At 70.8% G+C, this 57099-nt stretch carries 46 protein-coding genes and 2 pseudogenes (1 of these 48 cut by a window edge); 29 read left to right on the top strand and 19 right to left on the bottom strand.

Going from position 1 to position 57099, the window contains the following annotated elements; translation table 11 throughout:
* Positions 1 to 346: the beginning of a cyclase family protein gene (locus ACYVO6_RS47670; RefSeq protein WP_461072979.1), read on the bottom strand. Its footprint begins 434 nt before the window's first position; only the first 346 of its 780 coding nucleotides appear in the window; the start codon lies at positions 344 to 346; the stop codon falls past the left edge of the window.
* A gap of 217 nt (positions 347 to 563) precedes the next feature.
* On the opposite strand from ACYVO6_RS47670, the gene ACYVO6_RS47665 reads away from it, so the two are divergent.
* Positions 564 to 932 carry a nuclear transport factor 2 family protein gene (locus tag ACYVO6_RS47665; protein WP_461073138.1) on the top strand — a complete coding sequence of 123 codons (369 nt, stop codon included), beginning with the start codon at positions 564 to 566 and terminating at the stop codon, positions 930 to 932.
* 6 nt (positions 933 to 938) lie between these two features.
* Here ACYVO6_RS47665 and ACYVO6_RS47660 read toward each other — a convergent pair whose 3' ends face one another.
* Positions 939 to 2174 (bottom strand): cytochrome P450, encoded by a 1236-nt coding sequence (locus ACYVO6_RS47660; protein ID WP_461072977.1) that lies wholly within the window; start codon positions 2172 to 2174, stop codon positions 939 to 941.
* Positions 2175 to 2326: 152 nt separating this feature from the next.
* Here ACYVO6_RS47660 and ACYVO6_RS47655 point away from each other — a divergent pair, with 152 nt between their 5' ends.
* From ACYVO6_RS47655 to ACYVO6_RS47645, 3 genes are read left to right on the top strand one after another with little or no spacing between them, the layout of a single operon-like run.
* Complete coding sequence (locus ACYVO6_RS47655; protein WP_461072975.1) at positions 2327 to 3175, top strand: SDR family NAD(P)-dependent oxidoreductase; 849 nt, start codon at positions 2327 to 2329, stop codon at positions 3173 to 3175.
* Between the two features lie 4 nt (positions 3176 to 3179).
* Complete coding sequence (locus tag ACYVO6_RS47650; protein WP_461072973.1) at positions 3180 to 4514, top strand: activator-dependent family glycosyltransferase; 1335 nt, start codon at positions 3180 to 3182, stop codon at positions 4512 to 4514.
* A 17-nt stretch (positions 4515 to 4531) separates the two neighbouring features.
* On the top strand, positions 4532 to 5494 hold the full coding sequence (locus ACYVO6_RS47645; RefSeq protein ID WP_461072971.1) for an NAD-dependent epimerase/dehydratase family protein: 963 nt from the start codon (positions 4532 to 4534) through the stop codon (positions 5492 to 5494).
* A gap of 55 nt (positions 5495 to 5549) precedes the next feature.
* Here ACYVO6_RS47645 and ACYVO6_RS47640 read toward each other — a convergent pair.
* Positions 5550 to 5990: pseudogene (locus ACYVO6_RS47640) on the bottom strand (4'-phosphopantetheinyl transferase family protein); the annotation flags it as partial.
* Between the two features lie 401 nt (positions 5991 to 6391).
* On the opposite strand from ACYVO6_RS47640, the pseudogene ACYVO6_RS47635 reads away from it, so the two are divergent.
* The 4 genes and pseudogenes from ACYVO6_RS47635 to ACYVO6_RS47620 form a co-directional block, all read left to right on the top strand.
* Positions 6392 to 6751, top strand: a pseudogene (locus ACYVO6_RS47635) (hypothetical protein); the annotation flags it as partial.
* A gap of 124 nt (positions 6752 to 6875) precedes the next feature.
* Positions 6876 to 8159: a bifunctional 3-oxoadipate enol-lactonase/4-carboxymuconolactone decarboxylase PcaDC gene (gene pcaDC / locus ACYVO6_RS47630; RefSeq protein WP_461073137.1), complete on the top strand. Its 1284-nt coding sequence runs from the start codon at positions 6876 to 6878 to the stop codon at positions 8157 to 8159.
* A gap of 76 nt (positions 8160 to 8235) precedes the next feature.
* Positions 8236 to 8871 (top strand): MBL fold metallo-hydrolase, encoded by a 636-nt coding sequence (locus ACYVO6_RS47625; protein WP_461072969.1) that lies wholly within the window; start codon positions 8236 to 8238, stop codon positions 8869 to 8871.
* 51 nt (positions 8872 to 8922) lie between these two features.
* On the top strand, positions 8923 to 9702 hold the full coding sequence (locus ACYVO6_RS47620) for an exodeoxyribonuclease III (protein WP_461072967.1): 780 nt from the start codon (positions 8923 to 8925) through the stop codon (positions 9700 to 9702).
* A 125-nt stretch (positions 9703 to 9827) separates the two neighbouring features.
* On the opposite strand, the gene ACYVO6_RS47615 is transcribed toward ACYVO6_RS47620, so the two are convergent.
* On the bottom strand, positions 9828 to 11540 hold the full coding sequence (locus tag ACYVO6_RS47615) for an SGNH/GDSL hydrolase family protein (RefSeq protein WP_461073135.1): 1713 nt from the start codon (positions 11538 to 11540) through the stop codon (positions 9828 to 9830).
* A 270-nt stretch (positions 11541 to 11810) separates the two neighbouring features.
* Here ACYVO6_RS47615 and ACYVO6_RS47610 point away from each other — a divergent pair, with 270 nt between their 5' ends.
* A complete protein-coding gene (locus ACYVO6_RS47610) occupies positions 11811 to 12248 on the top strand; it encodes a DUF6278 family protein (RefSeq protein WP_461072965.1) in 438 nt (145 codons plus the stop codon).
* A gap of 162 nt (positions 12249 to 12410) precedes the next feature.
* Here the strand turns inward: ACYVO6_RS47610 and ACYVO6_RS47605 are convergent, their stop codons facing one another.
* Entirely contained in the window at positions 12411 to 13991 is a 1581-nt protein-coding gene (locus ACYVO6_RS47605) for an alpha/beta fold hydrolase (protein ID WP_461072963.1), read from the bottom strand.
* A 116-nt stretch (positions 13992 to 14107) separates the two neighbouring features.
* Positions 14108 to 14866 (bottom strand): hypothetical protein, encoded by a 759-nt coding sequence (locus ACYVO6_RS47600; RefSeq protein WP_461072961.1) that lies wholly within the window; start codon positions 14864 to 14866, stop codon positions 14108 to 14110.
* 104 nt (positions 14867 to 14970) lie between these two features.
* Here ACYVO6_RS47600 and ggt point away from each other — a divergent pair, with 104 nt between their 5' ends.
* Complete coding sequence (gene ggt / locus ACYVO6_RS47595) at positions 14971 to 16773, top strand: gamma-glutamyltransferase (RefSeq protein ID WP_461072959.1); 1803 nt, start codon at positions 14971 to 14973, stop codon at positions 16771 to 16773.
* 37 nt (positions 16774 to 16810) lie between these two features.
* On the opposite strand, the gene ACYVO6_RS47590 is transcribed toward ggt, so the two are convergent.
* Complete coding sequence (locus ACYVO6_RS47590; RefSeq protein ID WP_461072957.1) at positions 16811 to 19426, bottom strand: ATP-dependent Clp protease ATP-binding subunit; 2616 nt, start codon at positions 19424 to 19426, stop codon at positions 16811 to 16813.
* A gap of 451 nt (positions 19427 to 19877) precedes the next feature.
* Positions 19878 to 20645, bottom strand: coding sequence for a type I methionyl aminopeptidase (gene map / locus ACYVO6_RS47585; RefSeq protein ID WP_461072955.1), 768 nt, complete (start codon positions 20643 to 20645; stop codon positions 19878 to 19880).
* 61 nt (positions 20646 to 20706) lie between these two features.
* Here map and ACYVO6_RS47580 point away from each other — a divergent pair, with 61 nt between their 5' ends.
* From ACYVO6_RS47580 to ACYVO6_RS47540, 9 genes are all read left to right on the top strand, one after another.
* The gene (locus tag ACYVO6_RS47580; protein WP_461072953.1) at positions 20707 to 20958 is read left to right on the top strand and encodes a helix-turn-helix domain-containing protein; all 252 of its coding nucleotides are present in this window, start codon (positions 20707 to 20709) and stop codon (positions 20956 to 20958) included.
* A gap of 174 nt (positions 20959 to 21132) precedes the next feature.
* On the top strand, positions 21133 to 22773 hold the full coding sequence (locus ACYVO6_RS47575; protein ID WP_461072951.1) for a hypothetical protein: 1641 nt from the start codon (positions 21133 to 21135) through the stop codon (positions 22771 to 22773).
* A 532-nt stretch (positions 22774 to 23305) separates the two neighbouring features.
* The gene (locus ACYVO6_RS47570; RefSeq protein ID WP_461072949.1) at positions 23306 to 24148 is read left to right on the top strand and encodes a nitrilase-related carbon-nitrogen hydrolase; all 843 of its coding nucleotides are present in this window, start codon (positions 23306 to 23308) and stop codon (positions 24146 to 24148) included.
* Entirely contained in the window at positions 24145 to 25428 is a 1284-nt protein-coding gene (locus ACYVO6_RS47565) for an aspartate aminotransferase family protein (RefSeq protein ID WP_461072947.1), read from the top strand. Before ACYVO6_RS47570 ends, ACYVO6_RS47565 begins: the two co-directional genes overlap by 4 nt.
* Positions 25429 to 25460: 32 nt before the next feature.
* Entirely contained in the window at positions 25461 to 27023 is a 1563-nt protein-coding gene (locus ACYVO6_RS47560; protein WP_461072945.1) for a PucR family transcriptional regulator, read from the top strand.
* A 155-nt stretch (positions 27024 to 27178) separates the two neighbouring features.
* On the top strand, positions 27179 to 28021 hold the full coding sequence (locus tag ACYVO6_RS47555) for a nitrilase-related carbon-nitrogen hydrolase (protein ID WP_033320168.1): 843 nt from the start codon (positions 27179 to 27181) through the stop codon (positions 28019 to 28021).
* 88 nt (positions 28022 to 28109) lie between these two features.
* Complete coding sequence (gene hydA / locus ACYVO6_RS47550; RefSeq protein ID WP_461072943.1) at positions 28110 to 29513, top strand: dihydropyrimidinase; 1404 nt, start codon at positions 28110 to 28112, stop codon at positions 29511 to 29513.
* Between the two features lie 11 nt (positions 29514 to 29524).
* Positions 29525 to 30544: a TIGR03842 family LLM class F420-dependent oxidoreductase gene (locus ACYVO6_RS47545; protein WP_461072942.1), complete on the top strand. Its 1020-nt coding sequence runs from the start codon at positions 29525 to 29527 to the stop codon at positions 30542 to 30544.
* 142 nt (positions 30545 to 30686) lie between these two features.
* Positions 30687 to 32252: an NCS1 family nucleobase:cation symporter-1 gene (locus ACYVO6_RS47540; RefSeq protein ID WP_461072941.1), complete on the top strand. Its 1566-nt coding sequence runs from the start codon at positions 30687 to 30689 to the stop codon at positions 32250 to 32252.
* A gap of 32 nt (positions 32253 to 32284) precedes the next feature.
* On the opposite strand, the gene ACYVO6_RS47535 is transcribed toward ACYVO6_RS47540, so the two are convergent.
* The gene (locus ACYVO6_RS47535) at positions 32285 to 32953 is read right to left on the bottom strand and encodes a hypothetical protein (protein WP_461072940.1); all 669 of its coding nucleotides are present in this window, start codon (positions 32951 to 32953) and stop codon (positions 32285 to 32287) included.
* A 189-nt stretch (positions 32954 to 33142) separates the two neighbouring features.
* Here ACYVO6_RS47535 and ACYVO6_RS47530 point away from each other — a divergent pair, with 189 nt between their 5' ends.
* The 5 genes from ACYVO6_RS47530 (at position 33143) to ACYVO6_RS47510 (ending at position 38669) form a co-directional block, all read left to right on the top strand.
* Positions 33143 to 33769 (top strand): DUF4232 domain-containing protein, encoded by a 627-nt coding sequence (locus tag ACYVO6_RS47530; protein ID WP_461072938.1) that lies wholly within the window; start codon positions 33143 to 33145, stop codon positions 33767 to 33769.
* A 68-nt stretch (positions 33770 to 33837) separates the two neighbouring features.
* The gene (locus ACYVO6_RS47525) at positions 33838 to 35676 is read left to right on the top strand and encodes a gamma-glutamyltransferase family protein (RefSeq protein ID WP_461072936.1); all 1839 of its coding nucleotides are present in this window, start codon (positions 33838 to 33840) and stop codon (positions 35674 to 35676) included.
* A gap of 123 nt (positions 35677 to 35799) precedes the next feature.
* Positions 35800 to 36645, top strand: a complete 846-nt coding sequence (locus tag ACYVO6_RS47520; protein WP_461072934.1) for an inositol monophosphatase family protein — start codon at positions 35800 to 35802, stop codon at positions 36643 to 36645.
* A gap of 99 nt (positions 36646 to 36744) precedes the next feature.
* Positions 36745 to 38154: a phytoene desaturase family protein gene (locus tag ACYVO6_RS47515; RefSeq protein WP_461073133.1), complete on the top strand. Its 1410-nt coding sequence runs from the start codon at positions 36745 to 36747 to the stop codon at positions 38152 to 38154.
* Positions 38151 to 38669, top strand: a complete 519-nt coding sequence (locus tag ACYVO6_RS47510; RefSeq protein ID WP_461072932.1) for an O-acetyl-ADP-ribose deacetylase — start codon at positions 38151 to 38153, stop codon at positions 38667 to 38669. Before ACYVO6_RS47515 ends, ACYVO6_RS47510 begins: the two co-directional genes overlap by 4 nt.
* 25 nt (positions 38670 to 38694) lie before the next feature.
* Here ACYVO6_RS47510 and ACYVO6_RS47505 read toward each other — a convergent pair whose 3' ends face one another.
* A complete protein-coding gene (locus tag ACYVO6_RS47505) occupies positions 38695 to 39570 on the bottom strand; it encodes an SDR family NAD(P)-dependent oxidoreductase (protein WP_461072930.1) in 876 nt (291 codons plus the stop codon).
* 188 nt (positions 39571 to 39758) lie between these two features.
* Here ACYVO6_RS47505 and ACYVO6_RS47500 point away from each other — a divergent pair, with 188 nt between their 5' ends.
* A complete protein-coding gene (locus ACYVO6_RS47500) occupies positions 39759 to 41144 on the top strand; it encodes a glycosyltransferase (RefSeq protein WP_461072928.1) in 1386 nt (461 codons plus the stop codon).
* A 15-nt stretch (positions 41145 to 41159) separates the two neighbouring features.
* On the opposite strand, the gene ACYVO6_RS47495 is transcribed toward ACYVO6_RS47500, so the two are convergent.
* The 5 genes from ACYVO6_RS47495 to ACYVO6_RS47475 form a co-directional block, all read right to left on the bottom strand.
* Complete coding sequence (locus ACYVO6_RS47495; RefSeq protein ID WP_461072926.1) at positions 41160 to 42098, bottom strand: DMT family transporter; 939 nt, start codon at positions 42096 to 42098, stop codon at positions 41160 to 41162.
* A 30-nt stretch (positions 42099 to 42128) separates the two neighbouring features.
* Positions 42129 to 43625: a hopanoid C-3 methylase HpnR gene (gene hpnR / locus ACYVO6_RS47490; protein WP_461072924.1), complete on the bottom strand. Its 1497-nt coding sequence runs from the start codon at positions 43623 to 43625 to the stop codon at positions 42129 to 42131.
* Positions 43626 to 43851: 226 nt separating this feature from the next.
* Complete coding sequence (locus ACYVO6_RS47485; RefSeq protein ID WP_461072922.1) at positions 43852 to 44535, bottom strand: response regulator transcription factor; 684 nt, start codon at positions 44533 to 44535, stop codon at positions 43852 to 43854.
* Positions 44532 to 45755, bottom strand: coding sequence for a sensor histidine kinase (locus tag ACYVO6_RS47480; protein WP_461072920.1), 1224 nt, complete (start codon positions 45753 to 45755; stop codon positions 44532 to 44534). The genes ACYVO6_RS47485 and ACYVO6_RS47480 overlap by 4 nt, the downstream gene beginning before the upstream one ends.
* 137 nt (positions 45756 to 45892) lie before the next feature.
* Positions 45893 to 48109, bottom strand: coding sequence for an MMPL family transporter (locus ACYVO6_RS47475; RefSeq protein WP_461072918.1), 2217 nt, complete (start codon positions 48107 to 48109; stop codon positions 45893 to 45895).
* Between the two features lie 310 nt (positions 48110 to 48419).
* Here ACYVO6_RS47475 and ACYVO6_RS47470 point away from each other — a divergent pair, with 310 nt between their 5' ends.
* Positions 48420 to 49895 carry an AlkA N-terminal domain-containing protein gene (locus tag ACYVO6_RS47470; RefSeq protein ID WP_461073131.1) on the top strand — a complete coding sequence of 492 codons (1476 nt, stop codon included), beginning with the start codon at positions 48420 to 48422 and terminating at the stop codon, positions 49893 to 49895.
* A 38-nt stretch (positions 49896 to 49933) separates the two neighbouring features.
* Positions 49934 to 50416, top strand: a complete 483-nt coding sequence (locus tag ACYVO6_RS47465) for a methylated-DNA--[protein]-cysteine S-methyltransferase (protein ID WP_461072916.1) — start codon at positions 49934 to 49936, stop codon at positions 50414 to 50416.
* On the opposite strand, the gene ACYVO6_RS47460 is transcribed toward ACYVO6_RS47465, so the two are convergent.
* The 4 genes from ACYVO6_RS47460 to ACYVO6_RS47445 all read right to left on the bottom strand — a co-directional run bounded on the left by ACYVO6_RS47460 (position 50413) and on the right by ACYVO6_RS47445 (position 55249).
* The gene (locus tag ACYVO6_RS47460; protein ID WP_461072914.1) at positions 50413 to 51141 is read right to left on the bottom strand and encodes an SIR2 family NAD-dependent protein deacylase; all 729 of its coding nucleotides are present in this window, start codon (positions 51139 to 51141) and stop codon (positions 50413 to 50415) included. The genes ACYVO6_RS47465 and ACYVO6_RS47460 overlap by 4 nt on opposite strands.
* Before the next feature lie 57 nt (positions 51142 to 51198).
* Positions 51199 to 53475, bottom strand: coding sequence for a protein kinase domain-containing protein (locus ACYVO6_RS47455; RefSeq protein WP_461072912.1), 2277 nt, complete (start codon positions 53473 to 53475; stop codon positions 51199 to 51201).
* 168 nt (positions 53476 to 53643) lie between these two features.
* The gene (locus tag ACYVO6_RS47450; RefSeq protein ID WP_461072910.1) at positions 53644 to 54135 is read right to left on the bottom strand and encodes an NUDIX domain-containing protein; all 492 of its coding nucleotides are present in this window, start codon (positions 54133 to 54135) and stop codon (positions 53644 to 53646) included.
* A 46-nt stretch (positions 54136 to 54181) separates the two neighbouring features.
* Entirely contained in the window at positions 54182 to 55249 is a 1068-nt protein-coding gene (locus ACYVO6_RS47445; protein ID WP_461072908.1) for an ADP-ribosylglycohydrolase family protein, read from the bottom strand.
* 128 nt (positions 55250 to 55377) lie between these two features.
* On the opposite strand from ACYVO6_RS47445, the gene ACYVO6_RS47440 reads away from it, so the two are divergent.
* Both ACYVO6_RS47440 and ACYVO6_RS47435 read left to right on the top strand, forming a co-directional pair.
* A complete protein-coding gene (locus ACYVO6_RS47440) occupies positions 55378 to 55641 on the top strand; it encodes a hypothetical protein (protein WP_461072906.1) in 264 nt (87 codons plus the stop codon).
* A gap of 132 nt (positions 55642 to 55773) precedes the next feature.
* Positions 55774 to 56940: a glycerate kinase gene (locus ACYVO6_RS47435; protein ID WP_461072904.1), complete on the top strand. Its 1167-nt coding sequence runs from the start codon at positions 55774 to 55776 to the stop codon at positions 56938 to 56940.
* Positions 56941 to 57099: the final 159 nt, after the last annotated feature.

Below are 57099 nucleotides of genomic sequence, written 5' to 3'. Positions count from 1 at the left end.
TCCCGGTCGGCGCGTCGGTGAGGTCGAGGACCATCCCCGGCCGGTGGAACCAGTCCAGCGGCATCTCGTCGATGTGCCGGGGCACTCCGGTGCCGTAACCGGCCTTCGAGCCGTAGTGCGAGGGCGCGTCGACATGGGTGCCGGTGTGCGTCGTGAGCGAGATCCGGTCCAGCGACAGGAACTCGCCGTCCGGCAGCTCGTCCGGATCGAAATCGATCCCGAAGTGCTCCCGCATCTCCGCGCTCATGTGCTCGGCACCCTGGCGCGGCGTGAGGATGTCGTGGACCACCGGGTCGGGCTCGACGAACGAGGAATCCACGGGTGAGGACAGGTCGATCAGGCGCATACGTCACCTTCGGGACGGCCGGAACGCGGGGGCGGTCCGATGGTGCGCGCAGAGCACCGCGAGCCGATCGAGGATCGCTGGGGCGGCGCATTGAACGGATCTCGAAGCCGGTACGGGATCGTCCCCGTACCCATCCGCATCCGTTGAGGAGAACGCCGTGTCGGACGCCGTTTCAGCCCAAGTCGTCGCCGAGGTCCAGCAGTTCCTCGCACAGCACATGCAACTTCTGGACAGCGGGGACGCCGACGGCTGGGCCCGCACCTTCACCGAGGACGGCACGTTCGCCCCGCCCTCCCTCCCGGAGCCGGTACAGGGCCGTGCCGAACTGGCCGCCGGGGTCCGCAAGTCCGCGGCCGCCCTCGCCGAGGCGGGCGAGGTGCACCGGCACGTCCTCACCACGGTGCACATCGACCCGCAGGGCGACGACTCCCTGCGGGTCCGCAGCTACGCGCAGATCATCGCCACCCCGCGCGGCGGGGAGCCGCGGCTGCATCTGATGTGCGTGTGCGAGGACATCCTGGTCCGCGAGGGCGGCGGACTGCTCGTACGCGAACGCCGTGTCACGCGTGACGACCGCCCGGCCTGACCACGGTCACCCTTCGAGCCGCACCTTGAACGAGGCGAAGTCCCGCAGGGGCAGCGAGCGGCGGCGGACAGGCTCCTCGGCGAACCGCAGGCCGGGGAGCCTGTCCGCTATCGCCATCAGCACCGCCGCGATCTCCATCCGCGCCAGGTTCATTCCCAGGCAGTGGTGCACCCCGCCGCCGAAGACGAGCGAGCGCGGTGCCGTGCGCGCCGGGTCGAACCGGTCCGGATCCGCGTTGGCCCCGGCATCCCGGTTGGCCGCTCCGAGCAGGACCCGCACCGGCGACCCCGCAGGCACCACGTGGGCGCCGAACACCGCCTCCTCGGCCGCGTAACGGAATCCCGCCGACATCGGCGCCGGCGCGTCCCACCGCAGCACCTCGTCGACGAACCGCAGCGCCCCCTCGTAGCTCCGCAGGCCCGGCCGGTGCTCCGGACGGGTGAGAAGCGTGTGGACAGCGATGTCGATCGCCGTCGCCGACGTCTCGAACCCCGCGGTCAGCAGGGCCACGAACACTGCCTTGAGCTCGTCCTCGGTCAGCCGGTCCGCGGACCCGCCACGGTCGGACTCCAGCGCCACCAGAGCCGACACCAGATCGTCGGCAGGCTGCGCCCGCCGCCGTTCGACGAGGTCCCACAACTGGTCGAGCAGGGTGTGCAGTGCGTCGTCCGCATCCTTCAGCGCCGCCGTGTCGCTGCTCGGATCGACCACGTTGATGATCCGCGGAATCAGTTCGGCGAGCAGCCGGTCGTTCTCCAGGGGCAGACCGAGCAGCCGCGCCATCACCTGGAGCGGTACGGGAACGGACAGCTCGTGATGGAAGTCGATCACCGCGCCGCCGGCGGAACGCGCCGCGACCTTGTCCACGTGGTCGGCCGCGATGGTCATCACGCCCGCCTTCAGGGACTCCACCCGCCGGGCGGTGAAGGCGCGGCTCACCAGCCGGCGCAGCCGGGTGTGCTGCGGCGGATTGGAGTTCACGATCGAGTTCACCAGCACACGGAACGCGTCGTACGTGCTGTGCTCCGGCATGAACGAGGCGAAGGACGCGGGGTCCGGCGCCGGGAACAGCACCGGGTTCTTCATCACGTACGCGCAGTCCTCGAACCGGGTCAGCACGTAACTGCCCAGCTGGGAACTGAAATGTACCGGGGCGGTGGTGCGCAGCTCCTCGTAGAGCGGATACGGATCGTCCTGCCCGGGGGCGAGGAGCCGGTCCAGGACGTGGTCTGCGGTGTTCATGCTGCTGCTCCCTCGCTCGATGACTGTCCGCCGTGCCGCACACGGGTGCGGCACGGCGGTGCGGCACGCGTCGACGTGTCATGCGTAGCGTGGGCGTTGGGCTTCGAGTGCGACTCAACGCAAACTCGATGACCTCCGGGCACGGTGGCCGGATGACTCAGCTTCCCTCCACCGACCCGCCTCGCGAGAGCCGGGTCTGGTTCGTCACCGGAGCCTCCCGCGGCCTCGGGTACGCCTTCACCGAGGCCGCGCTCGCGGCCGGAGACCGGGTGTTCGCCACGGCCCGGGACGTCTCCGCACTCGAAGCACGGGCGGACGCCCACGACGGCCGCCTGGTCGCCTTCCCCCTCGACGTGACCCGCCGCGAGGACGTCTTCGGCGCGGTCGACCGCGCGACCGCCGCTTTCGGCCGGATCGACGTCGTCGTCAACAACGCCGGACAGCTCCTGTTCGGCATGGTTGAGGAGACCACCGAGGAACAGGCCCGCCGCCATCTCGACACCAACTTCTTCGGCGCGCTGTGGGTGACCCAGGCCGTGCTGCCCGTGCTGCGCGCCCAGGGTTCCGGCCACATCCTCCAGGTCACCGTGGCGGGGGCGGGCGGCGGCTCGGTCGCGACCGGTCTGTACGGGGCGGGCAAGGCGGCCCTGAACGCGGTCAGCGAGGCACTGGCCGACGAGGTCGAGCCGTTCGGGATCAAGGTCACTCTCCTGGAGCCGGGGCAGTACGACACCGGGCTCGGCCGTTTCGGCCTCACCGTCACCGAGCCGAACCCCGTCTACGACGGTCCTCGCGCCACGCTGGAGGCGTCCTGGGCCGACTCCCCGCACCCGCCGTCGCCCGACTTGGCGGCCGCCGTCGTCCTGGAACTCGTCGGGATGGACAACCCGCCGCGCCGCCTCGTCCTGGGGGCCACGGCGTACGACGAGGCGGTTGCGGAGCAGAGCAAGCGGGCCGACGCGTACACCGCGTGGGGGCCCCTGAGCCGTCAGGGCGGCTGACCGGATGCGCGTCCTGTTCACCCCCTTTCCGGCCACCACCCACGTCAACACCCAGGTACCGCTGGCCTGGGCGCTGCGCTCGGCGGGCCACGACGTGTGCGTGGCCACCCAGCCGGACGTGTGCGATGACATCCTGGGCGCCGGACTGACGGCCGTGCCCATCGGCGAGGTGCTGGACGTCGGCGCCAAGATGAACCAGGAGGAACCGGAGCCCACCGGCGGGCCGGAGCCCGATCCGAACGGTGAGTCCGACGAGGACAGTGTCTCCGACCCGGACGGCGAGTCCTGGCTGGACGTGCTCGACATCGGCGAGCTGCGTCCCGAGAAGCTCACCTATGACTACGTCCACGGCACCCTCACCGCCTGGACCCATGTGATCCACCAGGCCACCAACCCGCGCCCGGTCGTCACCGAACTCGTCGGCTTCGCCCGGGAATGGCAGCCGGACCTGGTGATCTGGGACACCATGTACTACGCCGGATCGGTCGCCGCCATGGCGACGGGCGCCGCCCACGCCCGCCTGATGTTCGGCCTCGACCTGATGGGCCGGATGCGCGCCCGCTACCGCACCCTCCTGTCCGAGCGGCCGTCCGTGCTGCACGAGGACCCGATGGAGGAGTGGCTCGGCCCGCTCCTCGCCCCGTACGGACGCGAGTTCGCCGAGGAGGCCGTGCTCGGCCAGTGGACCGTGGACCCGCTGCCCACCGCGATGCGACTGCCCGTGGACCACCCGTACGTACCCGTGCGGTACGTGCCGTACAACGGCCCCTCCGTACTGCCCGACTGGCTGCGCGAGCCGCCCCGGCGGCCCCGCGTCTGCCTGACCCTCGGCCGTTCCTTCCGCGAGATAGTCGGCGGGGACAAGGCCTCCGTACCGGTGCTCCTCGACGCCGTGTCCGACCTGGACGTCGAGGTGGTGGCGACCCTCAACGCCGACCAGCTCTCCGAGCTCCGCGGCGTTCCCGACAACGTGCGCGTGGTCGACTTCGTCCCACTCGACCTCCTGCTGCCGACCTGCGCCGCGATCATCCACCACGGTGGATCGGGCACCGTCGCCACGGCGCTCGCGCACGGGGTGCCGCAGATCATGGTGCCCGCCCGGATGTGGTGCAACATCCCCAAGGCGCGCAGGGTCGCCGAACTCGGCGCCGGGTTGTTCCGACAGGTGGAACACTTCTCGGCCGCCGACTTGCGCACCATGCTCACCCAGGTCCTCAGCGAGCCGTCCTTCGCCCGGTCCGCCGCCGCGCTGCGCACGCAGACGCTCGCCGCGCCGTCCCCGGCCGACCTCGTCCCCGTACTGGAACGGCTCACCGCCGCTCACCGCAGCCCTCGGTAAAGGAGTCACGGACCGCCATGAACGCACTCAACGCACCGCCCAAGGTCGCCGTACTGGGGGCGACCGGGTGCGTCGGCCGAGAGGTGTGCGCCGCCCTCGCCCGCACCGGACACGAGGTCCTCGCCGTCGCCCGGAACCACCGTCCCCACGCCGACGGCCACACCTTCGTCCCCTTCGACGTCGCCGCCGCCGAACCGGCCGAGCTGGCGGCGCTGTTCACGTCCGAGCGGGTCGGCGTGGTCGTCAACGCGACCGGAGGATGGGTGCTGACCCAGGAGGCGATGGAGTACGCCCATGTCCGGCTGGTCGACCGCGTTATCGCGGCGACGGCTCGCATGGCCGCACGGCCCAGGATCGTGCAGGTCGGCACCATCCACGAGTACGGGTTCGTCCCCGAGGGAGTGCCCATCGACGAGCGGATCGAGCCGAACCCGACGACGCCGTACGCCGTGACCAAGCACGCGGGCTCCGAAGCGGTCCTGGCCGCCACCCGGGCTGGCGACGCCGACGCGGTGGTGCTGCGGGCCGTCAACGTGTGCGGTCCACACACCACGGAGGCCAGCTTCCTCGGTGCGGTCATGGCCCGCCTGTCCGAGGCGACCGAGGAGGAAGGCATCGAACTGACCGTCGCTGACGCCCGGCGCGACTACCTTGACGTGCGGGACCTGGCCGAAGCCGTCGTCAAAGCGGCACATGCCCCGGTCGTCGGACGGGTCGTCAATATAGGGCGAGGGGAGGCGGTGAGCATGCGTGAACTCGTCTCCCTGCTGGTGTCCGCGTCCGGGTTCCCCGCCCACGCGGTCAGGGAACGCTCCGCGGCGGTGGAGAGCAAGGGCGGCGGCTGGACGTGCGCCGACATCACCCTCGCGGACCAGCTCCTCGACTGGCGTCCCCGCATCGGTCTCGCGCAGGCCGTGCGGGACATGTGGGCCATCCAGGATGCCGCACGATCCGCAGCTCACGACGGCCAGGGCGCCTGAGGGCGAGCGACAACAGGAACGCCTCCCCGGCCGGGCCCGCAGCCCACTGCGCGAACTGCCAGTCGGCGCTGTCCGCGTGCACAGCAGGGTCGAGCCGCGGGCCCCCCTCGCCGACCTCGAACCCGATCCCGCTGAAAGGGATCCGCGTGCCCAGACCGAGGGCCTTGGTATAGGCCTCCTTCAGCGTCCAGTGACGCAGGAACAGCTCGCCGTGCCGCTCGCGCGGGGCCGCCGCCAGCGCGGACGCCTCGCGCGGAGCGAGTACCCTGCCGGCCAGCAGCGCGGAGTCCGTCGTGCGCCGGGCCCGCTCCACATCGATCCCGCAGTCGAGCTCCCGGACCACCACCAGGGCGGCGAGCCCACGGGTGTGGGACACGTTGAAACGCACCCCGGTCACGGGCCCACCGATCTCCGGCCGCCCGTGCAGCCCGCGGACGAAGACCCACTCGCCCGGCCCGACGCCGGGCACCAGACCCGACAGCGCGAACCGGAGCATCGACCGGACGACGAGGAACGCCTGCCCGTCCTGCTCGCGCCGGTAGGCGGCGTGCCGGGTCCGCTCGTCGGCCGACAGAACCGCACGGCACGCCGCGAGCGTCTCCGCGGAGCGGACCGACGACGGGGCTCCGCACCAGACATGGACTTCATCCGGATGCACCGGGCCGGTCTACCCCTGCGGAGCCGTTCTGTCCAGACACACGGCCCGCGGGGACGCGACGGCCGAGCCGTGACGCGGAGTCTTGTCGCCGTGAATGTAGCCCAGGAGATCACGATCCCCCGGAAGGCGTGAAAGGCAGAGCGCAACACCAAGACGGTGGTGCCGTCGTGGAGTGTGGCGGAGGTTCATGCCTTCGTGCTTGCGGTGAAGACCCATCGGCTCAATGCCCCGCTCCTCCTCTCCTCCATGGGCTTGCCCCTGCCGCCGGCCGCACCCCCGCCGAGTTGGCGCGCGCGGTCGCCGCCTGGCGCCAGGGCGGACTCGAAGGGCTCGCCGTCCTCGAGGAACCCTGGGACCCACCGGCGGGCCGCTTCGACCGCGCCCGTCCCCTCCTCCTGGCCGCCGACTTCCCCGCCTTCCGCCCCTGGCACAACCACCTCACCCACCCTCGCGGCCACATACAGCTCCGCCTCGGCCACGACGGCCTCTGGTACGCGTACGAGTCGGAACCGGGCCACGACGACTGGTGGCCCCGGGGCACCCCCGACCTCGACCCGGTCGGCGCCCTCACCGGCCTGGGCACACCGGACGCCCCATGAGCCCCGGCTGAACTCCCCAGTGTGCCGCCGCCTCACATGTGGCGGCCCCGTGCAGGCAATGTGGACAAACCGGTCCCGTTTTCGCGGCCACAGGTGCGGAAGCTAGCTTGGAGCGGTGAGTGAGATGAAGACCCCTGCCCTCCAGTACCGCTTCGACGGCCCGGAAGACGCCCCGGTCCTCGTCCTCGGTCCCTCGCTCGGCACGACGTGGCATATGTGGGACCGGCAGGTCCCGGAGCTGATGAAGCACTGGAGGATCTTCCGGTTCGACCTGCCGGGCCACGGTGGCGCGCCCGCGTACCCGGCCGGTTCGGTCAACGACCTCGCCGACCGGCTGCTCGGCACGCTCGACGGGCTCGGCGTCCAGCGGTTCGGCTATGCGGGCTGCGCGCTCGGCGGCGCCGTCGGCACGGAGCTGGCCCTGCGCCACCCGGAGCGGGTCGCCTCGCTCGCCCTGATCGCCGCCTCACCGCGCTTCGGCACGGCCGACGAGTTCCGCCAGCGCGGCGTGATCGTACGGACGAACGGCCTCGACCCCATCGCCCGTACGTCCCCGGAGCGCTGGTTCACCACCGGCTTCGCCGCCGCCCAGCCCGCGATCACCGAGTGGGCCGTGCAGATGGTACGCACCACCGACCCCGGCTGCTACATCGCCGCCTGCGAGGCGCTCGCCTCCTTCGACGTACGCCCCGAACTGGGCCGCGTCGGCGTGCCCACGCTCGTCCTCGTCGGCTCCGACGACCAGGTCACCGGCCCCGCCGAAGCCCGCACCCTGGTCGCCGGAATACCGGACGCCCGTCTCGCAGTCGTGCCCGGCGCCTCGCACCTGGTCCCGGTGGAGCAGCCCGCCGCGGTCACCGACCTCCTCGTACGGCACTTCACCAGCGCCTGGCAGCCCGCCTTCGACACGACCACCGGCCATATGGCGATCGCGGCGTCCCCGGTCAAGCCGGTGCTGGCCGCGGCCCCGCCGGTCGCGCCCGTCGCCGAGATCGCCGCCGCCGAGCAGCCCGAGGCCCTGGGCAGGCCCGACCCGTACGACGCGGGCATCAAGGTCCGCCGTGAGGTGCTCGGTGACGCGCACGTGGACCGGGCGTTCGCCCAGGCGGACGAGTTCTCCGGGGACTTCCAGGAGTTCATCACGCGCTACGCGTGGGGCGAGGTATGGGACCGGCCCGGTCTGGACAGACGCTCGCGCAGCTGCGTCACGCTCACCGCCCTCGTCGCGGGCGGCCACCTCGAAGAACTCGCCTTCCACACCCGGGCCGCCCTCCGCAACGGCCTCACTCCGGCCGAGATCAAGGAAGTACTCCTCCACGCGGCCGTCTACTGCGGCGTACCCGCTGCGAACAGCGCCTTCAAGGTGGCGCAGCAGGTCATCCGCGAGGAGACCACGCCCCAGGAGTGAGCACTGGGAGTGAGCACTGGGAGTGAGGTCGCTCCTGGGGAGAGGTCGTTCCTGGGGCGGGGGCAGGATGGAGACCATGAAGCTCACGAAGAAGTCGCACGCCTGTATCCGGCTCGAGAAGGACGGGCGCACGCTCGTCATCGACCCCGGCGGTTTCAGCGAGGAGGACGCCGCGGTCGGCGCGGACGCGATCCTGGTCACGCACGAGCACCCCGACCACTTCGACGAGGGGCGGCTGCGGGCCGGTCTTGAGGCCAACCCCGGCGCCGAGCTGTGGACCCTGAAGTCCGTCTCCGACCAGATCGCGGCGGCGTTCCCCGGCCGTGTGCACACCGTCGGCCACGGCGACACCTTCACCGCCGCGGGCTTCGACGTCCAGGTCCACGGCGAACTGCACGCCGTCATCCACCCCGACATCCCGCGCATCACCAACGTCGGCTATCTCATCGACGGCGGCCGCGTCTTCCACCCGGGCGACGCCCTCACCGTCCCCGACCAGCCGGTCGAGACGCTGATGCTCCCGGTGATGGCCCCCTGGAACAAGATCGCCGAGGTCATCGAGTACGTACGCGAGGTCAAACCGCAGCGCGCGTACGACATCCATGACGCCCTCCTCACCGACCTCGCCCGCCCGATCTACGACCGGCAGATCGGCGGCCTGGGCGGTGCGGAACACCTGCGGCTGACGCCGGGCACCTCGGCCGAACTCTGAGCGCAAGCCTTCCGCGGGTCGTTGTCAGACCCTCCCGGTAAGTTGTGAGGCATGCGCATCGCCACCTGGAACGTGAACTCGATCACTGCCCGTCTCCCCAGGCTGCTGGCCTGGCTGGAGAGCAGCGGCACCGACGTGCTGTGCCTCCAGGAGGCCAAGACCACCGCCGAGCAGTTCCCCACCGCCGAACTCCGCGAGCTTGGCTACGAGTCGGCGGTGCATGCGACGGGCCGTTGGAACGGCGTGGCGGTGATCTCCCGCTCAGGCCTCGAAGACGTGGTCAAGGGCCTGCCCGGCGACCCCGGTTACGACGGTGTCCAGGAGCCCAGGGCCATAGCCGCGACCTGCGGCCCGATCCGCGTCTGGTCGGTGTACGTGCCGAACGGCCGAGAGGTGGACCACCCCCACTTCGCGTACAAGCTCCAGTGGTTCGAGGCCCTCAAGGCGGCGGTCGCGGGCGACGCAGGCGGCAGCCGCCCGTTCGCGGTGCTGGGCGATTACAACGTCGCGCCGACGGACGACGACGTCTACGACATCTCCGCCTTCGAGGGCTCCACCCACGTCACCCCCGCCGAGCGCGCCGCCCTCACCGAACTCCGCGAGGCCGGCCTCTCGGACGTGGTCCCGCGCCCCCTCAAGTACGACCACCCGTACACGTACTGGGACTACCGCCAACTCGGCTTCCCCAAGAACCGCGGCATGCGCATCGACCTGGTCTACGGCAACGAACCCTTCGCAAAGGCGGTCACGGACGCGTACGTGGACAGGGAGGAGCGCAAGGGCAAGGGCGCGTCCGATCACGCGCCGGTGGTGGTGGACTTGGACGTGTAACCGACGCCCTTTGGGGCGCCCCGCGGGGGCGCGCCCCAAAGGGGCGCGGGGAACTGCGCGACCAGCCACGACGGACCTGCAGCCGAATGACGACCTCCCCGCGAAGCGGCGGCGCGGCACTGCAGCTACAGCAACTTCAAATCCACAGCCTCCGCCAGCGCAGCGAGCCCCGCATTCCCCGGATGCAGATGATCCCCGCTGTCGTACACCGGCAGCATGCGGGAGGGGTGCGCCGGATCCCGCAACACCGCATCAAAGTCGAGCACGCCGTCAAACGCGGAGCTGGACAGAATCCACCCGTTCACCGCGGAGCGGCCGGCGTCGGCGGCAGCCGTGCACCGCGCCTCGCCCTCGCAGGGGACGATCGTCGCGGCCAGCACCCGCAGCCCACGAGCGTGCGCCCGGTCGGCGATCTCCCGGAGCCCGGCGATGACCTGGTCCGCGCTCGCGCCCCAGCGGACGTCGTTGACGCCCTGGAACACGATGGCCGTACGGGCCGACGTCTGGGCGAGGACGTCACGGTCGAGGCGGTTCAGGGCGCTCACGCCGCCCGTGTCGGTGGAGACGCCGTCGCCGGGGTAGCGGTCGGCGACCACACGGTTCGCCGAGATGCCGTGGTTGAGGACCCCGTAGTGCGGGACCACGTCCTGGTTCCGCAGCCGCCCGGCGAGCACATCGCCCCAGCGCAGGTTCGCGTCCGGCGTCGACTTCTCGCCGTCGGTGATCGAGTCCCCGAGCAGCACCACGGAACCGGGCCCGCCACCCACGTCCACACCGGTCAGCAGCGGCCAGTTGCTGATCGTCGAGGTGTACGCGTCCGGGGTGGCGTCCGCCGCATGGTCGCCCGGCTCACTGAGGTACGACCGCTGGACGGCCAGGCTGTGCACGGGCGCGGCGGTCACCGTTCCCGGCAGATGGAAGCTCACGAGCAGATTGGCGTCCGCGGGCACGTCGAAGCCGAGCGGATCGCTGAACGCCTGCGCCCCCGCGGGGATTTCGGTCCCGGCGGCGCCCCGGAACGACAGCGGTACGGGAGCGCTCCGCGGGCTCGCACCGGACGCCTGAACCGCCACCGTCGCACTGCCGATCCGTACGGGCGCGGCGGCGAAGGTGTTGTCGAGCCGGATCCGTACGCGCGGTCCGCCCGCCGAGGTGTGCACGACGAGGCGCAGCGTCCGGTCCGTCCAGGGCCCGACCGCCGTGTACCCGGAGGTCGAGGTGGCCCAACTGCCTGTCCAGCCAGGGGAGTCGGCACGTACCGACAGCGCGAACACATGCAGGTCGTCATTGCGTGGCAGCTGGACCGAGGCGACGGTCCGGCCGTGGACGAGCGGCACGGTCACGACGTACAGCCGTGCCTTCTCGGCGAGTTGCCCGCCGGGCGTGTTGACGTGCGGCAGTGCCACGGCCTTCGTCGCGAGGGGGCCGCGGCGCCAGTCCGGGGCGGTCAGCCGGTACGAGGAGTGCGAGCCGTTCGCGTACCGCACCACACCCGTGCCCGTGGCCGCGTCGCCGGCCGTGCCCGCCACCAGGAAGGCGAGGGCGTCGCCACGGCCGCGCACCCGGACGGACTGGCCGTCGGCGCGCACGTTGTCGGCCTGGCCCGCCGCCCTGCGCGGCCAGGTCAGCCGGGCACCCTGGACGGTCAGTGTGCGGCCCGGCGTCCAGCCCGCGGCGGTCAGGTCCCGGGCCGACAAGGAGCCGCCCGAGCCGTCGAAGTCCGCCTCGCCGGGCCGCGTGTCATCGCTGACGGCCGTGTTGTCGAAGAGCCGCTCCAGCGGGAGCGGGTCGACCTGGGTGGACAACCCGGTCTTCGCGGACGCCGTCGGCACCGCCATCATGAGAAGAGCGAGAGCGACGGCCGGACCCCAGACACGTCGGTGCACGACCGACTCCTCCCGTTCGCCGACAGGACAACACGTGCTGCATGACATGTGCGAGACGACAGATGCAAGCGACAGACGCGCGACAACAGATGCTCCGGGAAGCTAAGGAGACGGCAGGGCCCCGTCAATGATCGACACGCGAACTCCGGGCGAAATCCCCTGGAACAAGCGGCTCCGCGTGCCCTGTGGTGCACCGGGCGATATGGATGACAGGCTGGGAGTATGAACATCTCGTTCCTGGGCAACTGGCGCAAGAAGCGAGACCCCGCCAGAGTCGCTGTCTTCCCCGACAGCGAGAGCGATCGTGAGGGGGTGGCCGAGCTTCTCTCCGAATGCGAACTGCTGCGCTCCCAGGCGTACCAGGCGGGAATCGAACTCGACGACTCCCCGGCCTCGTTGGAGGCGCTCGACCAGCTGCTGCCGCGCTGGCGCGACGACGAGGAGAGCCTGCCCTGGCTCGGCAACGACGCCGGCCTGTATCTCGGCACCGTCATCCTGCGCACGGTCCCCGGTGCGACCTGGCAGCTGTGGCCCAACGGCCAGCCGGTGGTGCGGCTGGAATCCGGCCGCGAGATCGACGTGGTCGCCGCCGGGCGCGAGTGGGCGGCCAGCGGCGTACCGGAACTCTCTCAGCTGTACGGCGAGGTGTCGGAGGCGTAATCCGTCGTCGGCGTGAAGCATTCTCGGTGTGACCCATCACCCCGGCAGTCCCCGATCCTCAAGCACTGACGGGGTGATGCGTTCAAGAACTCCTTGGGGGAGCGGTGACTCACGGGCAATGGCCCGCCCGGCAGCAGCCGCAGACCACTACCCGTCCAACCGCTACCCGCCCAACGGAACCGACACGTACGACGGATCGGCCGCGGGTGAGGAGAAGGTCAGCTGCGCGCCGGTCGGGTTGTGCTCGATGTAGAGCGGGTCGACCGTGTCGACGACCAGGGCGAGCCGATGGCCCGCCGGGACGTCGTAGGCCGTGGAGAACAGCTCCAGGTCGACGCCGAACGGCTTGCCCGGCGTCTGCCCGTGGAACGTATACGGCGCGTTGCTGACCAGCTTGCCGAGGCCGAGCGGGCCCACGTCGTAGAGGTACGCGACGAGGGTGCCGCTCTCCTTGGTGCTGGTGACCGTGGTGTGCAGCTTCGTGGTCCCGCGCACCCGCCCGGCGCTCGCGTACTTCTCCGACTGCCATACGGCGGCGTACCGGCGTGGCAGGAACGGCATCGAGGCCATCGGGGGCAGCTGGGCCACCTGGTCGAGGATGCTGGAGAGGAAGACGATCCCGCCGTCCGCGCCGGAGTTGACGTTCGCGCGGATCGTGGTGGTGCCCGCGAGGTCGATCTTCTTGCGGGTCGCGGTGACCGACTTCCAGTCCGGGTAGCCCTCGTAGTCGCCTGTGGAGCGGGACTTGAGCCGGACGGGCTGCTCGCGGTCGATGCCGTTGTCCGCGCCTTTGAGGTGGTGGTCGAACCAGCGGGCGGTGTCGGTCCACACGTCGTTGGGCAGGCCGAGCAGTCCGGTCGCCTCGTTGGTGGCGTGGTCGCCGGGGCGCAGTTCCAGCCGTTTGGGGCCGGTCAGCTTCTCGTAGAAGTCGGCGTACTGGTTGGGCGGGAAGATCGTGTCGCCCCAGGCGTTGGCCATCATGACCGCCGTGCCGTTGGCGTTGATCCGGTCGACGTACGTCGCGGGGGAGCGCTTCTTCCCCCAGGCGATGATCTCCGGCTCCGCGGCCAGGTTGGAGGCGAAGAAGTCCTTGAAGATCTGCTTGAGTTCGGGGCTCTGGCGGCCGGTGATGGTGCCGGCGCCGTCCAGCAGGGCCGCCGCCTGGGAGTGCTGGGTGCGGCCGGAGTAGATCGAGTCGATCAGGTCGGCCCAGCCGCTGAGTGCGGCAACCGCCTTGACGCGCTTGTCGTGTGCGGCGGCGAGCAGGCTGATGCCCGCACCGTACGAGAGGCCCGCCATGCCGACCTTGTCCGCGTCGGCCGGGGTGTTGGCGAGGGCCCAGTCGATCACCTTGGAGGCATCGGCGACGTCGGGCGGGCCCGCCACCTCGATATGGCCGCCGGACTGCCAGAAGCCGCGGACGTTGTAACTGACGACCACATAGCCGGAGTTGGCGAGCTTCTGGGCCTGGGCGAGGTACTCGACCTGCGGCAGGCCCCAGCTCGTCGGCAGCACGATCAGCGGGTAGCGGCGGGTGCCGTCGTCGTCCGTGGGGGTGACGACGTTGGCCTTGAGGGTGGTGCCGCCGTCTCCGGCGATGTCTACGAACCGGACGCCGGCCGCGGCCGACACGGAGGGCGCCGACTGTGCGGCGGGGGCGATGGTGAGGGCCGTGCCGGCGAGCAAGGTCGCCGAAACGGCACCAACTGCGGTGGTACGCAGGGCTTTGCGAGGGCTTCCCACGGGTCACTCCTCACTCGTGTAAGTGCAAAGTGACCCGACGGTAACCGCTCTCCATTACCGGAGGTAACCCGTCGGTAAGTTACGTGGGAGTAACGATCGTTGAAATGTGTAGAGACCTAGGAGGCGCGATGTCCCTTCTGGGGAGCGGCCTCAACCGCCGGGGTCTGCGCGGCCTTTGTGACGTCCGCGACGAGCTCGACGACATCGGAGCCGTATGCCTGGGAGTTGACGACCTTCAGGAGCAGGACGAAGGAGTTGTTGCCGTGCTTGCGCGTCAGTCGCTCGTGATGGCGGGCGAGATAGCGGGTGGCCGCCTGGTTGGTGATCGCGCGCTGGCCGCAGAAGACGAACACAGGTCTCGTCGTGTCGTGGCCCTGGCCCGCGGTGAGCCGGGCGAGAAACGCGTACTCGTTCCTGCCGGGCTCCAGGCGATAGGTCTCCCCGCCGATCTGGAAGGCGCCGCGGTCCGGGCCCGGCTCCGGATCCGTGTTCAGGCGGACGCCCGGCAGCAGCGAGTGCAGATGCGCGGCCATCCGGCGATTTGCCGAGGGATGGCCCACACAGAACTCCGTACGTTCCCCGAAGCCCTGCTGCGCCGCGTCATGCGCGACGAGTTGGGAGTGCGCGCCGCAGTCCTTGATCAGCGCGGCGAGTTCGAGCAGCGCGGCCACATCGTGGCGCACGACCGTGAGGTCCGGGCCGCCCGCATCGCGATTCACCACCAGCAGCGACTCGGAGTTCTCGGGCAGCCCGAAGAAGGCCTGCTTACGGTGGAGTTTGCGCTTCCACAGGTACGTACGGGCGAGCCAGCCGAGCGCGGCGCCGATGACGGCCAGGGCCGCGCCCAGAACGATGTTGCGCACGTCGTCATTCATGGGCGCGCATGGTAGCGGGCGCGCCGGAACGCTGTTCGAGGAGTCCCTGACGGGATCATGGCGAAGAAGTACGCTGCGCAGACGGCTGTTAACTGGAGGTAGGGATGCGTCGTCGTCCGGTCAGACGGAATCTCGCGGTCCTGGCGGTCTCGGCCGCCGTGGTGTCGGTCGGGGCGGCACCCCCGTCCGCGCCGGCCACCGCGACGCCGAAGAAGGAGCCGGTCGCCGTCGGATACGGCGGGGCCGTGGCGAGCGTCGACGCGGACGCGTCCGCCGCCGGCATCGAGGTCCTGCGCAAGGGCGGCAACGCGGTGGACGCGGCCGTCGCCACGGCAGCGGCGCTCGGCGTCACCGAGCCGTACTCCGCGGGCATCGGCGGGGGCGGCTACTTCGTCTACTACGACGCCAAGTCCCGTACGGTGCACACCATCGACGGACGCGAGACGGCACCGCTGACCGCCGACTCGGGGCTCTTCCTGGAGAACGGCCGGCCGATCCCGTTCGCCGACGCGGTGACCAGCGGCCTCGGCGTGGGGACGCCCGGGACGCCAGCCACCTGGCAGACGGCACTCGACGCCTGGGGCAGCAAGCGGCTCGGCCCGCTGCTGAAGCCCGCCGAACGGCTCGCGCGCGAAGGGTTCACCGTCGATGCGACCTTCCGCTCCCAGACGGAGTCCAACCAGGCCCGCTTCAAGGACTTCCCGGACACGGCCGAGCTGTTCCTCCCCGGCGGCCAACTGCCCGTGGTCGGCGCCACGTTCAAGAACCCCGATCTGGCGCGTACGTACGAGGAGTTGGGCCGCAAGGGCGTCGGCGCGCTCTACCGCGGCAAGCTGGCGCGCGACATCGTCGACACGGTCAACGACCCGCCCGTGGACCCGGCTTCGGGACGTAACGCACGCCCCGGCGAGCTGTCCCTGAAGGACCTCGCGGCGTACGAGACGAAGCGGCAGGCGCCCACGAAGACCTCGTACCGCGGTCTGAACGTCTACTCCATCGCCCCCTCCTCCTCCGGCGGCACCACGGTCGGAGAAGCGCTCAACATCCTTGAGAACACGGACCTTTCGAAGGCCACGGACGTCCAGTACCTGCACCGCTACATCGAGGCGAGCCGCATCGCCTTCGCCGACCGGGGGCGCTGGGTGGGCGACCCCGCCTTCGAGGACGTACCGACGAAGGAACTGCTGTCGCAGAAGTACGCCGACTCGCGCGAGTGCCTGATCAAGGACGACGCGGTGCTGACGAGCCCGCTGGCGCCGGGAGATCCGCGGAACCCCGCGGCCTGCTCAACCGGCGGTACGGCGGCACCGACGACGTACGAGGGTGAGAACACCACGCACCTCACGGCCGCCGACAAGTGGGGCAACGTCGTCGCCTACACCCTCACCATCGAGCAGACCGGCGGCAGCGGCATCACCGTCCCGGACCGTGGCTTCATCCTCAACAACGAGCTGACGGACTTCTCCTTCACACCCGCGAGCCCCGATGTGCACGACCCGAACCTGCCGGGTCCGGGCAAGCGGCCGCGCTCGTCGATCTCGCCGACGATCGTGCTGGACCAGCACAACAAGCCGGTGGTGGCGCTCGGTTCGCCGGGCGGCGCGACGATCATCACGACCGTGCTGCAGACGCTGACGGGCTTCGTCGACCGTGGCCTGCCGTTGGTCGACGCGATCGCCGCGCCCCGCGCCAGTCAGCGCAACCAGACGACCACCGAGCTCGAACCGGGCCTGTGGAACAGCGAGTTGAAGACTCCGCTGGAGTCGATCGGCCATGGTTTCCGGCAGAACCCGGAGATCGGCGCGGCGACGGGCGTCCAGCGGTTGCCGAACGGGAAGTGGCTGGCGGCGGCGGAGAAGGTACGGCGAGGGGGCGGCTCGGCGATGGTGGTGACACCGGCGAAGTAGTTCAGCCTTCGGCTCGGCGGGTCTCGTCGTACGTAGCTCAGCCTTCGGCTTGGCGGGGCTCGTCGGTGCTCGCGTCGGTGTGGAACACCGGCTGTCCGGCCTCGATGTCCACCGTCACCCGGCTGCCCGCCGTGAGGCGGCCGTCGAGGAGCAGGCGGGACAGCCGGTTGTCGATCTCCCGCTGGATGGTGCGGCGCAGCGGCCGGGCGCCGTACTCGGGCTCGTGTCCGCGCTGCGCGAGCCAGTCGACGGCCCTGTCGGTGAAGGTGACCGCGATGTCCTGGGCGTGCAGCCGGCGCTGGGTCTGCTCCAGCAAGTGCTCGGTGATGCGGTGCAGTTGATCGGCGGTCAGCTGCCGGAAGACGACGACCTCGTCGATCCGGTTGAGGAACTCCGGCCGGAAGTGCTGGCGCAGCGGGCGCAGGATCTGCTCACGGCGGGCCTGCTCGTCGGCCTCGGCGTCGCGCGCGGCGAAGCCGAGGCCGGTGCCGCGGGTGATCGCCTCGGAGCCGAGGTTGCTGGTCATCACGATCACGGTGTTGGTGAAGTCCACCGTGCGGCCCTGGGCGTCGGTGAGGCGGCCGTCGTCGAGGACCTGCAACAGGATGTTGAAGACGTCGGGGTGGGCCTTCTCCACCTCGTCGAGCAGGAGCAGCGAGTACGGGTGCCGCCGTACGGTCTCGGTGAGCTGCCCGGCCTCCTCGTGGCCGACATAGCCGGGCGGGGCGCCGACGAGCCGGCTCACGGTGTGCCGTTCCTGGTACTCGCTCATGTCCAGGCGCACCATCCGCTCCTCGCTGCCGAACAGGGCCTCCGCCAGCGCGCGGGCCAGCTCCGTCTTGCCGACCCCGGTCGGGCCGAGGAAGAGGAAGCTGCCGATCGGCCGGTCGGGGCTGGCGAGACCGGCCCGGGAGCGCAGGATCGCGTCGGCCACGACCCTGACCGCCTCGTCCTGTCCGACGACCCTCTCGTGCAGATGCTCCTCCAGGCCGAGCAGCCGGTCCTTCTCCTCGGTGGTGAGGCTGCTGACCGGGATGCCGGTCTGCCGGGAGACCACCTCGGCGACGGCCTCGGCGGTGACCTCGAGCTGCTGCCCCTCGTCGGCCTCCCCGTCGCGCCCCGCCTCGATCTTCGTCTTCAGCTCGGTGATCCGGTCGCGCAACTGTGTGGCCTGCTCGTACTGCTCGCTCGCCACCGCCTGGTCCTTGTCCCGGGTGAGCTGCTCGACCTCGCGCTCCAGGGCGCGTACGTCGGTGCCCTTGGTCCGGGCGTGCAGGCGCACGCGGGCGCCCGCCTGGTCCATCAGGTCGATGGCCTTGTCCGGCAGATGGCGGTCCGTGATGTAGCGGTCGGACAGCTCCACGGCGGCGACCAGGGCCTCGTCGGCGTAGCGGACCTGGTGATGGGCCTCGTACCGGTCGCTCAGGCCGCGCAGGATCTCCAGCGCGTCCGCGGCGGAGGGCTCGGGGACCAGGATCGGCTGGAACCGGCGCGCCAGAGCCGCGTCCTTCTCGATCCGGCGGAACTCCTCCAGCGTCGTGGCGCCCACGACATGCAGCTCACCACGGGCCAGGGCCGGCTTGAGGATGTTGCCCGCGTCCATCGAGCCGCCCTCGCCGCCGCCTCCGGCGCCGACGACGGTGTGCAGCTCGTCGATGAAGACGATCAGCTCGTCGGAGTTCGTACGGATCTCGTCGACGATGTTGGTCAGCCGCTCCTCGAAGTCACCGCGGTAGCGCGTCCCGGCGACCACGCCCGACAGGTCCAGGGCGACCACCCGGCGCCCGGCGAGGACGTCGGGCACGTCCCCGTCGACGATGCGCTCCGCGAGGCCCTCCACTATGGCGGTCTTGCCCACGCCCGCGTCGCCGATCAGGACCGGGTTGTTCTTGCCACGCCGGGACAGCACCTCGACGGTCTGCTCGATCTCCTGGTCCCGGCCGATGACCGGGTCGATACGGCCCTGCCGGGCGAGGTCGGTGAGATCCCGGCCGTACTTGTCCAGGGTCGGGGTGGGGGAGGAACGCGTCCGCTCGGGGTGTGCGGGGGCGCCTGCCGCCGGGGCCGATCCCTCGGGCGGGCGGGGGGAGGGGCTGAACCGGGCGGCGTTCAGGATGTGCCCGGCGGCGGAGTCGGGGTTCGCGGCGAGGGCGCTGAGGACGTGTTCGGGGCCGATGTAGCCGACGCCTTGCGCCCTGGCCAGGGCGTGGGCGTCGAGGAGGGCGCGTTTGACTGCCGGGGTGATGCCGAGGGGGGTGTGGGGGCGGTCGTCGGCCCGGCCGTCGGGTTGGTCTTCGCGTCGGTCCTCGGGGCGGTCGGGTGACTGGTCGGGCTTGTTGTCGGCCGGGCCCACTCGTTCGTCGATCTCGGTGGCCAGCGCGTCGGGGTCGGCGCCGGCGCGGGCCAGGAGACTGCGGGTGGGTTCGACGGCGAGGGCGGCGCGGAGGAGGTGCTGGGTTTCGAGGTCCGTACTGCCGTGTTCGGTGGCGTACGTCGCGGCGGTGGCGACCAGCTGGCGGGCGGGGCCGCTCATCAGCCGGCCGATGTCGATGTGCCGGGGGGCGGGGCTCGGCCCGCCCCCGAAGAAGCGGGCGAAGAATTCTCCGAAGGGGTCCGGGCCGTAGCCCTGCGGACCTGGGAAGCCGCTGGTCATGGCCGTCCTCGCATGTCGACTACCGTGCGGCTCGCGAGTGCCCATGACTCCGTCGGTTACACGTGGGGGTTCGTTGCCGGGTGCGGGTTGGTGGGTGGTTGCTCGCGCCGTTCCCCGCGCCCCTTTGGGTCCGGTGGTGGGTCGGGGCCGTGGGCCGGTGCGTCAGCCCGTCGCAGGCGGGGCGTACGGCCCTTTGCTGGTACAGGGTGCGGGTGGCCTGAGACCGAACCTAAGCGACGGGCATACGACGCACCGGCCCACGACCCCTCCCGCCGGGGGGAGGCTGCGGGCACGTGGGGGGCTGGTGAGCATGGTGGCTGGCGGTTCCGGGAGCGCCCCTTCAGGGGCGCGGGGAACTGCGCGACCAGCCACGACGGGCCCGCACTCGCCCATGAACCGAACCCGCCCTCCCGGTAGGCGCCCCCGCTCAACCGCCGGAGGTAATCGGTCGCTACCGGGCCGTCAGGACTCGTGGGCCCGAGTCTGTGATGGCCACCGTGTGCTCGGCGTGGGCTGCTCGGGAGCCGTCGTTGGTTCGGAGGGTCCAGCCATCTGCGGCTGCGTGGTAGGCGTCGGCGCCGGAGGCGATGAGCATGGGCTCGATGGCCAGGACCATGCCGTGGCGGAGGGGGAGGCCGCGGCCGGGGCGGCCCTCGTTCGGGACCGGTGGGTCCTCGTGCATGCGGCGGCCGATGCCGTGGCCTCCGAAGCCGTCCGGGATGCCGTAGCCCGCCGTGCGGCACACCGTGCCGATGGCGTGTGCGATGTCGCCGATGCGGTTGCCGACGACGGCCGCCTCGATGCCCGCCGCCAGGGCGCGCTCAGCGGTCTCGACGAGGCGTACGTCGGCGGGGCGGGGCCGGCCCACGACGAAGCTGATCGCCGAGTCGCCTGCCCAGCCGCCCAGTTCGGCACCGAAGTCGGCGGAGAGCAGGTCGCCGTCGCGCAGCCGGTAGTTGGTTGGGATGCCGTGCACGATCGCGTCGTTCACGGAAGTGCACAGGACTGCCGGGAAGGGTGTGGGGGCGAAGGAGGGCCGGTAACCGAGGAAGGGGGAGTTGGCACCCGCGCTGCGCAGGACGTCGTGGGCGACCTCGTCCAGTTCCAGGAGCGAGACGCCGATGTCTGCGGCCTTCCGCACCGCCGTGAGGGCCTGGCCCACGACCTGGCCCGCTTCGTACATCGCGTCGATAGACGTGTCCGTCTTCAGTTCAACCATGCCAATTACTATACCGATCGGCACCTATTAATATACCGCTTGCCGGTATTAGTATGGGGCCATGGTGAGAAACCCCCTGACCCCCGAAGAGCGTGAACGCGGCGAGCGACTCGGCCAGTTGCTGCGCGAGGCCCGTGGCAGCCGCAGCATGGCGGAGGTCGCCGCCAGCGCGGGCCTCTCCGCCGAGACGCTCCGCAAGATCGAGACCGGCCGGGCTCCGACCCCCGCCTTCTTCACCGTGGCGGCACTGGCCGGAGCGCTGGGTCTGTCGATGGACGAGATCGCGGGGCGGTGTGCCCTGACGGGTGTGTAGATGTCCTTCGCGTTATGGGACTTGCCGGCCTCCCGAAGCTCCGCCGCGCACGTCACGTTCCGAGCGGGGCGGAGTACTGTGCGTCCCGTCCGAAAGCCTCTCGTAGCACATCCGTAACACGAATGGTGTTTTCTACCGGAACGGAGTACTCCAGGCTGGCGTGGGGTGAACATAATGGCGGTGGAACAACTCCCGGGCCAGGTACGGGAGTTCGCTCAGTATCTCAAAGGGCTGCTGACCCGGCTTGACCAGGGCAGCGGGTGGTGCGCTGTGTTCTGGCAGCGCGATCCCGAAGGGATGCGGGCCTGCGTGGACGGCTGGGAAGTGCCGCCCTGGGACGTCGTGGAGGCCCTCCTCCAGGACCTCGCCGCCGCATACGGTGACCGGGCCGCCGCGCAGGAGACCGAGCGGGCACGCGCCCTCCACCGCGCCTCACTAGCCGCGTACGACGCCCGGCCCGGCGGCCGGGACGCCCTCGGCGACCGCCTCGACGTCATGCTCCGCGAACAGCGCTACGCCGCCGAACGCCAGGCGGAACTCACCCAGTCGCTCCGCGCCGCCACCTCCCGCGACGAGGCCGACTCCATACGCCTCGACCTGGCCTGGGCCCGCGACGACCACGAACGCGCCACCGCCCGCTGCGCCGAAATCCGGTCCCGCATGGATGAGTTGGACCGCCGGACGCCGGGCGGACACGCACGTGAGGCGATGACGATCCCTCCAGGGGATGGCGGGGGCGTGGTCTGGGTCGATGAGGGGTCCGACGGGGGCGAGGGGTCGACGGACGACCGGTACGACGACGGTTACGGGGGGTCGTCCCACGGGCGCGGTGGTGCGTACGGCTCCGAGCGTGCCGTCGGGGGCCGCGTGGGCGCGCCGCGCCGGGAGTCGACCGAGGATGACTGGCCGGACATCTGGCGGGACTCGACCACGCGTCGGGCTGCCTGGCAGCCCGACGTCGGCGTGGACACCCCGGCCCCGATGCCCGCCTCGCCCTCGCCCGAACACGCCAGCCCGTCCGACGACCGACCGTCTGTAGTCGACCCCCGCGCCGAGCCATCCGCACCCACCGCCCCAAAGGGGGGCAAGGCGGCCAAGCAGCGCTCCAAACGGCGGTCCCGGGGCAGTGCCCGCTTCGCCGGGATCGAAGCGGACACCGGTGCCACCGCCGTACCGGCCATGCCCGCGCCTGCCGTCACGGAACGCAGCCCGCGGGGGGTTCGTTACGCGGGGGTCGCCGAGGAGGCGGAGCGGCGGCCGTCGGCGCGGCGCGAGCCGTTGGACGACGATGCGCGGCGGGCCACGGTCGAGACGGTCGAGCGGCTCGTCCGGCTGCGTCGCGAGGGTCACAGCGGGGAGGCACACGTCCTGCTGGCCGAGGCCGCGTACTGGCCTGCGGCCCGCTTTCCCCTACTCGCCGCCGAGCTGCACCGCGCGGGCCTGGGTGCGGACTGGGCCACGCTGCTGTGGGAGGCGGTTTCGCTGCCTGCCGACCGGCTGGTCGCGGCGGCCGATGCGCTCGCGGCGGCGGGACGTACGACGGACGGCCGGCAGATGCTGAGACAGGGCGTCGCACGGCCCGCCGCGGAGATCGGCGAGGCGGTGCTTGCGCTCTCGCGGGAGGGCCGCGATCGCGAGGTGCACGCCCTCCTTGACGCCTACGTGCGCGTCCGCACGCCCGAGGAAGCGGCTCGCAGCGCGGCCCCCGACCCGGCGCGCCTGGCCCCCCTCCTCCTCGAGGCGGCCAAGGCCGTCTCGGAGGAACGCCACTGGGACCTGGTCCACGCGCTGCGCGTCGCGGGTTACACGGGGTGACGACGCCTCTGCCTCCGGCGGTTGGGCGGTTGGGTTCGTTTTCGGGTGCGGGTGCGTGGTGGCTGGTCGCGCCGTTCCCCGCGCCCCTGGGTGGGTGGTGGGTGCGGGGCCGTGGGCCGGTGCGTCAGCCCGTCGCAGGGTGGGCATACGGCCCGGTGTCGGTACACGGTCCTGGTTCTCCGAGACCGAACCTACGCGACGGGCATACGACGCACCGGCCCACGGCCCCTCCCGCCGGTGGGAGGGTGCGGGGTTCGTCGGGGTGCGGGCTTTTCCAGGGCGCGGGATCTTCGGGGCGCGGGAAGGCGCAGGTTTTTAGGGGCGCGGGGAACTGCGCGACCAGCCACGACGGGCCCGCAGTCGACAACGAACCCAACCGCCCCCCACAGGAGTGGGAAACCTGATCGATTCCCCCGGTTAACGGCGATGGTCTTGCCCAGCGCAGCGGCTCCGCTTACTTTCGGGGCTCTACGACCAGCGTCTACGGGCGTAGAGTCGTAGAGGTTGACGTCCCGGTCGAAGGAGCAAGCTCATGGCCAACGTCGTACGTGCCGCTCTGGTCCAGGCCACCTGGACCGGCGACACCGCAACCATGGTCGCCAAGCACGAGGAACACGCCCGCGAAGCGGCTCGCCAGGGCGCGAAGGTCATCGGGTTCCAGGAAGTCTTCAACGCCCCGTACTTCTGCCAGGTCCAGGAGCCGGAACACTACAGCTGGGCCGAGCCCGTACCGGACGGCCCGACCGTGACGCGTATGCAGGAGCTCGCGCGCGAAACCGGCATGGTCATCGTCGTCCCGGTCTTCGAGGTCGAGCAGTCCGGCTTCTACTTCAACACCGCGGCGGTGATCGACGCCGACGGAACCTACCTCGGCAAGTACCGCAAGCACCACATCCCCCAGGTCAAGGGCTTCTGGGAGAAGTACTACTTCAAACCGGGCAACCTGGGCTGGCCCGTCTTCGACACGGCCGTCGGCAAGGTAGGCGTCTACATCTGCTACGACCGCCACTTCCCTGAGGGCTGGCGCCAACTCGGTCTGAACGGCGCCCAGTTGGTCTACAACCCCTCCGCGACCTCCCGCGGCCTCTCCGCCTACCTCTGGCAGTTGGAGCAGCCCGCCGCCGCCGTCGCCAACGAGTACTTCATCGCCGCGATCAACCGTGTCGGCCAGGAGGAGTACGGCGACAACGACTTCTACGGGACGAGTTACTTCGTCGACCCCCGCGGGCAGTTCGTCGGCGAGACCGCGAGCGACAAGAGCGAGGAACTCGTCGTACGCGACCTCGACTTCGACCTCATTGAAGAAGTGCGGCAGCAGTGGGCCTTCTACCGGGACCGCCGGCCTGACGCGTACGAAGGACTGGTGCAGCCATGAGTGACCTGTACGCCCGCCACAAAGCCGTCCTCCCCGACTGGCTCGCCCTCTACTACGCCGACCCCCTCGAGATCACCCACGGCGAGGGCCGCCACGTCTGGGACGCCGGAGGGAAGAAGTACCTCGACTTCTTCGGCGGGATTCTGACCACCATGACCGCGCACGCGCTCCCCGAGGTGACGAAGGCCGTCAGTGAGCAGGCCGGCCGGATCATCCACACCTCGACCCTCTACCTCAACCGGCCGATGGTCGAACTCGCCGAGCGCATCGCCCAGTTGTCCGGCATCCCGGACGCCCGCGTCTTCTTCACGACGTCCGGCACGGAGGCCAACGACACCGCGCTTCTGCTGGCGACCGCGTACCGGCAGAGCAACCAGATCCTGGCGATGCGCAACAGCTACCACGGCCGTTCGTTCAGCGCGGTGGGCATCACCGGCAACAAGGGCTGGTCGCCGACCAGCCTCTCGCCCCTCCAGACGCTGTACGTCCACGGCGGCGTCCGCACCCGCGGCCCGTACGCCGAGCTCGGCGACGCCGAGTTCATCGCGGCCTGCGTCGACGACCTGGAGGACCTGCTCGGGCATGTCCGCGCGCCCGCGGCCCTGATCGCCGAACCCATCCAGGGCGTCGGCGGCTTCACCGCGCCGCCGGACGGACTGTACGCGGCCTTCCGTGAGGTGCTCCAGAAGCGCGGCATCCTGTGGATCGCCGACGAGGTGCAGACCGGCTGGGGCAGGACCGGCGACCACTTCTGGGGCTGGCAGGCCCACGGCCAGAGCGGTCCACCCGACATGCTGACCTTCGCCAAGGGCATCGGCAACGGTATGTCGATCGGCGGTGTCGTCGCCCGTGCCGAGGTCATGAACTGCCTTGACTCCAATTCCATTTCGACCTTCGGCGGCTCTCCGGTCACGATGGCCGCCGGGAACGCCAACCTCACGTACCTCCTCGAACACGACCTCCAGGGCAACGCCCGCCGCGTCGGCGGAATGCTCATCGAGCGGCTGCGGGCCGTCGCCGCGCAGCTTCCGGGCGTACGCGAGATCCGTGGCCGGGGGCTGATGATCGGCGTCGAGCTGGTGAAGCCCGGCACCGACGAGGCCGACCCCGACGCGGCCGCCGCTGTGCTCGAAGCGACCCGCGAGGAAGGCCTGTTGATCGGCAAGGGCGGCGGTCACAACACCAGCGTGCTGCGCATCGCACCGCCGCTCTCGCTCACCGTCGCGGAGGCCGAAGAGGGCGCCGCGATCCTCGAGCGCGCGCTGAGGAGCATTCAGTAACGCAAGATTGGCAAGAACGAAGGTGCGCCGCCATGACCACCACCTTGGAACCCGCCCTCTCGGTCCGCCAGGTCCTCGGCCTGGAGCGGGTGCTCGCCGGAGAGCCCGAGGTGGTGGCCGGTGCGAGCCAGCTCGACCGGCCCGTGCGCTGGGTGCATGTCGCCGAGGCCGCCGACGTCGGCGTGATGCTCAGCGGCGGGGAGATGGTCCTCACCACCGGCGTGCTGCTCGCCGGTGACGTGGAAGCGCAGGCCGAGTACATTCGCTCGCTGCACCGCGCGGAGGCCGCCGCCGTCGTGCTGGGCCTGGGGCGCGCCTTTCCCGCAACGCCTGATGTGATGCGCCGGGCCGCCGAGCGGTGCGGGCTGCCGATGGTGGTGCTCCATCGGCCGTTCCCCTTCGCCGAGTTGACGGAAGAGGTCCAGTCCCGGCTCGTACGAAGGAAGTTCGCGGCCGTCAGTCTCTCGGAGGCCGTACGGACCGCGCTGACCGGGCTCATCACCGCGGGCGCCCCGCTGCAACGCCTGCTCGACGAGGTCGCAGGACACAGCGCCTGCCCCGTCGTCGTCACCAACCTCGCGCACCGCGTGCTCGCGACGGCGGGGGAGCGGTCCGCGGTGGACGACGTGCTGCGTGACTGGGAGCGCATCGCGCGGCAGGCGGGCGGCAGCGAGGGCGACGGCTGGGTCCGTGCCGAGCTGGGCGGGCGCGGGGAGCGCTGGGGGCGCATCGTGTTGTGCGGCTATCGGGGCGATGGTGCCACCGGGCGGCTGCTCGCCGACCGCGCCGCCGAAGCCCTCGTACTGCATCGCATGCTCGGCGGGCCCGCGCCTTCCTGGGAGGAGCAGTCCGCGCAGGGCCTGCTGACCGACCTCGTCTCCGGTGGCGTACCGGCCCGGCAGCTGTTGCCGCGGGCGCGGGCGGCCGGGCTGCCCGTCAACCGGCGGACGTTCGTGCCGCTGGTGGTACGGGACGGTGAGCCCGCCCAACTCGACCGGGTGCTGCGGTTGTTGGGGATGCCCGGCCTTGTCGCCGAGCTGGCCGACGGAGTCACCGCCGTGCTGCTGAGCCTGGCCCGGGACCAGGACGCGGAGGCACTGGCGACGCACTTCGCGACCCGGTGGCGTACGGAGTCGGGGGCGCACAAGACGGTCGTCGCCGCCGCGGATCCGCGGACCGTGTGGGACGACGTGCCCGCCGGTCTGCGCGAGGCCCAGCATGTGGCCGACGCGGTCGCGGCGACGCCCACCGAGCTGGACGTTCCGGTGGTGGTGCGGCTGCGGGACGTACATCTGCGGGGCCTGATCCGGCTGCTGCGGGACGATCCGCACGTCCAGTCGTTCGCCGAGCGGGAGCTGGACGGGCTGCTGTGCGGGGACGGCGCGGCCGAGCAGGAGCTGCTGCCTGTGCTGCGGACGTATCTCGCGACCGGCCGCAACAAGTCGCGTACGGCCCAGCTCCATCACGTCTCCCGGCCCGCCCTGTACCGCCGGCTGGAGGCCATAGAGGCGCGGCTCGGGGTCGATCTCGACGACTTCGAGCAGGCCGCGTCCGTGCACATCGCGCTCCTCGCGCACGACGCGCAACAGGGGTGAAACATGGAACGGCATGGGAAAACGGTGGTGAAACATGGGCCGACGGCGGAGTGACACCGTGGAACGCCATGCCCCCGTAGACGTGACACCGTGCATCTCAAAGACCTCTTTCGGACTTCCTAGGCTCACCGCACACCGAGCGACCGGAGGTCCCGATGAGCAGAGTGGTCCGCGCCGCCGTCTTCCAGACCGCCTGGACAGGCGACAAGGAATCGATGATCCAGGTCCACGAGCAGGCGGCCCGCGACGCCGCCGCGCAGGGCGCCCAAGTCCTGTGTTTCCAGGAGCTGTTCTACGGGCCGTACTTCTGCCAGGTCCAGGACAAGGCGTTCTACGAGTACGCCGAGCAGATCCCCGAGGGGCCGATCGTGCGCCGCTTCCAGGCGCTCGCCAAGGAGTTGGGCATCGTCCTGGTGCTGCCGATGTACGAGGAGGAGCAGCCCGGCGTCCTCTACAACACCGCGGCGGTGATCGACGCCGACGGCTCGTACCTCGGCAAGTACCGCAAGACGCACATTCCGCAGGTCGAGGGCTTCTGGGAGAAGTTCTACTTCCGGCCCGGCAACAGCGGCTGGCCGGTCTTCGACACCGCCGTGGGCAAGATCGGCGTCTACATCTGCTACGACCGGCACTTCCCGGAGGGCTGGCGCGCGCTCGGTCTCGCCGGGGCCGAGATCGTCTTCAATCCATCGGCCACCTCGCGCGGTCTGTCCGGCTACCTCTGGCAGCTGGAGCAGCCTGCCTCGGCTGTCGCCAACGAGTACTTCGTGGGCGCCATCAACCGGGTGGGCGTGGAGGAGCTGGGCTCCAACGACTTCTACGGGACCTCGTACTTCGTGGACCCGGAGGCGCAGTTCGTCGGGGAGGTGGCGAGCGACAAGGAGACCGAACTCGTCGTACGCGACCTCGACATGGCCAAGCTCCGCGAGGTCCGCGACCGCTGGCAGTTCTACCGCGACCGGGCCCCTGGGGCTTACGAGCCGCTGACCGCACCCTGACCGCCGTCCCGGCGTCCGCCGATCCGGCGGACGCCGGGCTCATCCGTACGTCATCAGCACCCACCACGGCAGGACCAGGAGAGGGAGCATGAGCAGTCGTACCGTCATCCGCGGTGGCCTAGTCATCACCGCGTCCGACGAAATCCACGCGGACGTCCTCATCGAGGACGGCCGCATCGCCGCCCTCGCCGCGAGCGGCACCCCCGCCGCCGAGGCCTGGACGGCCGAGCGGATCATCGACGCCACCGGAAAGTACGTGATTCCGGGCGGCGTCGACGCCCATACGCACATGGAGCTGCCGTTCGGCGGCACTTTCGCCTCCGACACCTTCGAGACCGGCACCCGGGCCGCGGCCTGGGGCGGCACCACGACGATCGTCGACTTCGCCGTGCAGAGCGTGGGCCACTCGCTGCGCGAGGGCCTGGACGCCTGGAGCGCCAAGGCCGACGGCAAGTGCGCCATCGACTACGGCTTCCACATGATCGTCTCCGACGTCAACAGTGAGACGCTCAAGGAGATGGACCTGCTCGTGGAGGAGGGCGTCACCTCCTTCAAGCAGTTCATGGCCTACCCCGGCGTCTTCTACAGCGACGACGGCCAGATCCTGCGCGCCATGCAGCGCTCCGCCGAGAACGGCGGGCTGATCATGATGCACGCCGAGAACGGCATCGCGATCGACGTCCTCGTGGAGCAGGCGCTGGCTCGCGGTGAGACCGACCCCAGGTATCACGGCGAGGTGCGGAAGGCGCTGCTTGAGGCCGAGGCCACGCACCGCGCCATCAAGCTCGCGCAGGTCGCGGGCGCCCCGCTGTACGTTGTGCACGTCTCGGCGATGGAGGCAGTCGCCGAGCTGGCACGGGCGCGCGACGAGGGCCTGAACGTCTTCGGTGAGACCTGCCCGCAGTATCTGTTCCTGTCCACGGACAACCTCGCGGAGCCCGACTTCGAGGGGTCCAAGTACGTGTGCTCCACGCCCCTGCGGCCCAAGGAACACCAGAAGTACCTGTGGCGGGGCCTGCGTACGAACGACCTCCAGGTCGTCTCCACCGACCACTGCCCCTTCTGCTTCGTCGGCCAGAAGGAGCTCGGCCGCGGCGACTTCTCCAAGATCCCCAACGGTCTGCCGGGTGTCGAGAACCGCATGGACCTCCTCCATCAGGCCGTCGTCGACGGACACATCACCCGCCGCCGCTGGATCGAGATCGCCTGCGCCACTCCGGCCCGGATGTTCGGCCTGTACCCGAAGAAGGGCACGATCGCGCCGGGCGCCGACGCCGACGTCGTCATCTACGACCCGCAGGCCGAGCAGACCATGTCCGCCGAGACGCACCACATGAACGTCGACTACTCGGCGTACGAGGGCAAGAGCGTCACCGGCCGTGTCGAGACGGTCCTTTCGCGGGGCGAACTCGTCATCACCGAGCGGGAGTTCACCGGACGCGCCGGGCACGGCGTCTACACCCCCCGTTCCACCTGTCAGTACTTGAACTAGGAGTGGCGCCAATGGACTTCGGACTCGTCCTGCAGACGGACCCCCCTGCCTCCCGTGTCATCAGCCTGATGAAGCGGGCCGAGCGCAACGGCTTCACGTACGGCTGGACCTTCGACTCCGCCGTGCTGTGGCAGGAGCCGTTCGTGATCTACAGCCAGATCCTGTCGAACACGTCGAAGCTGAAGGTCGGCCCGATGGTCACCAACCCGGGGACCCGCACCTGGGAGGTCACCGCATCGACCTTCGCCACGCTCAACGACATGTTCGGCAACCGCACGATCTGCGGTATCGGCCGCGGCGACTCCGCGATGCGGGTCGCGGGGCGGAAGCCGAACACGCTCGCGCGGATCAGCGAGGCCATGAAGGTCATCCGTGCCCTCGGCAGCGGCGAGGAGGCGGACCTCGGCGGCACGGTGATCAAGTTCCCGTGGGTCAAGCCCGGCGCCGAACTCCCGGTCTGGATGGCCGCGTACGGCCCGAAGGCGCTGAAGATGACGGGCGAGGAGGCCGACGGCTTCATTCTCCAGCTCGCCGATCTGTATCTGACCGAGTACATGGTCAAGGCCGTGCGCGACGCGGCGGTGGCGGTCGGGCGTGACCCGTCCGACGTCAAGATCTGTGTGGCCGCGCCCGCGTACATCACCGAGGACGACTCGCCCGAGGCGCTCGCCCACGCGCGGGAGCAGTGCCGCTGGTTCGGCGGGATGGTCGGCAACCATGTCGCCGATCTCGTCTCCAAGTACGGCGATCACTCCGACGTGGTTCCGGAGGCGCTCACGGACTACATCAAGGCCCGCGAGGGCTACGACTACTCGCACCACGGACGCAGCGGCAACCCCGACACCCAGTTCGTGCCCGACGAGATCGTCGACCGGTTCTGTCTGATCGGCACGGCCGAGCAGCACATCGAGAAACTGAACGCGCTGCGCGAGCTGGGCGTCGACCAGTTCGCCGTCTACGACATGCACGACGCGCAGGAGGCCGTGATCGACACGTACGGCCAGAAGGTCATCCCCGCCCTGAGCTCCTGACCGGACCGCCGACTCCTGACGCGCGGCACCACCGCTCCTCCCCAGCTCCCCGACCCCCCACTCCTTGTCTCCCCTCCCTGCCCGGGGAGGGGCCAAGGGGCCCGCACGGCCTCTCCCGTCCCGCTTATTGATTGGCCTGCCCATGACCGAAACAGCCCCCACGGGGTCGCCCACCCTCCAGAGCGCCGACGCCGAAGGCCGGATAGAGCTCGCCCCCGGGGCCTTCCCCACCGACAGCCCCTTCGCCAACGAGGACCTGCGCCCCGTGCCGCTCGCCGAGCGGCGCTGGACGACCTACAACTTCGCCGCGCTGTGGATCGGGATGGCGGTCAACGTCCCGTCGTGGACGCTCGCTGCCGGCCTGGTCGCGCTCGGTATGGACTGGAAGCAGTCCGTGCTCACCATCGCGCTCGGCAACGTCATCGTGCTGCTGCCGATGCTGCTGACCGGTCACGCGGGGCCGAAGTACGGCATTCCGTTCCCCGTGCTCGCCCGTGCCTCATTCGGGCTGCGCGGCGCCAATCTGCCGGCGCTGCTGCGCGGACTGGTGGCCTGCGCCTGGTTCGGCATCCAGACCTGGATCGGCGGTCAGTCCATCTACTTCCTCGCCGGGAAGCTGTCCGGGGCGGGCAGCTGGTGGACCGACGCCGGCAAGGTCGGCGGCTATCCGTGGACACAGTGGCTGTGCTTCCTGCTCTTCTTCGCCATCGAGATCGTCATCATCCTGCGCGGCATGGACGCGGTGCGGCGGCTGGAGAACTGGGCGGCGCCGCTGATGCTGGCCGGCGCGGTGGCGCTGCTGGTGTGGATCGCGAACAAGGCGGGAGGCTTCGGCCCGCTGCTCGACCAGCCCTCGCAGCTCGGCTGGGGCGCCGACTTCTGGAAAGTCTTCTTCCCGGCGCTGATGGGCATGATCGGCTTCTGGTCGACACTCTCCCTCAACATCCCCGACTTCACCCGCTTCGGCGCCGGACAGAAGGCCCAGATGTGGGGCCAGTCGCTGGGACTGCCGACCACCATGGCCGCGTTCGCACTGCTGTCGGTGCTGGTCACCTCTGGCGCGCAGGCCGTGTACGGCGAGCCGATCTGGGACCCGAGCCAGCTCGCGGCCCGGATGGACAGCACGATCGGGGTGCTCTTCGCGCTGTTCATCCTGCTGCTCGCCACGCTGTCCACGAACGTCGCCGCCAACCTGGTCAGCCCGGCGTACGACCTGTCCAACCTGGCCCCGAAGCTCATCAACTTCCGCGCCGGGGCGCTCATCGCCTGCTGCATCGGCGTGATCATCTTTCCCTGGAAGCTGATCGAGAACCCGGACATCTACATCTTCACCTGGCTGGGTACCGTCGGCGGCCTCCTCGGCACCGTGGCCGGCATCCTCATCGCCGACTACTGGCTGGTCCGCCGTACTCATCTGGACCTGCCCGGCCTCTACACCGAGGGCAGCCGCTACTGGTACAGCTCCGGCTGGAACTGGCGGGCCCTGGTGGCCTTCGCCGTGGGCGCCGTCCTCGCCGTGGGCGGCTCGTACTCCAACGTCGACGCCGATGGCAACAAGGCCGGCCCCTTCCCGGCGGACGGACTGATCCCGTTCCTGAAGCCGCTCGCCGACTACGGCTGGGCGGTGGGCCTGGGAGCGGCGCTGTTGTTGTACGTGGTGCTGATGGGGGGCAAGGAGCGCGAGCCCCAGCCTCAGGACGCCGCCTGACGCACTGGTGCGGGTCGCGCTGGAGAACGGCTCTACTGGGCCTTCTCCAGCGCGGCCACCGCCTCCTTGGCGGCCTTGATGGCGCCCTTGTTGATCTCGTCCGTACTGGGCGCCTTCTTCGTCTCGAAGTCACTGCCGTTGTACGTGATGACCACCAGCGCGTTGGACGCGCGGACGATCACCGTGCCTTCGCGCGTCTGCTGCTTGTCCTCGGTGGTGAGGTTCACGACGGAGTACGCCTCGTCGCCGACCCCGGGGACCGCTCCTCCGCCGCTCTGCTTCGTGATGCGTTCCTTGTACGCGGTGGCGGCGGTCTGGTCGGTCTTCTTGATCTCGTACGAGACGTCGAGCCAGCGGTAGTCGAACCCCTTGAGCGCGTTCCAGGAGCAGGTGCGGCGCACCGACTCGTCGGTCGACGGGATCTCCTTGCCGGCCGTCTTGGCGCTCGGCACCAGTGAGGTCACCGTCTTCTCCCCGATCCCTTGGCAGGGCTTGGGCGAGACGCGGTACGTCTGGCTCGCCGCCGCCGTGGACGGCGCGGACGGCGACGCGCTGGGTCTGTCCGAGGCCGCCTTGTCGTCCGCGTCCCCGGCCGGGGACGCGGCGAACGGCCCGGACGCCAGCGCCCAGCCCGCCGAGGCGAGCACGGCGACCGGCAGCAGACGCGCGGTGAGGGAGAGCGGCAGAGGAAGAGAACGCACGGCGCACTTCTCGTGGGGGATGGGTGCGGAGGGGGCCACACGGCGGACGGGACGCCAGTGTCACATGCCTCCTTGTGAGGCGAAAGTGCGAACTCGCTCCGTGCCCGTGTGGTCACAGCGGCTGGCTGTTGACGGACGCGGTCACGCGGAGTGAACCCTTCCGCCGAGGGTGCGTGCGATGATCGGCGCGTGATCGCGATACGCCGCAGGCCAGCCCGTTTTGCCGTCCTCGCCTGCCTGCTGGCGCTGAGCGCGAGCGGCTGCGGGCTCTCCGACGAACTGGAGCGTGAGCGCAACCCGGACCCCAAGCCTCCGCCTTCACCGTCCCTGACCCTGAGCGTGGAGCCGCCCCCGGCCGTCACTCCCGAAGCCTCGCCGAGCGTGCCGGTCCAGCAGGAGTCCGGCTGCCCGCCGTCCGGTGTGCGCTTCGGCACCGAGCTCGTCCAGGGCGCCATGGGACTGCGCGCCACGAGCCTCATCCTGACCAACTGCGGTTCACGGCCGTACGAGTTGAACGGCTACCCCTCCATCCAGGTGCTCGACGAGGAGAGCCTGCCCCTCACGGGAGTGCGCACCGTCGAGGGCACGGACGAGGTGTCCATGGCCCCGGAGGACCCCGGCCCCGAGCCGCTGACGCTCGCTCCTGGCGAGAGGGCGTACGCGAGTCTGTACTGGCGGATGAACAACGAGAAGGGCATCTATCTGCGCGTCACGCCCGCGAAGGGACGCGAGGTCACGACAGTACGAGCCGAGGACTACCTCGACATCGGCCCCGACAACGTCTTGGGGACGTCGCCCTGGAAGCCGATGGAGTAGCGGGTACTCGAGGGCGCGGACGGGTACGTACGATCTTCGGACGCCCGCCCGGCAGTGAGGAGTCGCCCGTGTTCACGACCCGTCCCACGCTCCAGGGCACCTTCGGCATGGTGTCGTCCACGCACTGGCTGGCCTCGCAGTCAGCGATGGCTGTGTTGGAGGACGGCGGCAACGCGTACGACGCCGCCGTCGCCGCGGGCTTCGTACTGCATGTCGTCGAGCCCCACCTGAACGGGCCCGCGGGCGAGGTACCGATCATCCTGGCCCCGGCGGGCGGCGAGGTCCGGGTGCTGTGCGGACAGGGCGTGGCGCCGGCCGGGGCGAAAATCGCCCACTACAGGGGACTCGGTTTGGATCTCGTACCCGGTACGGGACCGCTCGCCGCCGCCGTTCCCGGTGCCTTCGACGCCTGGATGCTGCTCCTGCGGGACCACGGCACGAAGCCCCTCGCCGACGTCCTGAAGTACGCCATCGGGTACGCGGAGGACGGGCACGCGCCCGTGGAGCGCGTCGGCGAGACCGTCGAGACCGTACGGGAGCTCTTCGAGACCGAGTGGACCTCTTCGGGCGAGGTGTATCTGCCGGGCGGCCGAGCCCCGCGGCCGGGCGAGCTGTTCCGGAACCCGGTGCTGGCCGCGACCTGGAGGCGGCTGATCACGGAGGCGTCCCGGGCGGGCGGTGACCGGGTCGCGCAGATCGAGGCCGCGCGGCGGATCTGGCGTGAGGGCTTCATCGCCGAGGCCCTGGTGCGGCAGGCAGGGCGGCCGACCAGGGACACCAGCGGCGAACGCCACGCGGGCACGCTGACGGCAGCCGACCTGGCCTCCTGGTCCGCGTCCTACGAGGCTCCGGTGACGTACGACTGGCGGGGCTGGACCCTGTGCAAGGCGGGCCCCTGGAGCCAAGGGCCGGTCCTCCTCCAGCAGTTGGCCCTGCTGCCGCCCGAGCCGCCGCGGTACGGCTCCGCAGAGTACGTCCATCTGCTGATCGAGGGCTGCAAGCTCGCGATGGCCGACCGGGAGGCGTGGTACGGGGACGCGGCCGACGTACCGGTGGGGGAGCTGCTGTCGGAGGAGTACAACGCCGGGCGGCGGGCCCTCGTCGGGGAGAAGGCCTCGTACGAGTTGCGGTCCGGGAGTCCTGGAGGACGTACTCCGCGACTGAGTCACCACGCGCGCGTGGTGGCCACCGGGGAGGCGGGGTTCGATCCGCTCGCGGCGCCGGGCGCGGGGGAGCCGACCGTGGCCAAGAGCCCGAGGTCGCCGGTGCCCGGGGAGCCGGACGTCTCGGCGGACGGCGGTACTCGGGGCGACACCTGCCACCTCGATGTCGTCGACCGCTGGGGCAACATGGTCGCCGCCACGCCCAGCGGGGGCTGGCTGCAGTCCAACCCGGTCGTGCCGGAGCTGGGCTTCCCGCTCGGCACCCGGCTCCAGATGGCCTGGCTGGAGGAGGGGTTGCCCAACTCCCTTACGCCCGGGCGCCGTCCGCGTACGACGCTCACGCCCTCGCTCGCGCTGCGGGGCGGGGTGCCGGTCATGGCGTTCGGCACGCCCGGCGGTGACCAGCAGGACCAGTGGCAACTGCACTTCTTCCTGGCCGTCGCCCTGCGCTCCGAGGTGCGCGGCGGACTCGACCTCCAGGGCGCGATCGACGCCCCGAACTGGCACAACGACAGCTTCCCCGGCTCCTTCTACCCGCGCGGCATGCGCCCCGGCAGCGTCACCGTCGAGTCCCGCATGGACCCGGCCGTCGTCGAGGAGCTGCGTCGCCGGGGCCACGAAGTGCAGGTCGGCGAGGCCTGGTCCGAGGGGCGGCTGTGCGCGGTCGCGCGGGACCCGGAGACCGGGGTGCTGTCGGCGGCGGCGAATCCTCGGGGGATGCAGGGGTACGCGGTCGGACGCTGATCCCTGAGGCCGCTGACACCCGAGGCTGCTGACGCCCCAGGTGCGTGGGGGAGTTCATGGCGATTCCACCCGGAGTGCACCGACCGGGTGAGGATTGTCAGTGGCCCGTGCTCTCATGGAGTGGTGATCGAAGACAGCGAAACCATCGAAGAGTTTCTCGCGCACGGTATGTCCGACGTAGAGGAAGCGGTCCGCAAGGCGGCGGCGACGGAGATCATGCCGCGCTTCCGGCAGCTCGCCGCGCACGAGATCGACGAGAAGACGGGCCCGCACGACCTGGTGACGGACGCCGACCGCAAGGCCGAGGAGTACCTCACGGCCACGCTCGGCGCCCTGCTGCCCGGCTCGGTCGTGGTCGGCGAGGAGGCGGTGCACGCCAACCCGTTGACGTACGAGGCGATTCAGGGCGAGGCGCCGGTGTGGATCGTCGACCCGGTTGACGGGACACGCCAGTTCGTGCATGGCAACCCCGGCTTCGCCACACTGGTCGCGCTCGCACTGGGCGGCCAGGTGCTCGCCTCCTGGACGTACGCTCCGGCGCTCGACCTGTTCGCCACGGCGATACGGGGTTCAGGCGCCGCTCTCGACGGGGTGCCCCTGCGCTCCGGTTCGCCCGCGCCGGACCGCCCGCTCGAAGTGGCCACGTCCCACCCGGACTTCACGACCGACGACGAGAAGCGCGCCCTGCTCGGCCTGCGCACGGAGGGCGTGCGGACCCGGCCCTGCGGCTCCGCCGGCCTCGAGTATCTTGCCGTCGCACGCGGCGAGTTGGACGCTACCGGCTTCTCCTGGGAAGCGGCCTGGGACCATGCGGCCGGCCTGCTGCTGGTCGAGGAGGCGGGCGGCGCCCATCTGACCCGCGCGGGCGAGCCGTTCCGCATAACCGGCGGCAACACACTCCCGTTCACCGCGGCCCGGGACGCGGCCACGGCTCACCGGGTGGCGGGCCTGCTGGCGGGCGGAGCCTGACGTACAGCTGCGCTACCCGCGCCCCGCGGCTGTCACCGCCCCGGCATATCCTGATCCCGAGTGGCCATCGGCTGACGAAGGAGTCCGAAGGTGCCGTCGATGCTCGATGCGGTCGTGGTGGGTGCGGGGCCGAACGGGCTGACCGCTGCCGTGGAGCTGGCCCGCCGCGACTTCAGCGTGGCCGTCTTCGAGGCGCGCGACACCGTCGGCGGAGGCGCCCGCACCGAGGAGCTCACGCTGCCCGGCTTCCGGCACGACCCATGCTCGGCCGCGCACCCGCTGGGCGTCAACTCGCCCGCCTTCAAGGCGATGCCGCTCGGTCGGTACGGCCTGGAGTGGCTGCACCACGAACTGCCCATGGCGCACCCCTTCCCGGACGGCACGGCGGCCGTGCTGTCACGCTCCGTGGCCGAAACGGCCGCGTCCTTCGGGCCGCGCGATGCGGGGACGTACCGCAGGCTGGTCGAGCCCTTCACCGGCAGATGGGACACGCTCGCCCGGGACTTCATGTCGCTGCCGCTCACCGCGCTGCCCCGTGACCCGGTCACCCTCGCCCGCTTCGGTCTCGTCGGCCTGCCGCCCTCTACATGGCTGACGCGCAGATTCCGAGATGAGCGGGCCAAGGCGCTGTTCGCCGGTCTGGTCGCACACGTCATGGCCCCGCTCGACGGCTTCGCCACCGGCGCCGTCGGCCTCGTCTTCGCGCTGGCCGCGCACGCGGGCGGCTGGCCCGTGGCGCGCGGCGGCTCCCAGTCGATCTCCGACGCGCTCACCGCGTATCTCAAGGACCTCGGCGGCACCGTCCACACCGACTACGAGGTCAAGCGCCTCGACGACCTGCCGCCCGCGCGCGCGTACGTCTTCGACACCTCGCCCGCCGCGCTCAGCCGGATCGCGGGCTTCGGGCGGTACTACGAGCGGTATCGCTACGGGCCGGGCGTCTTCAAGATCGACTACGCCCTGGACGGGCCGGTGCCCTGGGCGGCGAAGGAGGCCCGCCGCGCCGGGACGGTGCAGATCGGGGCGAGCAGGGCCGAGATCGGCACCGCCCTGCGCGCGGCCTCGCGGGAAGGGCGGGCCCCCGACGTCCCGTTCCTGATCACCGTGCAGCCCAGCGTCGTCGACCCCTCCCGGGCGCCGGACGGAAAGCAGGTCTTCTGGGCGTACGGCCATGTGCCGAACGGCTGGACCGGAGACCTCACGGACGCGATCGAGCGCCAGCTGGAGCGGTTCGCGCCGGGCTTCCGGGACCGCGTCCTGGCCCGGGCCACGGCGGGCCCGCCCGAGATCGCCGCCCGCAACGCGAACTACGTGGGCGGCGACATCGCCTGCGGCGCGGCCTCCGGACTGCAGTTGATGCTGCGGCCCAAGCTGTCCCTGTTCCCGTACAGCACACCGCATCCGGCCGTGTTCATCTGCTCCTCGGCCACCCCGCCGGGGCCGGGCGTGCACGGAATGTCGGGGCACAACGCCGCCAAGGCCGTATGGAGGAGGCTGCGCCAGTCATGAGCGCCACGACCACCATCGAACTCGTCCAGGGCGACATCACCCGGCAGTCCGTCGACGCCATCGTGAACGCCGCGAACTCCTCGCTCCTCGGCGGCGGAGGCGTTGACGGCGCCATCCACCGGCGCGGCGGCCCCGCCATCCTCGACGAATGCCGCAAGCTTCGCGCCTTCCAGTACGGCAAGGGCCTGCCCACCGGGCAGGCGGTCGCCACGACCGCGGGCGAACTCGACGCCCGCTGGGTGATCCACACGGTGGGCCCCGTCCACAGCCAGAGCGAGGACCGCTCCGACCTGCTGGCTTCCTGCTACCGCGAGTCGCTGCGGGTCGCGGACGAACTGGGAGCCCGCACGGTCGCGTTCCCCGCGATCTCCACCGGCATCTACGGATGGCCGATCGACGACGGCGCGCGGATCGCGGTGGAGACGGTGCGAGCCACGGACACGGCGGTCGAGGAGGTCAGGTTCGTCCTCTTCGACGAGCGGGCATACGAGGCGTTCGCCGCACAGCTCCGCTGACCGGCTCGGCGCCCGGGAAGCAGCGTCAGCCGAACCGGGCCGCGAGACGCCGATACAGGGCCGGTGCCGCGCCGTGCAGTCGGCCGGGCAGGCGGAGCCAGCCGGGTACGTACACCTCGTCGCGGTCGCGGGTGACGGCCTGCCAGACGGCCTCGGCGACTCGCTCGGCCGGTATCGGCCTGGGGCGCGAGCGTGCGTAAGGAGCGCCGCGCCGTTCGAAGAACGGGGTGTCCACGACCCCGGGAATGACATGGCTGATCCCCACGCCCGTGCCGCGCAACTCGTAGCGGAGGGCCTCGGCGAAGGTGCCGAGGGCTGCCTTGGCGGCGGAGTAGACGGCCTCGCCGCGTACCCCGAGGCTGCCCGCGACGGAGCCGATGAGTACGACCCGGCCGGTGCCCCGGCTGACCATGCCCGGCAGCAGGAGGCGTACCAGATGCATGGGCGCCAGTACGTCGACGGAGAACACCTCGTCGATGGCCCGTGGCGGCATGGTGTCGAACGGCCCGGCCCAGCCGATGCCGGCCCCGGCCACCAGCAGATCCACCCGGCCGGCCGTGTTCATGACGTACTCGGCCAGCCGTCGGTCCGCCCCCGGCTCGGCCAGATCCGTGGGGAAAGCGGCGGCCGAGGTGTCCTTGGCGCTCTGGTCGAGGTCCAGGGCGACCCGCTCGAGCCGCGTCCGGTCGCGCCCGTTGAGTACGAGGTGCCAGTTGCCCTCCGCCGCCAGGCGCCGGGCGACGGCGGCGCCGATGCCCGAGGACGCGCCCGTCACCAGGGCCACGTTCGTCTTCGGCGCCGACGCATCGGCGAGGTGCGGGCGGGCGTCCGGGGCCGTCCCGGCCGAGGCGTCGACGGGCGCGGTGGCTTCGGAGCCGGTGTGGGATGAGTCGTGGGGCACGGTAGTCGTCCTCTGCAACCGGTGAAGCCATATGTCGGTTGGTGACGGGTACTCCGGGCCCAGTGTACGAAGAGACCGTCCCGTACGGGCCGGGCCGTGCACAGGCAGTTGTACGCCCCCGCCTCCCGCCGCACCCACCTGCCCGAATCCCTGATAAGGGGTGCAGGGCGACGGGTACAACGACTGTCATGGGCGAATCACTTTCCGGGCTTTCGGGATCTTCCGGACTTTCCGTCGTCGAGGCCTACGGGCGCCCCGGCACCGGCCGCGCGCACGATTCCGTCCCCTCCGTCGCGGTCCTCGTGGAACTGCTCAGGAACGGCTCGGCCGGCGGTCACGTCAAGTGCTGGGAGCACCTCGCCGAAGCCGCGGCCCAGCACTCCGGACCCGGCCCCGGCATCGACCTGACCGTGTACGTCCTCGGCGAGCGGGAGGGCGTGGAGCCGCTGTCGCCGCGCGTACGGTTCGTCAGCCTGCGACCGGTGCTCAGCACGGCGGCCTTGATGCCCGCGGTCGGCGGAGTCGACATCGTCGATCTCGCGCCCTTCCACCCCCGGCTGTCCCGGCTCCTGCCGCGCCACGACGTCTGGCACCTCACGCATACCTTCGCCTTCGCCTCGACGGCGGCCTTCCTGGTCCGTCGCGCGGACTGGGCCAGGACAACGGCACAACCGGGTGTGGTGGGTTCGCTCCACACGGACGTACCGGCCCTGGCGTCCGTGTACGTACGGCAGATGCTCGGCAGGACACCGGCCCTGGCCTGGATGGACGGCCGGTTCCCCGGCGGCGGCGCGCCGGCGGCGGTCGCCGGGCTGGCCCGGCGGCGACGCGACCGGCTGATCCGGATATGCGACCGGGTGCTGGTCGCTTCGCCGAACGACCGCGCCCAGATCACCGCGTTGACGGACCCCGACCAGGTCTCGCAGTTGCGGCGCGGCATCGACCGTGAGCGGTTCCGGCCTGATCCCTGGGCCCGCGGCGCACTCGCCCGTGCCCACGGCGTGCCGGTGGACCGGCCGCTCATCCTGTTCGTGGGCCGCGTGGACGCTTCCAAGCGCGCCCTGCTGCTCGCCGAGGCGGTGGACCGGATGCGGCGCCAGGGGCATGCCGTACATCTGCTGATGGTCGGCCGGGGCGCCGACCGGGGCCGGGTCGCGGAACTGCTCGGCCCCGATGTGACGCTGCTCGGGCCGCAGCCCCAGGAGTGGCTGGCCCGGGTGTACGCCGGATGCGATGTGTTCGCCTTCCCGTCCCGGACGGAGACCGTCGGCAACGTCGTCGCCGAGGCGATGGCCTGCCGCCTCCCCGTCGTACTGCCCGCGGACGCCCGCACCACACAGTGGCTGGCCGGGCCGGGACGGGACGGCCTGGTCGTACGGCACGACAACGCGGAGGGCTGGGCGCAGGTGCTGGCCGAGTTGGTGACCCGGCCGGAGCTGCGCCGCGTGGTGGGGGAGCGGGCTCTCGCCACGGCCCGGCACCGGCACCCCACCTGGGCTCAGGTGTTCGCCGACGATCTGCTGCCGGTCTGGCAGGAGACGGCGGCCATCAGGTCGGCCACCCGCCGCAGTTGAGGCCACCGTTGCGGGCTACGACCGGAAGTTCCTGGTGCGCTCGGCATTCGCGCGCCCGCGGCCGGGACCGTCAGGAGCCGAGGGCTGGTACATCTCGCGTGGGTGCAGCGCGGCGATCAGGGGCGACGAGTTCAGCCGTACGATCCCGAAGACCGTCAGGCACACACCCAGGACCGTGAAACCCGAGGTGGGCCAGCCGTGGTGCAGTGACTCCCCGAACAACGTCGTGCCGGTCGCGATGGCCACGGCCGGTTCGGTCGCGTCGATCACCGTCATCGTGGCGGCCAGCGGCCCCGCCTGGAACGCGCTCTGGATCAGCAGCAGCCCGGCGAAACTGGCGATGACCAGCAAATACGTCTGCCATGCCGTGAACAGCGAGAGCAGGCCCCGTTCCATGTGCGCGACGGTGATGGTCAGCAGCACGGACTGGAAACCCATCACCGCTCCGCCGGCCAGGGCCACGAGGGACGCCCGCCACGTACCGCCGACGAACCGGCGCGCCACCAGCGCGCCAAGCGTCACCCCGCAGACCGAGCCCAGCGCCATCAGCCAGGGGCCGAGATCCGCGCCCGTCGAGCTGCCGCCGTGCGGCCGTGCGGTGGACAGGGCGAGCGCCAGACCGGCCGCCACCGCGAGTGTGCCGAACCACTCCCGGGCGCCCAGCCGCTTGCGGCTGAGCCGCGCGGACAGCGGCACCGCGAAGATCAGCTCACAGACGATCAGCGGCTGCACCAGGCTGAGCGGTGCGGACGCCAGGGCCAGGGCCTGGAATCCGTAGGCAAGGAAGGCGAAGGCGATCCCGGACAGCCACAGCGGCCGTCGGATCAGATGGCGCAGCAAGGTCCAGGACAGTGCCTCCTCGGCGGGCCGGGCGCTGGCTGCCCGCTGCTGGAGTACTCCCGCCAGGGCGAAGCAGGCGCCCGCGGTGAGTGAGGCGAGGACGGCGACCGGCATGCCGGGCCCTGTTCCGGGGCTCGCGGCCGGTCAGTGCTGCGGCCCTGGCGGCTTGGCGTGGGCGGCCGGCCGGGTGTGGACGTACAGCTCGCGGCGGTCGCCGAGCTCGGTGTGCGGGGGCAGCGGCAGTTCGTAGCGGACCGGGCGGGCGTGGTCGGCGAGCTGGCGCTGCGGGTTGTAGACCCGGTTGAACTTCCACAGCATGCGGGCGAAGTTCGTCTGGCCGTGGGCGAGGTTGCGGCCGAGGACGCGCGCCGCGCCGAAGGCGGTGCGCAGACCGAGATGCTTCTGGTGCAGTACGGCCTGGGTGCTGACCAGCTCCCGGTAGAAGACGTCGAGCGGCAGAGCCGTAGGCACGACGGCGTGCTGGATGTCGAAGAGCCGGTAGTCGCGGGTGGTCAGCCGGCGCGACTCGGTGTGCCAGATCTCCGTACCCGGATACGGCGTCATCACGGTGAGGTGGACGATCTCCGGTACGGACAGCGCGAACTCGCGGACGATCCGGAAGCGTTCCTCGTCCCAGGCCGGATCCACGATCAGGTTGATGGCGACGCTGATGCCGAGCTTGCGGGCCGTCTCCAGGGCGTGGAAGTTCTCGTCGGGGCTGACCCGTTTGCGGTACAGATCGAGGCCCTCCTCGTCGAGCGCCTCCATGCCGAGGAACATGTAGCTCAGCCCCAGCCGGGCCCAGCGCTCGAAGACCTCCGTGTGGCGCAGCAGCACGTCGCTGCGGGTCTCCAGGTAGTAGCGCTTGCGGATCCCCCGGCGTTCCACCTGCGCGGCGATGGCGTCGCCGTGCTCGGGGCGGATGAAGGCGACGTCGTCGACGATGAACACGTTCGGCTCTTGGACGGACGCGAGCTCATCGGCCGCCGCCTCCGGGGACGCCTTGCGGTAGCTGCGGCCGTAGAAGGTCCACGCCGAGCAGAACGAGCAGTCCCAGGGACAGCCGCGAGTGAACTCGATGGAGGCGCACGGGTCGAGTTCCCCGATGAAGTACCGGCGGCGGTGCCGCATGAGGTCGCGGGCCGGGCGGGGCGTGTCGATGCCGTGCAGCAGCCGCGGGGCGGGCCCGTGGCCGTCCAGGGTGACCACGCCCGGGACATCGGCCACGCCGCCGTCACGGACCGCTTCGAGCAGCGGGGCCATGGCCGGTTCGCCCTCGCCGCGGACCACCGCGTCGACGGCTCCCTCCGCCTGGGCGAGCACGTCCTCCGCGACGAAGGAGACGCTGTGGCCGCCGAAGAACACGAAACAGCCGGGTACCGCCCGTTTCGTCCGTTCGGCGATCTCGATGGCCTCCGGAATGTTGGCGAGGTAGTTCAGCGAGATGCCGAGTGCCTCCGGCTGGAAGGACGCCAGTTCCGACCGCAGATCCGCGTGGTCGAGCACCTGGAGGTCCACCACTCGTACCTGATGACCTGCGTCGCGGGCGGCGCCGGCCACTCGTTCAAGACCGAGTGGTTCCAGCCTCAGGAAGATCTCCGAGTACAGCAGGGCGCTGGGGTGGACGAGCAGTAGGCGCATGGGTCACCTCGGGATGGAGAGGGCTGCCGCTGTTCAAACAATGCCAAAGCCCACAGTTTTCGGCTCCTCGGGCGATTTCGGTCGCGAGGGACACGTACCCCACCGACTCACCCCGTCAGCCCGGGAGAAACCGGCGCGTCTCGTCCGAACGGCGGCGGTGTCCCAGCGGCTCCATCCGGCACGGGCAGTACGGGCCTGCCGTACCGGCAACGAGCGGCGCCGGGGCTCAGCTCGGCGGCAGCGGCGAGGGGCGGACCAGACCGGACTGGTAGGCGATGACGACCAGTTGGGCGCGGTCGCGGGCGTCGAGCTTCGTCATGGCGCGCTGGACGTGGGTACGGATGGTCAGCGGGCTGAGGAAGAGCACGTCGGCGATCTCCGCGTTCGACTTGCCCTCGGCGGCCAGGGCCATCACCTCCCGTTCGCGGGCCGTCAGCGCGGCGAGGCGTTCGGGCGGAGCCAGGTGGGGGCCGGCCTCCGGGGTGGTGAGGAAGCGGGTGATGAGGGTGCGCGTGGCCACGGGCGAGAGGAGGGACTCGCCGGCGGCCACGGTGCGGATGCCGTCGAGGAGCGCGTCCGCGGTGACGTCCTTGCCGAGGAAACCGCTCGCTCCGGCGCGCAGGGCCTGGGCGACGTACTGGTCGGTCTCGAAGGTGGTGAGGATGAGCACGCGCGTCGCGGACAGGTCCGTATCGGCGCAGAGCGCGGCCGTCGCGGCCAGACCGTCCATGCCGGGCATACGGATGTCCATGAGGACGACTTCTGGATGGTGGACGCGGCTGAGGTCGAGCGCTTCGCTGCCGTCGGCGGCCTCGCCGATCACCTCCATGTCCTCGCAGGAGTCGATCAGGATCCTGAAGGTCGCCCGCAGCAGGGCCTGGTCGTCGGCGAGCAGTACGCGGATGGTCATGTGGTCTGTTCCTTCTGTGCTGTGTCCTCGGCGGCCTGGGGGTGCAGAGGCAGCGTGGTGGTGACCTCGAAACCGCCCTGGGGGCGATGCCCGGCCTGGAGGTCGCCGCCGACGGACTGAGCGCGCTCCCGCATGCCGACGAGGCCGAAGCCGCGTCCCGCGGTCGGGGCGGCGGGGGCTGTGGCCGTTCCGTTGTCGGTGATGGTGAGGGTCAACCGGTCCCGGAAGTACGCGAGTTGTACGTACGCCGCTTTCGCGGAGGCGTGTTTGGTGACGTTGGTGAGGGCTTCCTGCACGATACGGAAGGCCGTCAGGTCCACTCCCGGTGACAGCGGCTGCGGTGTGCCCTCGGTGGTGACGGTGACCTTGATGCCTGCGGTCTGGCAGGCGGCGGTCAGTTCGGTGAGCCGGGCGAGTCCGGGGGCCGGTTCCAGCGACGCCTCGGAGTCGTTGGCCTGGCGCAGCAGACCGACGGTCGCCTTGAGCTCGCGCAGCGCCGAGGACGTCGTACCGGCGAGGTCGTCGAGGATCTTCTGGACCTGGTCGGGATGGCTGCGGGCGAGGTGAGCGGCGGTGCCGGCCTGGGCGTTGGCCAGCGCCATGTGGTGGGCGACGACGTCGTGCAGCTCACGCGCGATACGCATGCGCTCCTCGGCGACCCTCAGGCGTGCTTCCTCCTCGCGGCTGCGTTCGGCGTAGTCGGCACGGGCCTGTACGGCGTCCAGATAGGCGCGGCGGATCCGGGCCCCGCTGCCGGCCGCCACCGGCAGCAGCACCCAGATGGTGGGGGCGAGCGTCTGCAGGACCAGCGGCATGTCGGCGCGGTCGGCGACCACCACTGTGATCTGCAGTAGTGCGATGGCGACGAAAAGGTAGATGCGTGTGGTCCTGCGGTCGGTGAGGGCGGCCAGCCAGTAGAGCGCCGCCATCACCGGTGCCATCAAGAGGGGGTTGAGCATGTAGCCAAGACCGCCGGCGGTCGTGACACAGACCATGGCGACGACGACGGCGGTGCGGGGGTGAGAGCGATGCCACAGCAGGACGACACAGGCCACGACCGCGAGCAGCGCGACGGGCGTCAGCTCATCCGGCTGGTCGTGCTCCGGAAGGCTGAGCGTGCCGCCGAGGACGGTGAAGACGAACAGCGCGGTGGATGCCACCAGGTCGGCGGCACGCGGATGGCGTTCGATGTACCGGTCCAGGTCCAAGTCGATGCTCATCGGATCTCCGGTCAGAGGGTTGGGGACCATCGTGGACGACGTCGCGTCGGAGCGGCCAGCGAGGGCCGCCCGCGTCCACTGCGGGCGGCCCTCGGGCACGGGTCCTGGGGGAGGACCCGAGCGCGGGTCTGGGGGGATCAGACGCGCGCCGCTTCGCGGTCGGCCGGGTCGTCCGGGACCGCAGTCAGGGTGGCGGGTCGGCGGGTGAGGGCCTCCCCCTCCACGTCGATGTCGGGCAGCAGCCGGTTCAGCCAGCGGGGCAGGTACCAGGCCTTGTCGCCGAGGAGGGCGAGTACGGCGGGGACGAAGGCCATGCGGACGACGAACGCGTCGAACAGTACGGCGATGGCCAGCCCGAACCCGATCATCTTGATCATCGATTCGCCGGCCCCGATGAATCCGGAGAACACCGCCATCATGATCAGCGCGGCGGCCACGACCACACGGGCGCTGTAGCGGAATCCGGAGACGACCGCCTGCGCGGGCCGGTCCCCGTGGACGTATGCCTCACGCATCCGCGAGACCAGGAAGACCTCGTAGTCCATGGCGAGACCGAAGACGATGCCCACCAGGAAGATCGGCATCAGGCTCATGATCGGCCCGGTCTCGTTGACCCCGAGGAGCTCGGCGCCCCAGCCCCACTGGAAGACCGCGACGACCGCGCCGAGGGCCGCGAGGACCGACAGCAGGAAGCCGAGGGCCGCCTTGAGGGGCACCAGGATGGACCGGAAGACCACCAGCAGCAGCACGATCGCCAGGCCCACCACGACCACGAGGTAGGGGATCAGCGCGTCCTGGACCTTCTGGGCGACATCGATGTTGACCGCGGTGGTGCCGGTGACCTGGAAGGAAGCCCCGTCCGTCGCGGCCTCGATACCGGGCCGCTCGTCGCGGATGGACTGGACGAGGTCCTTGGTCTCCTTGTCGCTGGGCCCGGTGGCCGGGACGGCGGAGAACACCGCGGTGTCGCCCGCGGGGTTGAACCGGGCCGGCGAGACGGACACGACCCCCTTGGCGGCACCGACCTCCTCGGAGATCGTCGCCACCGCGGCCTTGGGATCGTCGGCTCCCTTGGCGTCCACGACGAAGGTCAGCGGCCCGTTGAAGCCGGGACCGAAGCCGTCGGCGAGGGCGTCATAGGCGCGGCGCTCGGTGGTCGAGGTGGACTTGACCTCGTCTCCGGGCATGCCCAGTTGCAGACCCGTCACCGGTATGGCGACCGCCCCCAGGCCCACGACGCTGAGGAGCAGCACGGTGACGGGACGGCGCAGGACGAACCGGGCCCAGCGGCTGCCTCCGTTGTTCTCGTCGCCCTCCTTGATCTTTCCGCGCTTACGGGCGGAGCGCGAGAGCACGGCGTTCGGCCAGAAGCCGAGCAGCGCGGGGACGATGGTCAGCGAGATGACGACGGCGACGACGACCGCGCCCGCCGCGGCCAGGCCCATCTTGGTGAGCATCGGGATGCCGACCACCGAGAGCCCGGCCAGCGCGATGACGACGGTGAGCCCGGCGAAGACGACCGCCGAACCGGCCGTACCGACGGCGAGGCCCGCCGCCTCCTGCGGCGCATGGCCCTTGGCGCGCTCCTCCCGGAAGCGGGAGACGATGAACAGGGCGTAGTCGATACCGCACGCCAGGCCGAGCATGGTGGCCAGGGTGCCGGTCGTGTCCGACAGCCCGAAGGTGCTGGCCAGAGCCAGGATCGAGGCCATGCTGACCCCGACACCGAGCACCGCGGTCAGCAGCGGCAGCCCGGCCGCGGCCATCGAGCCGAAGGTCAGCACCAGCACGAGGGCCGCGATGGCGATACCGATCGCCTCGGCCGCCGCGCCCGCCGCGGGCTGGGTGGCCAGCGCGTCGCCGCCGACCTCGACGGTCAGGCCCGCGTCCCGGACCTCGTCGACGGCGTCCTCGATGGACTTCTTGTCGGCGTCGCCGAGTTTGTCGGCGATCACCTTGAAATTGACGGTCGCGTACGCCGTCGAGGCGTCCTTGCTGACCGCCCCCGCCTCGAAGGGGTTCACCGCGCTCGTGACCTGCGCGTTGCCGGACGCCTCGTCCACGAACTCCTCGATCGCGGACCGGTTCTCGGCCGCGGTGATCTTCTGCCCGTCCGGGGCGATGAAGACGACCCGGGCCGTCGCGCCGTCGGCCGTGGAGCCGGGGAAGCGCTCCTCCATCAGATCGAAGGCCTTCTGGGACTCGATGCCGGGCATCGACATCCCCTCGTCGGGAGCGGCGGGCGCCTTGGCCGCACCGAGGCCGACGGCGGCCAGCACCGCCACCCACATCAGGGCGACGTACCAGCGTCGCCGGAAGGCCATACGGCCCAGTCGATAGAGGAAGGTAGCCATGAAGCAGCGGTCTCCACATCTGGTCTCGGGTACCTGCCAAGACTCCTGGGATACGGCCCTTCCTGTCGTCGTGCGCCTGCCGACATCGCCGCGTACTGAGAACGCAGTACACGCCCACCTGCCCGTAGTCCTCGCTGAGGAGAGCCCGAGGAGACGATCGCCGTGGCGCAGGTGTCCTGCAGACGTCCGGGAAGGCGGCAGCCGCAGGTACATGTCGGATTCTCGCCAGCCACCGCCATGACCATGGCCGATGCTGGAGGGCATGCAGAACGGGACGTACAACGGGACCTATAACGGGACGCAGCACGCCATGCACACCGACACCGAGCGCTGTGTACGCGCCGTCCAGTCGAAGGACGCCCGCTTCGACGGCTGGTTCTACACGGCGGTGCGGACAACACGGATCTACTGCCGGCCCAGCTGCCCGGTCGTGCCGCCGAAGCCGGAGAACATGACGTTCTACCCGAGCGCGGCAGCCTGCCAGCAGGCCGGGTACCGGGCCTGCAAGCGGTGCCGCCCCGACACCAGCCCCGGCTCGCCCGAATGGAACCAGCGTGCCGACGTGGTCGCCCGCGCGATGCGGCTGATCGGCGACGGAGTCGTGGACCGCGAGGGCGTCCCCGGACTCGCTACGCGGCTCGGCTACAGCACCCGGCAGATCGAACGCCAGCTCCTCGCCGAACTGGGCGCCGGACCGCTCGCCCTGGCCCGCGCCCAACGCGCCCAGACCGCCCGCCTCCTCATCGAGACGACCCCGGTCCCGATGGCCGAGATCGCCTTCGCGGCGGGCTTCTCCTCCGTCCGCACCTTCAACGACACGGTCCGCGAGGTCTTCGCCCTCTCACCGAGCGAACTACGCGCCCGGGTACCCAAGAACCGTGCCAACTCACTTGGTACGCCAGGGGTGTTGACGCTACGCCTCCCCTTCCGGGCTCCGCTCAACCCCGACAACCTCTTCGGTCATCTCGTCGCCACCGCCGTACCCGGCGTCGAGGAATGGTGCGACGGCGCCTACCGTCGCACCCTGCGCCTGCCCTACGGCCACGGCGTCGTCGCGCTCACCCCGAATTCCGACCACATCGGCTGCCGGCTCAGCCTCAGCGACCTGCGCGACCTGACCGTCGCCATCAGCCGCTGCCGCCGCATGCTCGACCTCGACGCCGACCCGGTCGCTGTCGACGACCAGCTGCGTACGGATCCCCTGCTCGCCCCGCTCGTCGACAAGGCGCCGGGCCGCCGGGTGCCGCGTACCGTCGACGAGGCCGAGTTCGCGATCCGCGCGGTGCTCGGCCAGCAGGTGTCCACGGCCGCCGCCCGCACGCACGCCGCACGCCTGGTCACGGTGCACGGCGAGGCGGTCGACGACCCCGAAGGCGGCCTCACCCATCTCTTCCCCTCCGCCGAGGCGCTGGCCGCGCTCGACCCCGCCTCGCTCGCGATGCCCGCCACCCGCCGCACCACCTTCACCACGCTCGTACGCCAACTCGCCGACGGATACCTCCACTTGGGCGTCGAGAGTGACTGGGAGGAGACCCGCGCCCGGCTGCTCGCACTGCCCGGCTTCGGGCCGTGGACCGTCGACGTCATCGCGATGCGCGCCCTCGGCGACCCCGACGCCTTCCTGCCCACCGACCTCGGAGTCCGGTACGCCGCCCGGGAGTTGGGCCTGCCCTCCACACCCGTCGCGCTCACGGCCCGCGCCGCGGCCTGGCGGCCCTGGCGGGCGTACGCCGTCCAGTACCTCTGGGCGACCGGCGACCACCCGATCAACTTCCTTCCCGTATAAGCCCGTACAAGCCTGCTCAAGTCGGCAAAGGACGTTCAGTGAAGCAACACACCGTGATCGACAGCCCGTACGGACCCCTCACCCTCGTCGCCACCGACGGCGTCCTGTCCGGCCTCTATATGACCGACCAGCGCCACCGCCCACCGGAGGAGACCTTCGGCGCACCCGACGACACGCCCTTCGGCGAGACGATCGACCAGCTGAAGGCCTATTTCGCAGGCGAGTTGAAGGAGTTCGACCTGCCCCTGCGCCTCGACGGCACACCCTTCCAGCGCACGGTCTGGGACCAACTCCGCCGCATCCCCTTCGGCGAGACCCGCTCATACGGCGAACTAGCCGACGCCCTCGGCAACCCCAAGGCCTCCCGCGCGGTGGGCCTCGCCAACGGCAGGAACCCGGTCGGCATCATCGTGCCCTGCCACCGCGTGGTCGGCGCGAACGGCAGCCTCACGGGCTACGGCGGCGGCCTGGACCGCAAGAAGCGGCTGCTGGACTTCGAACGGGGTACGGGCCTTTTCTAGTCCTCCCGGAGTCGCCGCAGCAGCTCGGGCAGCGCCGTCCCGATCGGCTCCCGTACCACCTCGTCGGCCTGGTCGTCGTACGGTGTCGGCTCGGCGTTGACGATGACCAGCCGCGCCCCGTGGTCGGCGGCGAGACCGGCGAGCCCGGCGGCGGGCTGTACCTGGAGGCTGGTGCCGACGGCGATGAACACCTGGCAGGCCTTGGTGATGGCGATCGCCTCGCCGAGGACCGCGGGGTCGAGCCGCTCGCCGAACATCACTGTCGCCGACTTCAGGATCCCGCCGCACTCCAGGCACGGCGGATCCTCCTCGCCCGCCGCGACCCGCGCCAGGGCGTCCTCCATCGGGGCCTTCGCCTGACAGCCCGTACACACCACGGTCCGTGCGGTGCCGTGCAGTTCGAGCACCTTGCGGGCCGGCATCCCGGCCAGCTGATGCAGCCCGTCCACGTTCTGCGTGATCACCCGCACCGGCACCCCGGCCCGCTCCAGCTCGGCCACCGCCCGGTGCGCGGCGTTCGGCTCGGCCTTGAGCGTCCGGTTCTTCCGCCGCATCTGCCACGACCGCCGGCGGATCTCCGGATCACTCATGTAGTACTCGTACGTCACGAGCTTCTGGGCCTCCGGATCCCGCTGCCACAGCCCGTTCGGGCCGCGGTAGTCGGGGATGCCGGAGTCGGTGCTGATACCGGCCCCGCTGAGAATCGCGACGAGAGGCTTGTTCATGAGCCGAGGGTAGGCAGCCCTGTCCAAGCGGAGCCAACGGATATCGCCGTGGCGCCGTCAGGGAGTCGGCACCCCGTACGTCCGGTCGTAATGGTGGGCCACCAGGTGCCCGGCGCCGTCGCTGGCGAGCTGCCAGTCGTGGACACCGGTCTCCAGGCCGTCGGTGAAGTTCCACAGGAGTTTGCCTCGAGCGGCGTCGATCGCGTAGAAGCCGTTGCCGTTCTGGAAAGCCGGGACGTAGACCTCACGGGGGCCGACGACGATCGGGTGGTCGGTGTTGAGGCGTGGGGTCGGGCAGAACCAGCGCTTGTTGCCGTTCGCCGCGTTGAAGGCGTACACGCCGGAGGGGGCCGTGCCGGTGGCGTAGACCGTGTTGCCGGCGGCGCCGAGGGAGGCGAACTGGCCACGTTCGGCGCGCACGTTCCAGCGGGTCCGCCCGGTGGCGAGGTGGAGCGCCATGAGTTCCCGGCCGACGGCGAAGACCGTTTGGTCCAGCACCGCCAGAGCTGGCCGGAGGTCGTAGCCGACGGGATGCCTCCACCGAACACCGCTGCCGTCGGTGGTGCTCCGGGCCGTCACATTGCGAAATCCGTCGGCGTAGATGAAATTGCCGGGGAAGACGACCGGTTCCAGCGGGATCCCCACGTCCTCAGGGCTGATGGGCGTGATGTCGGCCCTGCCGGCCTCGAGGTCGATGCCGAAGACCGTGTTCGTGGACGTCGCCACACCCTGCTCATCGGACTGGCGCTCGAGTCGGAGACCGAAGACGGTGACGACACGGTCGCTGGTCTTGCCGAACAGCGTGTCGAACCGGAAATCCGCTCCGAAGTCGTACGTGAAACGCTCCGTGCCCTTGTCCGGATCGACACCGATCACCGTCGCGCCCTCGCCCAGCGCGACCGCGGCGTCGCTGGCGAAAACGACCGGGGTGGGCGACTGGCTGATGCCCCGGTAGACCCACTTGGGCCGTGTTCCGTCCTTGAGGTCGAGGGCGACCAGGTTGCCGGGGCGGGTCTTCACCAGCGCCGTCCCGCCCTTGAACACGGCCGGTGCCTGAAGCAGCGGATCGCTGCGGTACGTCCAGAGCGGCCGCGGAGCCGGGCCGAGCGGTTCCACGGACTGTTTGTCCGCCTTGTCTCCCCGGGTGATCAGCAGAGCGGTGCTGACGACGGCGGCGGTGGTGCCCGCCGACGCGGCGAGAATCGCGCGCCGGGAGAGGCCACGTCGTGAAGGGGCCTGGCGATGAACGGGGGAGGCGGAGGGTTCCGATCCGTAGCGCCCGGGGATGGCGGGCACCTCGGACACGTGGCCGGAGTCGTAGGAGTGGCCTGTCGGCGGCGTCGGCGGGGTGGAGGGCGCCCCATACCGGCCGTACGCGCGCGGAGCCAAGCCGCCCCGGACGGCGGAGACCGGGACCCGGTCGCGCGATCGGGTGCGCGACGGGGTGTCGAGAGCCCTCAAGGCCGCCGTACGGCGGGCGATCGACGAAGCCACCGGCGCGGGCAGCCAGCCGCGCTCCAGCGTCTGCTCCACACCGCCGGGCGCGCAGGCCGCGTACAGCCGGTCCGCAGTGATCCGAAGATGCGGATCCTTGGGGAGACACAGGCTGATGATCTCGTCCAACGGCTTGGGTACGCCCGTCAGGTCGGGTGCGTCGTGCACCACCTGGTAGAGAAGGGTGGCCGCCGCGGAGCCGATGAACGGGGCGTGACCGGACGCGGCGTACGTGAGCACCGAACCGAGGGAGAAGACGTCCCCGGCCGGCCCGGTCGGAGCACCGGTGGCCTGCTCGGGACACATGTACTCGAGGGACCCGAAAATGGTTCCGGCGTTGGTGAGGTCATAGCCGTCGTTCGCCCGGACGATGCCGAAGTCGATGATGCGTGGACCGTCGGCGGCGAGCAGCACATTGGACGGTTTGAGGTCGCGGTGCACCAGTCCCGCGGAGTGCACGTCGAGCAGCGCCTGGGCGGCGCAGGCTCCCAGCACCAGCACCGACGGCACCGGTAACGGCCCGTGCGCGGCGACCGCCTCTTCCAGGGTCGGACCGGGTATGTAGGGGGTGGCCAGCCAGGGCGTCGCGGCCTCCGGATCGGCGTCCACCAAAGGCACCGTGTATCTGCCGCCGACCGCTTGCGCGGCCGCCACCTCCCGACGGAAGCGGATACGGAAGGTCCGGTCCGCAAGCTTCTCGGGGCGGATGACCTTGACCGCGACCGCGCGTCCGTGCGAGGAGGTGGCCAGATAGACCTGGCCCATGCCCCCTGCGCCGAGCCGCGCCAGGAGGCGGTAGGGACCTAGCTCCTCGGGATCGTCTGGGCCCAGTGGATCCATGACCTCAGCTGCCTGTTCTCGGGGCATGCGCAGGGGTGCCCCAGCTCTGGGACGAGGTGCGCGGGGCAGGATCGCCCGTGCACACTTGAAAGTTAGAATAGGGGCTGGAGTGACAACTGGGGGCCATTTTCAGTTAGTTGGTTGGCCGAAACGGTCAGTATCCGTCGGTCAGGCCACCCGGTGACCGTTCTCCAGCTCGGCTGTCCCCGATCCCTCGGCGAGGGTGTCGAGTGCGGCCAGTACCCGCCGCCCCAGGGCGCCCGGGAGGTATTCGCCGAGTTCCTCGCGCGGTACGAGACGCCAGGACAGCAGCTCCTCCTCCTGGAGGCGGATCGACTTGAACTGGTCCTCGCGCAGAACACCACCGTCGTACAGATACGCCACGATCGGCGGGCGCGCGGCACCCGGTACCCAGTCCACCGCGAGCAGCCGGCCGACCTCCAGGTCCAGGCCGATCTCCTCCGCGGTCTCCCGGCGGGCGCCCTGCCGCGGAGTCTCACCGGCGTCGGACTCGACGGTCCCGCCGGGCAGCGCCCACCCCTCGCGGTAGTTGGGCTCGACGAGCAGCACGCGGCCCTCGGCGTCGCGGAGGAGCACGGCGGCGCCGGCGAGGACACGGGGGAGACCGGCGATGTACGTGGCGTAGTCAGGAGTGGTCATTGGGGAAGCGTAACGAGGGCACGCCGCGAGGCTGAGCCACGAACCGTCACGGCTCCGTTTTCGCCAACCGCACCGTCCGCTCCGCCAGTTCGCTGATCCGTACGCCGTCGAAGCCGAACACCGCGCTGCGGACCGTGTCCTCCAGGGGGTCTTTCCACTGCGGTGGGATCGAGGTGGCGCCGCCCAGCACGCCGGCGACCGAGCCCGCGGTGGCGCCGTTCGAGTCCGTGTCGAGGCCGCCTCGTACGGTCAGGGCGATGGTGCGGGTGAAGTCCCCGTCGCCGTACAGGAGTCCGGCCGTCAGGACCGCGGCGTTCGGGATGGTGTGGATCCAGCCGAGGCCGGCTGTCTCCTCGGCGAGGGTGCTGAGCGTGTCCTCCCAGGACAGCCGGGACTCATGGAGCGAGAGCACGCGGCGTACGGTGCGGGACAGGCGGCTGCTCGCCGGGATCACCGTCAGCGCGGTGTCCAGCGCGGACCGTACGGTCGGCGCGGTGAATGCGGCGGCCACCAGCGCCGCCGCCCACATCGCCCCGTACACGCCGTTGCCGGTGTGCGACAGGACGGCGTCGCGACGCGCGAGGGAGGCCGCGCGGCGCGGTTCGCCCGGGCTGGTCCAGCCGTGGATGTCGGCGCGGATGAGGGCGCCGATCCACTCCTGGTAGGGGTTTTCGTACGTCGCGGTCAGCGGCGGTTTCAGACCGTTGGCGAGGTTCCGGTACGCGGCGCGCTCCGCCGTGAACGTCTGCAGATACGGCAGCCGCAGCAGCCACAGCTCGCCGACCTGCTCCGTACTGAAGCCGAAGCCGTACGTCTCCAGGAGGTCCAGGCCGAGGATCGCGTAGTCCACGTCGTCGTCCCGGCAGCTGCCATGGATCCGGCCGCGTACGCACTCACGCCATTCGGGGCGCAGCTCCAACTCGACGCCCGGCTCGACGGGCTCGGGTAGATAGTCGGTAAGCGGCAGGGCGTCGGCCTGCCGCAGATAGCGGTCGATGCGGTCCCGCGTCCAGTGGTCGCCCTGTTCGACCGGCTTGCCGAGCATGTTGCCCGCGATCCGGCCCAGCCAGCCCCCGAGAACGCGGTCCGCGACGTCAACACCGACAAGGGTCATACGTCCCTTCTACTGAATTCCTGTCTGTCCTGCCTGGTTTATGCCCATCTTGCCCCACGCCAGCATGCGAGTCTTGTCGAGTTTTATTCGTATTGCGGGTTTGGAGTTCCGTACGTTCCGTTCATTCCGTGCGGCCGAAGAGCCGTACGACCGTCCTGGCGTTCGTCGCCGCTGTCGCCGCCCTGTCCGCCACCGAGGCGGCCCCCGCTCATGCCGCGCCCGGTGGTCCGCTGGTCAGGACAGGGGACATCGCCCCCGTCCGGATGGGCAACGTCGAAGGCAACGACACCCTGGAGGACGTGCTGGAGCACATCACCGTCCCGTTCGGCGACAGCGGGACACTGACGCACCAGATGTACGACTCTCCGAGCGCCGGGCGCCGCGGCCGCTGAGTAACCGGCGTTCACCGAGGCGCTGTCCAGGGTGCGGGATTCTGCCTGGGCAGCGCCCGCCTCCGCCGGTTAGGGTCACAGCGGCGCGACTGCCTTGACATGTCAAGGCCCGGAGAACAAGGGGAGTACAAGGTGGCGGACGCTGCAGTGAACCGGACCCGGGGGCGTACCCAGCGGGTGCTCATCGCCGCGGACAAGTTCAAGGGCTCGCTCACGGCCGTGGAGGTCGCGCAGCGGGTGACGGCCGGGCTGCATCGGGTCGCGCCGCGCGTCGAGGTCGAGGCACTGCCGGTGGCCGACGGTGGCGACGGCACGGTCGACGCCGCGGTCGCGGCCGGGTTCGAGCGGCGTGAGGTACGGGTCGCCGGGCCGCTCGGGGACGAGGTCACCGCCGCGTACGCGCTGCGCGGCGACACGGCGGTCGTGGAGATGGCCGAGGCCAGCGGCTTGCAGCGGCTGCCGCTCGGCGTCCTCGCTCCGCTCACCGCGTCCACGTACGGCTCCGGAGAGCTGCTGCGGGCCGCCCTGGACGCCGGGGCGCGGACGATCGTCTTCGGGGTGGGCGGCAGCGCCACGACGGACGGGGGCGTGGGGATGCTGGCCGCGCTCGGGGCTCGCTTCCTGGACGAGAACGGGGAGCCGCTGGCTCCCGGCGGCGGGCCCCTGCGGGACCTCGCGACGGCCGATCTGTCCGGGCTCGATCCCCGTCTCGCCTCGGTCGACGTCGTGCTCGCGAGCGACGTGGACAATCCGCTGACCGGGCCGAAGGGCGCGGCCGCGGTGTACGGCCCGCAGAAGGGGGCGTCTCCGGACGACGTGGCGGCTCTGGATGCTTCCCTCGCGCATTACTCCGCGGTCCTGGAGAAGACGATCGGGGACAGGGCCGCGGAGTATGCCGTGGCGCCCGGTGCGGGGGCCGCAGGCGGTATCGGGTACGGGGCTCTTGTGGGCCTCGGCGCGAGCTTCCGCCCCGGGATCGAGGTGATGCTGGACGTCCTCGGTTTCGCGACCGCCCTGGAACGGGCCACGCTCGTCATCACCGGTGAGGGCTCCCTCGACGAGCAGACCCTCCACGGCAAGGCTCCCGCCGGGGTTGCCGCCGTCGCTCGCGCCGCCCACAAGGAGGTCATCGCGGTCTGCGGCCGCCTCGCCCTTCCGCCGGAGGCCCTCGGCCGGGCGGGCATCCGTCGGGCCTACCCCCTGACGGACGTGGAGCCCGACGTGGCGCGATGCATCGCCGAGGCGGGGCCGCTTCTGGAGGACGTGGGGGAGCGGATCGCACGGGACTTCTTGATCTGAGGCGTGAGCGCTCCGCTGGGTTGCGCGGGTTTCAAGCTGCGGGTTCGTTGTGGCTTGTCGCGCCCACGCGGTGGAGCCGCACATTGATACAGCCCCGCGCCCCGTAAGGGGGGAGTCGGCAGGTCCGCTTAGGGCCCACGGACAGACGGGTTGGGCCCG

This window comes from Streptomyces pseudoechinosporeus (genome assembly GCF_054783935.1).
Note: the sequence above shows the minus strand (reverse complement) of the source record. Positions and strands in the feature narration are given on the sequence as shown.

Bases quoted from the DNA above. Each gene is read 5' to 3' on its own strand.
- ACYVO6_RS47450 (WP_461072910.1), bottom strand. From the start codon at position 54,135: ATGACCACTCCTGACTACGCCACGTACATCGCCGGTCTCCCCCGTGTC.
- pcaDC (WP_461073137.1), top strand. From the start codon at position 6,876: ATGAAGACCCCTGCCCTCCAGTACCGCTTCGACGGCCCGGAAGACGCC.
- ACYVO6_RS47600 (WP_461072961.1), bottom strand. From the start codon at position 14,866: ATGAATGACGACGTGCGCAACATCGTTCTGGGCGCGGCCCTGGCCGTC.
- ACYVO6_RS47665 (WP_461073138.1), top strand. From the start codon at position 564: ATGCAACTTCTGGACAGCGGGGACGCCGACGGCTGGGCCCGCACCTTC.
- ACYVO6_RS47560 (WP_461072945.1), top strand. From the start codon at position 25,461: ATGACCACCACCTTGGAACCCGCCCTCTCGGTCCGCCAGGTCCTCGGC.
- ACYVO6_RS47565 (WP_461072947.1), top strand. From the start codon at position 24,145: ATGAGTGACCTGTACGCCCGCCACAAAGCCGTCCTCCCCGACTGGCTC.
- ACYVO6_RS47455 (WP_461072912.1), bottom strand. From the start codon at position 53,475: ATGGATCCACTGGGCCCAGACGATCCCGAGGAGCTAGGTCCCTACCGC.
- ACYVO6_RS47645 (WP_461072971.1), top strand. From the start codon at position 4,532: ATGAACGCACTCAACGCACCGCCCAAGGTCGCCGTACTGGGGGCGACC.
- ACYVO6_RS47555 (WP_033320168.1), top strand. From the start codon at position 27,179: ATGAGCAGAGTGGTCCGCGCCGCCGTCTTCCAGACCGCCTGGACAGGC.
- ACYVO6_RS47650 (WP_461072973.1), top strand. From the start codon at position 3,180: ATGCGCGTCCTGTTCACCCCCTTTCCGGCCACCACCCACGTCAACACC.
- ACYVO6_RS47480 (WP_461072920.1), bottom strand. From the start codon at position 45,755: ATGAGCATCGACTTGGACCTGGACCGGTACATCGAACGCCATCCGCGT.
- ACYVO6_RS47655 (WP_461072975.1), top strand. From the start codon at position 2,327: ATGACTCAGCTTCCCTCCACCGACCCGCCTCGCGAGAGCCGGGTCTGG.
- ACYVO6_RS47570 (WP_461072949.1), top strand. From the start codon at position 23,306: ATGGCCAACGTCGTACGTGCCGCTCTGGTCCAGGCCACCTGGACCGGC.
- ACYVO6_RS47460 (WP_461072914.1), bottom strand. From the start codon at position 51,141: ATGAACAAGCCTCTCGTCGCGATTCTCAGCGGGGCCGGTATCAGCACC.
- ACYVO6_RS47495 (WP_461072926.1), bottom strand. From the start codon at position 42,098: ATGCCGGTCGCCGTCCTCGCCTCACTCACCGCGGGCGCCTGCTTCGCC.
- map (WP_461072955.1), bottom strand. From the start codon at position 20,645: ATGGTTGAACTGAAGACGGACACGTCTATCGACGCGATGTACGAAGCG.
- hpnR (WP_461072924.1), bottom strand. From the start codon at position 43,625: ATGCGCCTACTGCTCGTCCACCCCAGCGCCCTGCTGTACTCGGAGATC.
- ACYVO6_RS47620 (WP_461072967.1), top strand. From the start codon at position 8,923: ATGCGCATCGCCACCTGGAACGTGAACTCGATCACTGCCCGTCTCCCC.
- ACYVO6_RS47610 (WP_461072965.1), top strand. From the start codon at position 11,811: ATGAACATCTCGTTCCTGGGCAACTGGCGCAAGAAGCGAGACCCCGCC.
- ACYVO6_RS47625 (WP_461072969.1), top strand. From the start codon at position 8,236: ATGAAGCTCACGAAGAAGTCGCACGCCTGTATCCGGCTCGAGAAGGAC.
- ACYVO6_RS47660 (WP_461072977.1), bottom strand. From the start codon at position 2,174: ATGAACACCGCAGACCACGTCCTGGACCGGCTCCTCGCCCCCGGGCAG.
- ACYVO6_RS47485 (WP_461072922.1), bottom strand. From the start codon at position 44,535: ATGACCATCCGCGTACTGCTCGCCGACGACCAGGCCCTGCTGCGGGCG.
- ACYVO6_RS47545 (WP_461072942.1), top strand. From the start codon at position 29,525: ATGGACTTCGGACTCGTCCTGCAGACGGACCCCCCTGCCTCCCGTGTC.
- ACYVO6_RS47470 (WP_461073131.1), top strand. From the start codon at position 48,420: ATGCACACCGACACCGAGCGCTGTGTACGCGCCGTCCAGTCGAAGGAC.
- ACYVO6_RS47615 (WP_461073135.1), bottom strand. From the start codon at position 11,540: ATGGCGGTGCCGACGGCGTCCGCGAAGACCGGGTTGTCCACCCAGGTC.
- ACYVO6_RS47500 (WP_461072928.1), top strand. From the start codon at position 39,759: ATGGGCGAATCACTTTCCGGGCTTTCGGGATCTTCCGGACTTTCCGTC.
- ACYVO6_RS47540 (WP_461072941.1), top strand. From the start codon at position 30,687: ATGACCGAAACAGCCCCCACGGGGTCGCCCACCCTCCAGAGCGCCGAC.
- ACYVO6_RS47475 (WP_461072918.1), bottom strand. From the start codon at position 48,109: ATGGCTACCTTCCTCTATCGACTGGGCCGTATGGCCTTCCGGCGACGC.
- ACYVO6_RS47580 (WP_461072953.1), top strand. From the start codon at position 20,707: ATGGTGAGAAACCCCCTGACCCCCGAAGAGCGTGAACGCGGCGAGCGA.
- ACYVO6_RS47575 (WP_461072951.1), top strand. From the start codon at position 21,133: ATGGCGGTGGAACAACTCCCGGGCCAGGTACGGGAGTTCGCTCAGTAT.
- hydA (WP_461072943.1), top strand. From the start codon at position 28,110: ATGAGCAGTCGTACCGTCATCCGCGGTGGCCTAGTCATCACCGCGTCC.
- ACYVO6_RS47510 (WP_461072932.1), top strand. From the start codon at position 38,151: ATGAGCGCCACGACCACCATCGAACTCGTCCAGGGCGACATCACCCGG.
- ggt (WP_461072959.1), top strand. From the start codon at position 14,971: ATGCGTCGTCGTCCGGTCAGACGGAATCTCGCGGTCCTGGCGGTCTCG.
- ACYVO6_RS47590 (WP_461072957.1), bottom strand. From the start codon at position 19,426: ATGACCAGCGGCTTCCCAGGTCCGCAGGGCTACGGCCCGGACCCCTTC.
- ACYVO6_RS47445 (WP_461072908.1), bottom strand. From the start codon at position 55,249: ATGACCCTTGTCGGTGTTGACGTCGCGGACCGCGTTCTCGGGGGCTGG.
- ACYVO6_RS47515 (WP_461073133.1), top strand. From the start codon at position 36,745: ATGCTCGATGCGGTCGTGGTGGGTGCGGGGCCGAACGGGCTGACCGCT.